The sequence below is a fragment of the Thioclava sp. F42-5 genome (genome assembly GCF_002213195.1).
GTDB lineage: Bacteria > Pseudomonadota > Alphaproteobacteria > Rhodobacterales > Rhodobacteraceae > Thioclava > Thioclava nitratireducens.
In genome coordinates, this window is the sequence record NZ_NBNZ01000005.1 from 1 (window position 1) to 54945 (window position 54945).

General features: G+C 63.5%; 59 protein-coding genes and 1 tRNA gene (1 of these 60 only partly in view). 33 read left to right on the forward strand and 27 right to left on the reverse strand.

Annotated elements, in window-relative coordinates; genetic code table 11:
* Positions 1–437 precede the first annotated feature (437 nt).
* Together msrQ and msrP are read right to left on the reverse strand one after the other, a co-directional pair.
* Positions 438–1043 carry a protein-methionine-sulfoxide reductase heme-binding subunit MsrQ gene (msrQ, locus tag B6V74_RS13400; RefSeq protein WP_240497108.1) on the reverse strand — a complete coding sequence of 202 codons (606 nt, stop codon included), beginning with the start codon at positions 1041–1043 and terminating at the stop codon, positions 438–440.
* Complete coding sequence (gene msrP / locus B6V74_RS13405; protein ID WP_088723075.1) at positions 1043–1972, reverse strand: protein-methionine-sulfoxide reductase catalytic subunit MsrP; 930 nt, start codon at positions 1970–1972, stop codon at positions 1043–1045. The genes msrQ and msrP overlap by 1 nt, the downstream gene beginning before the upstream one ends.
* A 166-nt stretch (positions 1973–2138) precedes the next feature.
* Between msrP and B6V74_RS13410 the strand changes: the two genes are divergently transcribed.
* Positions 2139–2591, forward strand: coding sequence for a DUF302 domain-containing protein (locus B6V74_RS13410; protein ID WP_075775446.1), 453 nt, complete (start codon positions 2139–2141; stop codon positions 2589–2591).
* Between the two features lie 65 nt (positions 2592–2656).
* On the opposite strand, the gene B6V74_RS13415 is transcribed toward B6V74_RS13410, so the two are convergent.
* Positions 2657–3106, reverse strand: coding sequence for an ion channel (locus B6V74_RS13415; RefSeq protein ID WP_088723076.1), 450 nt, complete (start codon positions 3104–3106; stop codon positions 2657–2659).
* A 104-nt stretch (positions 3107–3210) separates the two neighbouring features.
* On the opposite strand from B6V74_RS13415, the gene smpB reads away from it, so the two are divergent.
* The 6 genes from smpB to B6V74_RS13445 all read left to right on the forward strand — a co-directional run bounded on the left by smpB (position 3211) and on the right by B6V74_RS13445 (position 9089).
* Positions 3211–3684 carry an SsrA-binding protein SmpB gene (smpB, locus tag B6V74_RS13420; protein WP_075775444.1) on the forward strand — a complete coding sequence of 158 codons (474 nt, stop codon included), beginning with the start codon at positions 3211–3213 and terminating at the stop codon, positions 3682–3684.
* 83 nt (positions 3685–3767) lie between these two features.
* A complete protein-coding gene (gene sseA / locus B6V74_RS13425) occupies positions 3768–4625 on the forward strand; it encodes a 3-mercaptopyruvate sulfurtransferase (protein ID WP_088723077.1) in 858 nt (285 codons plus the stop codon).
* Positions 4625–5806, forward strand: a complete 1182-nt coding sequence (locus B6V74_RS13430) for an amino acid aminotransferase (RefSeq protein WP_088723078.1) — start codon at positions 4625–4627, stop codon at positions 5804–5806. The genes sseA and B6V74_RS13430 overlap by 1 nt, the downstream gene beginning before the upstream one ends.
* Before the next feature lie 141 nt (positions 5807–5947).
* Positions 5948–6400 carry a MarR family transcriptional regulator gene (locus B6V74_RS13435; protein WP_075775442.1) on the forward strand — a complete coding sequence of 151 codons (453 nt, stop codon included), beginning with the start codon at positions 5948–5950 and terminating at the stop codon, positions 6398–6400.
* Positions 6393–7523 (forward strand): HlyD family secretion protein, encoded by a 1131-nt coding sequence (locus B6V74_RS13440; RefSeq protein ID WP_075775441.1) that lies wholly within the window; start codon positions 6393–6395, stop codon positions 7521–7523. The genes B6V74_RS13435 and B6V74_RS13440 overlap by 8 nt, the downstream gene beginning before the upstream one ends.
* 3 nt (positions 7524–7526) lie before the next feature.
* Complete coding sequence (locus B6V74_RS13445; protein ID WP_088723079.1) at positions 7527–9089, forward strand: DHA2 family efflux MFS transporter permease subunit; 1563 nt, start codon at positions 7527–7529, stop codon at positions 9087–9089.
* Positions 9090–9160: 71 nt separating this feature from the next.
* Here the strand turns inward: B6V74_RS13445 and B6V74_RS13450 are convergent, their stop codons facing one another.
* Both B6V74_RS13450 and B6V74_RS13455 read right to left on the reverse strand, forming a co-directional pair.
* Complete coding sequence (locus tag B6V74_RS13450) at positions 9161–10498, reverse strand: ammonium transporter (RefSeq protein ID WP_088719786.1); 1338 nt, start codon at positions 10496–10498, stop codon at positions 9161–9163.
* A 24-nt stretch (positions 10499–10522) separates the two neighbouring features.
* On the reverse strand, positions 10523–10861 hold the full coding sequence (locus tag B6V74_RS13455) for a P-II family nitrogen regulator (protein ID WP_075775438.1): 339 nt from the start codon (positions 10859–10861) through the stop codon (positions 10523–10525).
* A 270-nt stretch (positions 10862–11131) separates the two neighbouring features.
* On the opposite strand from B6V74_RS13455, the gene B6V74_RS13460 reads away from it, so the two are divergent.
* Complete coding sequence (locus tag B6V74_RS13460) at positions 11132–13336, forward strand: transglycosylase domain-containing protein (RefSeq protein WP_088723080.1); 2205 nt, start codon at positions 11132–11134, stop codon at positions 13334–13336.
* A gap of 92 nt (positions 13337–13428) precedes the next feature.
* On the opposite strand, the gene B6V74_RS13465 is transcribed toward B6V74_RS13460, so the two are convergent.
* Both B6V74_RS13465 and B6V74_RS13470 read right to left on the reverse strand, forming a co-directional pair.
* Positions 13429–14052, reverse strand: coding sequence for an ABC transporter substrate-binding protein (locus B6V74_RS13465; protein ID WP_088723081.1), 624 nt, complete (start codon positions 14050–14052; stop codon positions 13429–13431).
* Positions 14015–14779 (reverse strand): VacJ family lipoprotein, encoded by a 765-nt coding sequence (locus B6V74_RS13470; RefSeq protein WP_088723082.1) that lies wholly within the window; start codon positions 14777–14779, stop codon positions 14015–14017. The genes B6V74_RS13465 and B6V74_RS13470 overlap by 38 nt, the downstream gene beginning before the upstream one ends.
* Positions 14780–15005: 226 nt before the next feature.
* Between B6V74_RS13470 and B6V74_RS13475 the strand changes: the two genes are divergently transcribed.
* Together B6V74_RS13475 and B6V74_RS13480 are read left to right on the forward strand one after the other, a co-directional pair.
* The gene (locus B6V74_RS13475) at positions 15006–16769 is read left to right on the forward strand and encodes a type I secretion system permease/ATPase (RefSeq protein WP_088723083.1); all 1764 of its coding nucleotides are present in this window, start codon (positions 15006–15008) and stop codon (positions 16767–16769) included.
* Positions 16766–18100, forward strand: coding sequence for an HlyD family type I secretion periplasmic adaptor subunit (locus tag B6V74_RS13480; protein WP_168184230.1), 1335 nt, complete (start codon positions 16766–16768; stop codon positions 18098–18100). Before B6V74_RS13475 ends, B6V74_RS13480 begins: the two co-directional genes overlap by 4 nt.
* 18 nt (positions 18101–18118) lie before the next feature.
* Here B6V74_RS13480 and B6V74_RS13485 read toward each other — a convergent pair whose 3' ends face one another.
* The gene (locus B6V74_RS13485) at positions 18119–19297 is read right to left on the reverse strand and encodes a lytic murein transglycosylase (protein ID WP_088723085.1); all 1179 of its coding nucleotides are present in this window, start codon (positions 19295–19297) and stop codon (positions 18119–18121) included.
* 171 nt (positions 19298–19468) lie between these two features.
* Between B6V74_RS13485 and B6V74_RS13490 the strand changes: the two genes are divergently transcribed.
* A complete protein-coding gene (locus B6V74_RS13490) occupies positions 19469–19840 on the forward strand; it encodes a hypothetical protein (RefSeq protein ID WP_075775432.1) in 372 nt (123 codons plus the stop codon).
* Positions 19841–19886: 46 nt separating this feature from the next.
* Here B6V74_RS13490 and B6V74_RS13495 read toward each other — a convergent pair whose 3' ends face one another.
* Entirely contained in the window at positions 19887–21062 is a 1176-nt protein-coding gene (locus B6V74_RS13495) for a MalY/PatB family protein (protein ID WP_088723086.1), read from the reverse strand.
* Between the two features lie 129 nt (positions 21063–21191).
* Between B6V74_RS13495 and def (B6V74_RS13500) the strand changes: the two genes are divergently transcribed.
* The 8 genes from def (B6V74_RS13500) (at position 21192) to B6V74_RS13530 (ending at position 25406) form a co-directional block, all read left to right on the forward strand.
* Positions 21192–21737: a peptide deformylase gene (gene def / locus B6V74_RS13500; RefSeq protein ID WP_088723087.1), complete on the forward strand. Its 546-nt coding sequence runs from the start codon at positions 21192–21194 to the stop codon at positions 21735–21737.
* A complete protein-coding gene (def, locus tag B6V74_RS13505; RefSeq protein ID WP_088723088.1) occupies positions 21737–22237 on the forward strand; it encodes a peptide deformylase in 501 nt (166 codons plus the stop codon). The genes def (B6V74_RS13500) and def (B6V74_RS13505) overlap by 1 nt, the downstream gene beginning before the upstream one ends.
* 3 nt (positions 22238–22240) lie before the next feature.
* The gene (gene fmt / locus B6V74_RS13510) at positions 22241–23137 is read left to right on the forward strand and encodes a methionyl-tRNA formyltransferase (protein ID WP_088723089.1); all 897 of its coding nucleotides are present in this window, start codon (positions 22241–22243) and stop codon (positions 23135–23137) included.
* A gap of 95 nt (positions 23138–23232) precedes the next feature.
* Positions 23233–23391, forward strand: a complete 159-nt coding sequence (locus B6V74_RS19015) for a hypothetical protein (RefSeq protein WP_157771525.1) — start codon at positions 23233–23235, stop codon at positions 23389–23391.
* A gap of 21 nt (positions 23392–23412) precedes the next feature.
* Entirely contained in the window at positions 23413–24294 is an 882-nt protein-coding gene (locus tag B6V74_RS13515; RefSeq protein ID WP_075775427.1) for an SPFH domain-containing protein, read from the forward strand.
* Complete coding sequence (locus B6V74_RS13520) at positions 24291–24569, forward strand: hypothetical protein (RefSeq protein WP_077701024.1); 279 nt, start codon at positions 24291–24293, stop codon at positions 24567–24569. The genes B6V74_RS13515 and B6V74_RS13520 overlap by 4 nt, the downstream gene beginning before the upstream one ends.
* 116 nt (positions 24570–24685) lie before the next feature.
* Entirely contained in the window at positions 24686–25009 is a 324-nt protein-coding gene (locus B6V74_RS13525; protein ID WP_075775425.1) for a hypothetical protein, read from the forward strand.
* A gap of 157 nt (positions 25010–25166) precedes the next feature.
* On the forward strand, positions 25167–25406 hold the full coding sequence (locus B6V74_RS13530) for a hypothetical protein (protein WP_088723090.1): 240 nt from the start codon (positions 25167–25169) through the stop codon (positions 25404–25406).
* A gap of 12 nt (positions 25407–25418) precedes the next feature.
* Here the strand turns inward: B6V74_RS13530 and pyrF are convergent, their stop codons facing one another.
* Together pyrF and B6V74_RS13540 are read right to left on the reverse strand one after the other, a co-directional pair.
* Complete coding sequence (gene pyrF / locus B6V74_RS13535; protein ID WP_075775466.1) at positions 25419–26120, reverse strand: orotidine-5'-phosphate decarboxylase; 702 nt, start codon at positions 26118–26120, stop codon at positions 25419–25421.
* Positions 26121–26200: 80 nt separating this feature from the next.
* A complete protein-coding gene (locus B6V74_RS13540) occupies positions 26201–26410 on the reverse strand; it encodes a hypothetical protein (protein ID WP_088723091.1) in 210 nt (69 codons plus the stop codon).
* 212 nt (positions 26411–26622) lie between these two features.
* On the opposite strand from B6V74_RS13540, the gene clpB reads away from it, so the two are divergent.
* Positions 26623–29244 carry an ATP-dependent chaperone ClpB gene (gene clpB / locus B6V74_RS13545; RefSeq protein WP_088723092.1) on the forward strand — a complete coding sequence of 874 codons (2622 nt, stop codon included), beginning with the start codon at positions 26623–26625 and terminating at the stop codon, positions 29242–29244.
* A gap of 159 nt (positions 29245–29403) precedes the next feature.
* The gene (locus tag B6V74_RS13550; protein WP_088719797.1) at positions 29404–30666 is read left to right on the forward strand and encodes a DNA polymerase IV; all 1263 of its coding nucleotides are present in this window, start codon (positions 29404–29406) and stop codon (positions 30664–30666) included.
* A gap of 1 nt (position 30667) precedes the next feature.
* Here B6V74_RS13550 and B6V74_RS13555 read toward each other — a convergent pair whose 3' ends face one another.
* Positions 30668–31534, reverse strand: a complete 867-nt coding sequence (locus B6V74_RS13555; RefSeq protein WP_088723093.1) for an N-formylglutamate amidohydrolase — start codon at positions 31532–31534, stop codon at positions 30668–30670.
* A gap of 179 nt (positions 31535–31713) precedes the next feature.
* Here B6V74_RS13555 and B6V74_RS13560 point away from each other — a divergent pair.
* Both B6V74_RS13560 and ykgO read left to right on the forward strand, forming a co-directional pair.
* Positions 31714–31788 (forward strand) — tRNA-Val (locus tag B6V74_RS13560).
* Positions 31789–31869: 81 nt separating this feature from the next.
* On the forward strand, positions 31870–31995 hold the full coding sequence (ykgO, locus tag B6V74_RS13565; protein WP_038074920.1) for a type B 50S ribosomal protein L36: 126 nt from the start codon (positions 31870–31872) through the stop codon (positions 31993–31995).
* 95 nt (positions 31996–32090) lie between these two features.
* Here the strand turns inward: ykgO and B6V74_RS13570 are convergent, their stop codons facing one another.
* The 9 genes from B6V74_RS13570 to B6V74_RS13610 all read right to left on the reverse strand — a co-directional run bounded on the left by B6V74_RS13570 (position 32091) and on the right by B6V74_RS13610 (position 42618).
* Positions 32091–33740: a peptidoglycan-binding protein gene (locus tag B6V74_RS13570; protein ID WP_168184231.1), complete on the reverse strand. Its 1650-nt coding sequence runs from the start codon at positions 33738–33740 to the stop codon at positions 32091–32093.
* Positions 33741–33794: 54 nt separating this feature from the next.
* The gene (locus B6V74_RS13575) at positions 33795–35015 is read right to left on the reverse strand and encodes an AMP-binding protein (protein WP_088723095.1); all 1221 of its coding nucleotides are present in this window, start codon (positions 35013–35015) and stop codon (positions 33795–33797) included.
* An 89-nt stretch (positions 35016–35104) separates the two neighbouring features.
* Positions 35105–35929, reverse strand: coding sequence for an ABC transporter ATP-binding protein (locus tag B6V74_RS13580; RefSeq protein ID WP_075775417.1), 825 nt, complete (start codon positions 35927–35929; stop codon positions 35105–35107).
* Positions 35930–35987: 58 nt separating this feature from the next.
* Positions 35988–37274 carry an ABC transporter substrate-binding protein gene (locus B6V74_RS13585; protein ID WP_075775416.1) on the reverse strand — a complete coding sequence of 429 codons (1287 nt, stop codon included), beginning with the start codon at positions 37272–37274 and terminating at the stop codon, positions 35988–35990.
* A gap of 73 nt (positions 37275–37347) precedes the next feature.
* A complete protein-coding gene (locus B6V74_RS13590; RefSeq protein WP_075775415.1) occupies positions 37348–38424 on the reverse strand; it encodes a branched-chain amino acid ABC transporter permease in 1077 nt (358 codons plus the stop codon).
* 40 nt (positions 38425–38464) lie between these two features.
* Complete coding sequence (locus tag B6V74_RS13595) at positions 38465–38647, reverse strand: hypothetical protein (protein WP_075775414.1); 183 nt, start codon at positions 38645–38647, stop codon at positions 38465–38467.
* Between the two features lie 148 nt (positions 38648–38795).
* Positions 38796–39785, reverse strand: a complete 990-nt coding sequence (locus B6V74_RS13600; protein WP_075775413.1) for a branched-chain amino acid ABC transporter permease — start codon at positions 39783–39785, stop codon at positions 38796–38798.
* 38 nt (positions 39786–39823) lie between these two features.
* Positions 39824–40645 (reverse strand): ABC transporter ATP-binding protein, encoded by an 822-nt coding sequence (locus tag B6V74_RS13605; RefSeq protein WP_088723096.1) that lies wholly within the window; start codon positions 40643–40645, stop codon positions 39824–39826.
* Complete coding sequence (locus tag B6V74_RS13610; protein WP_075775411.1) at positions 40642–42618, reverse strand: long-chain fatty acid--CoA ligase; 1977 nt, start codon at positions 42616–42618, stop codon at positions 40642–40644. Before B6V74_RS13610 ends, B6V74_RS13605 begins: the two co-directional genes overlap by 4 nt.
* A 211-nt stretch (positions 42619–42829) precedes the next feature.
* Here B6V74_RS13610 and B6V74_RS13615 point away from each other — a divergent pair, with 211 nt between their 5' ends.
* The 3 genes from B6V74_RS13615 (at position 42830) to B6V74_RS13625 (ending at position 45791) form a co-directional block, all read left to right on the forward strand.
* Entirely contained in the window at positions 42830–44734 is a 1905-nt protein-coding gene (locus B6V74_RS13615) for a PAS-domain containing protein (protein WP_088723097.1), read from the forward strand.
* A complete protein-coding gene (locus B6V74_RS13620) occupies positions 44731–45441 on the forward strand; it encodes a response regulator transcription factor (protein WP_075775409.1) in 711 nt (236 codons plus the stop codon). The genes B6V74_RS13615 and B6V74_RS13620 overlap by 4 nt, the downstream gene beginning before the upstream one ends.
* Positions 45442–45545: 104 nt before the next feature.
* Entirely contained in the window at positions 45546–45791 is a 246-nt protein-coding gene (locus B6V74_RS13625) for a WGR domain-containing protein (RefSeq protein ID WP_075775408.1), read from the forward strand.
* A 19-nt stretch (positions 45792–45810) separates the two neighbouring features.
* On the opposite strand, the gene B6V74_RS13630 is transcribed toward B6V74_RS13625, so the two are convergent.
* The 4 genes from B6V74_RS13630 to folK all read right to left on the reverse strand — a co-directional run bounded on the left by B6V74_RS13630 (position 45811) and on the right by folK (position 49692).
* Positions 45811–46482: a DUF2062 domain-containing protein gene (locus tag B6V74_RS13630; RefSeq protein WP_075775407.1), complete on the reverse strand. Its 672-nt coding sequence runs from the start codon at positions 46480–46482 to the stop codon at positions 45811–45813.
* A 34-nt stretch (positions 46483–46516) separates the two neighbouring features.
* On the reverse strand, positions 46517–48649 hold the full coding sequence (locus B6V74_RS13635; RefSeq protein ID WP_075775406.1) for a bifunctional (p)ppGpp synthetase/guanosine-3',5'-bis(diphosphate) 3'-pyrophosphohydrolase: 2133 nt from the start codon (positions 48647–48649) through the stop codon (positions 46517–46519).
* Between the two features lie 27 nt (positions 48650–48676).
* On the reverse strand, positions 48677–49033 hold the full coding sequence (gene rpoZ / locus B6V74_RS13640; protein ID WP_075775405.1) for a DNA-directed RNA polymerase subunit omega: 357 nt from the start codon (positions 49031–49033) through the stop codon (positions 48677–48679).
* Positions 49034–49131: 98 nt separating this feature from the next.
* Positions 49132–49692: a 2-amino-4-hydroxy-6-hydroxymethyldihydropteridine diphosphokinase gene (folK, locus tag B6V74_RS13645; RefSeq protein ID WP_088723098.1), complete on the reverse strand. Its 561-nt coding sequence runs from the start codon at positions 49690–49692 to the stop codon at positions 49132–49134.
* A 150-nt stretch (positions 49693–49842) separates the two neighbouring features.
* Here folK and B6V74_RS13650 point away from each other — a divergent pair, with 150 nt between their 5' ends.
* From B6V74_RS13650 to B6V74_RS13680, 7 genes are all read left to right on the forward strand, one after another.
* Positions 49843–50406 (forward strand): NYN domain-containing protein, encoded by a 564-nt coding sequence (locus B6V74_RS13650; protein ID WP_075775403.1) that lies wholly within the window; start codon positions 49843–49845, stop codon positions 50404–50406.
* A 111-nt stretch (positions 50407–50517) separates the two neighbouring features.
* Positions 50518–50964: a YqaA family protein gene (locus tag B6V74_RS13655; RefSeq protein ID WP_088723099.1), complete on the forward strand. Its 447-nt coding sequence runs from the start codon at positions 50518–50520 to the stop codon at positions 50962–50964.
* A 60-nt stretch (positions 50965–51024) separates the two neighbouring features.
* On the forward strand, positions 51025–51972 hold the full coding sequence (gene ispH, locus B6V74_RS13660) for a 4-hydroxy-3-methylbut-2-enyl diphosphate reductase (protein WP_088719805.1): 948 nt from the start codon (positions 51025–51027) through the stop codon (positions 51970–51972).
* On the forward strand, positions 51972–52400 hold the full coding sequence (locus tag B6V74_RS13665) for a DUF3429 domain-containing protein (protein WP_240497109.1): 429 nt from the start codon (positions 51972–51974) through the stop codon (positions 52398–52400). Before ispH ends, B6V74_RS13665 begins: the two co-directional genes overlap by 1 nt.
* A gap of 4 nt (positions 52401–52404) precedes the next feature.
* Positions 52405–53010, forward strand: a complete 606-nt coding sequence (locus B6V74_RS13670) for a glutathione S-transferase family protein (protein ID WP_088723100.1) — start codon at positions 52405–52407, stop codon at positions 53008–53010.
* A complete protein-coding gene (gene rnhA, locus B6V74_RS13675; protein ID WP_075775464.1) occupies positions 53003–53467 on the forward strand; it encodes a ribonuclease HI in 465 nt (154 codons plus the stop codon). The genes B6V74_RS13670 and rnhA overlap by 8 nt, the downstream gene beginning before the upstream one ends.
* Positions 53464–54120: a trimeric intracellular cation channel family protein gene (locus B6V74_RS13680; protein ID WP_075775399.1), complete on the forward strand. Its 657-nt coding sequence runs from the start codon at positions 53464–53466 to the stop codon at positions 54118–54120. Before rnhA ends, B6V74_RS13680 begins: the two co-directional genes overlap by 4 nt.
* Before the next feature lie 10 nt (positions 54121–54130).
* Here the strand turns inward: B6V74_RS13680 and B6V74_RS13685 are convergent, their stop codons facing one another.
* Both B6V74_RS13685 and B6V74_RS13690 read right to left on the reverse strand, forming a co-directional pair.
* Positions 54131–54847, reverse strand: a complete 717-nt coding sequence (locus B6V74_RS13685; protein ID WP_088723101.1) for an LrgB family protein — start codon at positions 54845–54847, stop codon at positions 54131–54133.
* Positions 54840–54945 carry the final stretch of a CidA/LrgA family protein gene (locus B6V74_RS13690; protein ID WP_088719809.1) on the reverse strand. Its footprint extends 251 nt past the window's final position, so 106 of the gene's 357 nt are visible here — the last part of the coding sequence; its start codon lies off the right edge, out of view; its stop codon occupies positions 54840–54842. The genes B6V74_RS13685 and B6V74_RS13690 overlap by 8 nt, the downstream gene beginning before the upstream one ends.

A 54945-nucleotide genomic window follows, 5' to 3' on the forward strand; every position in this document is an offset into this window, starting at 1 on the left:
TATGCTCCGGTCCGCATCGATCATCGACCAAACCGCCCGCATATCTCTTCAGATATCTATCAATGTCAAAGAGCGCGGAGACAAAATCAACCGGCATCGCCTCAATCCCTTGGGGCGCTACCTGCCAACCGTATCTCCAAAATTTCCTTCGCCGTCAGTCCCTTGCGAGCCTTTCCGGCGCCCCGTTGCGGTGTGTTCCGCTTCGGTGAGGCGGTATTTACGGATCACACCGGGGAGTCGCAAGTGCCTTTTTCAAAAAACTTTCGCTTTTCTCCGACAAATCACTCAACACACTGAAATCGCTCAACTTTGCACACCACCGCAAATGCACCCAACTCACGCCAAAACAGCGCAGGGAAGAATCTTGCGCAAATCACCCACCCACGCGAAACCTCCTGCCAGGCATGCCCCAAGGGCACCCCGCAAACCAAACCGAGTCACCAACGAAATGAACGAAATCGAACAGCCATGAGGACGGCGAACACCCCGAGCCAGAGCCAACCCTCATTAGAAATGACCTTCATCTGCCAGAGGTAGTGGATCACACCCAGCGCGACGGCCGGATAGACCAGCATGTGAATCCGCCGCCACGTCTTGCCCAGCTTGCGGACCGAAGCGTTGTTCGAAGTGATCGCCAGCGGGATCAGCAGCACGAAGGCGGAGATGCCGAAGAAGAGGTAGGGGCGCTTGATCAGATCGCGCGCCGCCTGCCCCCAGAGCATGCCCATATCCAGCACCGCCCAGGCGATCAGGTGCAGCGCCACGTAGAAGAAGGCCAGCAAGCCAATCGCACGGCGATACTTGATCAGGTTGAGACCGAGGAACCGGCGCGCGGGCGTGATCGCCAGCCCGCCGATCAGGAACCACAAGGCGATCTTGCCCAGACGATGCTCGATCCCTTTCACGGGATCGACACCGATGCCGCCGGTCAGTGTCAGCCAGACCACCCAAGCCAGCGGGATCAGCCCGGCGAGATAGACCAACCAGCTGGGCACGCGACGCAGCGCGGTGTTGATCGGGGCGGAGAGCATTGCGCTGTTCATCAATAGTACTTCGCGAGGTCCATGGCCTTGTAGAGCTGCGCGACCTCTTCGCCGTAGCCGTTGAACATCAGCGTCTCCTGACGGCCTGCAAAGAGACCCGCGCCCACGCGCCGTTCGGTGGCCTGCGACCAACGCGGGTGATCCACCTTCGGATTCACATTGGCATAGAAGCCGTATTCGCGCGGCTGCAACTTGTTCCAGGTCGTCGGCGGCTGCTTATCCGTGAGCGAAATCTTCACGATGCTCTTGATCGACTTGAACCCGTATTTCCACGGCACGATCAGACGGATCGGCGCGCCGTTCTGGTTTGGCATCTCTTCGTCATAGAGGCCGGTCGCCAGAATGGTCAGCGGGTTCATCGCCTCGTCGATGCGCAGCCCCTCGACGTAGGGCCAGTCGATGCCGCCCTGTTTCTGGCCCGGCATCTGCTCGGGACGGTAGAGCGTCTGGAAGGCCACGTATTTCGCGGACGGCTGCACGCCGACGCGGTTCAGCAGGTTCGAAAGCTCGAACCCGATCCAAGGCACGACCATCGACCATGCCTCGACGCAGCGGAAGCGGTAGATGCGCTGTTCGAGCGTCACGGGCTTGAGGATATCGTCGAGCGGATAGGAGCCGGGCTTGTCGACCATGCCGTCGATCTCGATCGACCACGGGTCTGTCACCAGCTGACCCGCATACTGCGCGGGGTCGGACTTGTCCCAGCCGAACTCGTAGAAATTGTTGTAGGAGGTGATCTCCTTGAGGGTGTTCGGCTTGGCGTCGGTCGAGAATTTCGACGGTTTCGCGTCGATGCTAGCAAAGCTCGGTCCGGCGATCGAACCAAGTGCCATTGCCCCGGCACCCGCCATGATCTGGCGGCGGTTCAGGAAGTCGGCCTTGGGCGTCACATCGGCCCAGCTCGGGTCGGTCGGTCTCGTCTTGCGCATGGAAATCTCCTCTCTGCCCCTACATATGGAGCGGTGCCCGTCGCTTTCACTTCGGAACTTACAGCGACATTGTTACCTCTAGGCACGTATAAAAATACGCGCCACTATCGAGACTGGATCAACGGGCGCCGCCCAGGCGCCCGATCGGGAGACAAGGGAGAGAGAGATGAAACGCTTCATCGGCGCCGCACTCGCGGCGGTCATCACCGTGGGCGCGAGCGCGGCAACGGCTCAGGAAGCCCACACCTGGACCACCGAAGACACGTTCGACAACGTCACCTTCGCGGTGCAAAACGCGATCATCGGGGCGGGGCTCGTGGTCGATCACGTCAGCCATACCGGTGATATGCTGGAACGCACGAAAGACGCCGTGGGCGGCACCAAGACGCTGTTCACCGGCGCGGACGTCTTCTCCTTCTGCTCGGCGCAGACCTCGCGCGAGGTCATGGAGGCGGACATCACCAACTTTCAGTTCTGCCCCTACACGATCTTCGTCTACCAGACCCCCGAGGACACCGATCACGTGACCGTCGGCTTCCGCTCCTACGAGCAGGAATCAATGCAACCGGTGACCGATCTTCTGACCGGGATCGTCAAAGATGCGCTGATGCTCGACTGACCGATATCTCGACTGACTGATATATATATAGTTCGCGTGCGCACTCGCGCGCGCGAGCGCTCCGCTCAACTCGCGCCTCGCTCGGCCCGCGCCTCCAGTTGGCTCTTGCGGACATGGCGGATCACCTCGACCAGCAGCGCGGTCAGAAGCCCCACGTTCAGCAGCCCGTTCGCCGCGGCCATCCCGCCGAGGATGCGCCATTGATGGGTCAGCAGAATGTCGCCATAGCCCAGCGTTGTAAAACTCACGAGCGAGAAATAGACCGACTGCTCCATCGTGTGGAACACGCCGAGGAGGCGGAAGCAGAAAGCCCAGAGCCAGACGCCGGCAGTGACCATCGCCAAGGCCCAGAGCGCGGCGACGACGACCATCAGCATCAGCTTCGGACGGTGCGGCTCGCGCAGCATCCACCAGTGAAGCCGCGAGAACGTCGCCTCGATCGCCCAGGCGCTGAGCGCGGCGATGCATACGGTCAGAAGCATCATCACCGAACCGATCGCGATCTGAATGGTCATGGGCGTCTCCTCCTGCCCTAGCTATTTCGCGCCGCCGCACCCACGTCAAGCGCAGCGGTGCCGCACTGGACACAGCCGCTTGCCTGCCCTATCTCGATGCGACCATGGCAAAGCATTCAGACCCCAATTCCAAGCTGATCGCCGAGAACCGGCAGGCCCGTTACCACTACGCCGTCCAGGATACGCTGGAGGCGGGCATCGTGCTGCAAGGCTCAGAGGTGAAATCGATGCGCGTCGGGCAGACGAACATCGCGGAAAGCTATGCCTCCGTCGAGGATGGCGAATTGTGGCTGATCAACTCTTATATCGCGAGCCTGAACCAGGCCTCGCATTTCGGCCATGAGGAGCGCCGCAAGCGCAAACTGCTCGTGTCGAAGCGCGAACTTTCACGTCTTTGGAATGCGACCCAGCGCGAGGGAATGACCATCGTGCCGCTGAAGATGTACTTCAACGAGAAGGGCATCGCGAAGATCCTGATCGGTATCGCGAAGGGCAAGAAACAGGCCGATAAGCGCGAAACAGAGGCGAAACGCGACTGGAACCGCCAGAAACAACGCCTTCTCAAGCAGAATTACTAGGGACACAGGGCGGATTTGCCCGCCCCGCCCTTGCGTCTTGCGCACCGCTGAGTCTAAGCAATCCCGACCGGCAAAAGAGGCGCATGACGATGGATGACCCGAAAACGCTCGTATCGACGGATTGGCTCGCAACCCATCTGAAGGATCCCGACCTGCGCATTCTGGACGCGTCGTGGTTCCTGCCGCAGATGGAGCGAGATGCAAAGGCGACCTACGAGGCCAAGCATATCCCCGGCGCGCGTTTCTTCGACATCGACGAAATCTCCGACAACCGCTCGGACCTGCCGCATATGGCGCCGCCGCCCGAGAAATTCATCTCGCGGATGCGCGCGATGGGCGTGGGCGACGGCCACCAGGTCGTGATCTACGACCAGCACTCCGTCTTCTCCGCGCCGCGCGTCTGGTGGACCTTCCGCCTGATGGGCAAGACGGATGTGGCCGTGCTTGATGGCGGGCTCCCGAAATGGGAGGCCGAAGGCCGTCCGCTCGAAGACATGCCGCCGATGGTGCGCGACCGTCACATGACGGTGCAGCGCCAGTCCGGTCTGGTGAAGGACGTCACCCAGGTCGCTCATGCCAGCAAGCTTGGCGATCACGAGATCATCGACGCGCGCCCGAACGATCGCTTCCTCGGCAACGGCACCGAGCCGCGCCCGGGACTGCGTTCGGGTCACATCCCCGGCTCGCGCAACCTGCCCTTCGGCGAACTGCTGACCCCCGAGGGCACCTTCAAATCCCCCGACGAGATCAAGGCCCTGTTCGAGGCCGCCGGCGTCGACCTGTCGAAGCCCGCGATCACGACCTGCGGCTCCGGCGTCAGCGCCGCGATCCTCGCGCTCGCGCTGGAGATCATCGGCAAGTCGGACTGGTCGCTCTATGACGGGTCCTGGTCGGAATGGGGCATGTATAACGACCTCAAGGTCGCAACGGGAGAAGCATGATGCTGAACAATCTCAAGCCGCAGGCGCCGGACAAGATCCTCGCGCTAATGGAAGAATACCGCGCCGATGAGCGCGACCAGAAGGTCGATCTCGGCGTCGGCGTCTACAAGAACGCCGAAGGCGAAACTCCGATCATGCGCGCCATCCACAAGGCGGAAAAGCAGGTCTGGGAGAACGAGACTACCAAGAAATACGCGGGCCTCGCCGGCCAGCCGGAATTCCACGCGGCGATGGCCGAGATGGTTCTGGGCAAGGGCTACCCGACCGACCGCCTGGCCTGCCTGTCGACCGTGGGCGGCACCGGCGCCTGCCGCATGGGCTTCGAGCTCGCACGGATGGCGAATCCCGACACCAAGATCTGGGTCTCCGATCCGACCTGGCCGAACCACCTCTCTATCCTGAAATTCATGGATCAGGACTTCACCACCTATCGCTACTTCGATTCCGAGACCCGCTCGGTCGATTTCGACGCGATGATTGAAGACCTGAAGGGCGCCAAGGAAGGCGACATCGTGCTGCTGCACGGCTGCTGCCACAACCCGACCGGCGCGAACCTGACGCTCGAGCAATGGGGCAAGGTCGCCGATCTGCTTCAGGAAACCGGCGCCGTGCCGATGATTGACCTCGCCTATCAGGGCTTCGGGGACGGTCTGGAAGCGGATGCGGCAGGCACCCGCCTGATCGCCGAGCGTCTGCCGGAAGTGTTGATTGCGGCGTCGTGCTCGAAGAACTTCGGCATCTATCGCGAGCGCACCGGCTGCCTGATGGTTCTGGGCTCGGAAGAGACCAAGAAGACCGTGCAAGGCAACCTCGCCTATCTCAACCGTCAGACCTACTCCTTCCCGCCCTATCACGGGCAGGCGCTGGTCACCCGCGTGCTCACCGATCCCGAGCTTCGCGCCGATTGGGAAGCCGAGCTGGAAGATGTCCGCACCGGCATGCTGGAACTGCGCAAGCAACTCGCGGACGAGCTGCGCAAGCTGTCGAACTCGGACCGCTTCGACTTCGTGGCAGAGCATCGCGGCATGTTCTCGCGCCTTGGCGCCACGCCCGAGCAGGTCGCCGCGATGAAGGAAGGCAACGCGATCTACATGGTCGGCGATTCGCGGATCAACATCGCGGGGCTGAACAAGAACAGCGTGCCGCTGCTGGCCCGCGCACTGATCGACGCAGGCGTCTAAGCACCTACCACAGAATAGAAATTCAAAACGGCGGCCCCTTCGGGTCGCCGTTTTTCGTAGCGGAATTTTCCGCCTTGCGCCCTTGAAATAATAAGCAGGCTCATAATATAGAGGCTTACTTTAATTTCAACGGAGCTCCGGATGCCCGATCAGAGCCTAGGTTTTCTCCTGCACGACGCGACGCGGTTGATCCGCCGTCGCTTCGAGGCACGCGCCAACGAATTCGGCCTGACCACCGCGCAGTGGCGGCTGCTCGTCTACCTCAAGAAGGAAGGCGCGCTGGCGCAGGCCCGGCTGGCCGAGCTGCTCGAGATCGAACCGATTTCGGTCTCGCGCCTCGTCGACCGCATGGAAGAAGCCGACTGGGTCTGCCGCAAAGCTGATCCGAATGATCGCCGCGTCAAGCTCGTGCACCCTTCGGTCAAGGCGCGCAACGCCTTTGAGGATGCGCGCTCGATCGCGGACGACATCTATGAACAGGCGCTGGCCGGGTTGAGCGATGACGAAATCGCGACCGCATTGAACACCCTGCGCCAGATCATCCGTAACCTCTCCGAAGACACCTCCTCCACGTCAGAGACACATCATGAGTGACCAGAACCCGACCGCCGAGAGCGCGGAAACCCAATCGAAACAGAAACAGAAGAAGGGGCCGAAGTTCTGGCTCCTCATTCTCGTGCCCGCCCTGATCGTACTGGGTGGCGCGTGGTACTGGCTCAGCGCCGGTGGCTCGCAAAGCACCGCCAACGCCAATTATCAGATGGCGCGAATCCCGGTAGCCTCGCAGATCTCGGGCCGCGTGACCGAGGTGTTCGTGCATGACAACGAGCACGTCGAGAAAGGCGCGCCGCTGTTCCAGATCGACAAGAAACCCTACGAGCTGGCACTGGCCAAGGCGCAGGCCGCGCTCTCGCAAGCCCGCCTGCAGGTCGAGCAGCTGCGCGCCTCCTACAAGGCCGCGCTCGCCGACGAGAAACAGGCTGCCGACAACGCCGCCTATCAGGAGAAACAGCTCGCCCGTCAGGAGAAGCTGATCAAATCCGGCACCACCACGCAGCAGGCGCTCGACCAACAGCGCACGGCCACGCAAGCCGCGCAGAACACGCTGGCCGCCGCCAAGCAGAAGGTGGCCTCAGCCAAGGTCGCTCTCGACGGCAATCCCGAGATCCCGGTCGACGAACACCCCTCGGTGAAATCGGCGATCGTGGCGGTGAACGATGCCAAATACAATCTCTCGCAGACCGAGGTCGATGCGCCCACCGACGGCATCATCTATCAGGCAGCCTCCTTCAAGGCGGGCGAGATGGTCGGCGCGGGGACAAGCCTCTTCACGCTGGTCGACACCAGCGATGTCTGGGTGATCGCGAACTTCAAGGAAACCGCGCTGACCCACATGCAAGAAGGCCAGTCGGCCACCGTCGAATTCGACGCTTTCCCCGATCGCGAATATCACGCGACGGTCGAGGCCGTCGGCGCAGGCACCGGGGCGGAGTTCTCGATCCTTCCGGCGCAGAACGCGACCGGCAACTGGGTGAAAGTGACGCAACGCGTGCCGGTGCGCCTGCGGCTCGACGATGGCGCAAACCTCGATGGCCTGCGCGCGGGTCTCTCGGCCAGCGTCACCGTCGATACCGCCTCGCAGCCGCGCTACAAGCGTATCCTCGACAAGGCCAACAGCTCGGCCGCCGTGGCGGGCACGACCGAACAGGGGCAGTAAGCCATGGCTGACGCCGCCGAAAAGGAACCCAAGGGAATCAACCCGCATAACGTCCCGCATCGCGCGCTGATCATGGCGTCGCTGATGCTGGCGGTGATCATGCAGGTGCTCGATACCACCATCGCGAACGTGGCCCTGCCCGACATGCGCGCCGATCTCGGCGCGTCGCGCGACACGATCAACTGGGTGCTGACCTCCTATATCGTGGCCGCGGCCATCGTGACGCCGCTGTCGGGCTGGCTCGCCAATCGCTTCGGGCGGCGCGAGATCTTCATGGTCGCGGTGATCGGCTTCGTGGTCTTCTCGATGCTCTGCGGGATCGCGTGGTCGCTCGACGTGATGGTGATCTTCCGCCTCATGCAGGGCGTGTTCGGTGCGGCCATCGTGCCGCTCGCGCAGAACTTCATGCTCGACATCAACCCGCGCGAGAAGCACGGGCAGGCGATGGCGATGTTCGGCGCGGGCATCATGCTCGGCCCGATCATCGGCCCGACGCTCGGCGGTTACCTGACCGAGGTGATCAACTGGCGCTGGGTATTCTACATCAACGTGCCGCTCGGCATGATCGCCATCGCGGGGTCGCTCTTCTTCCTGCCTGAAACGCCCAAGAAGAAGATCGGCTTCGACTTCTTCGGCTTCGCGGCGCTGGCGGTGGCGATCGGCGCGCTGCAGATGATGCTCGACCGGGGCTCCGATCTCGACTGGTTCGCCTCGCGCGAAATCTGGATCGAGGCGGCGCTAGCGATCAGCGGGTTCTGGGTCTTCATCGTCTGGATTCTCAGCGCGAAAAAGCCCTTCCTCGAACCGAAGATGTTCCTCGACCGCAACCTCTCGATGGGGCTGCTGTTCATCTTCGTGATCGGGATCATCCTGCTCGCCTCGCTGGCGCTGCTGCCGCCGATGCTGTCGAATATCTTCGGCTATCCGACGCTGACGACGGGCTTGGTGATGTCCCCGCGCGGGGTCGGGGCGATGATCATGATGCTGCTGATCGGGCGGCTGGTGAAGGTCATCGACCTCCGCATCCTCGTGGTCGTCGGGCTGTCCTTCACTGCCTACTCGCTGCACATGATGTCGACCTTCTCGCCGCAGATGGGTCCGAAATGGATCATCGTCTCAGGCGTGATCCAGGGCTTCGGGCTGGGCTCGGTCTTCGTGCCGATCTCGACGCTGGCCTTTGCCACGCTCGACCCCAAGTACCGCGGCGACGGCACGGCGCTGTTCTCGCTGCTGCGCAATATCGGCTCGTCCATCGGGATTTCGATCGTGACCGCGCTGCTGACGCACAACATCGCGGTGAACCATGCCGAGATCGTCTCTGCGATCAATCCGCAGAACCTTTCGGGCGTGATCAACGGTGCAGGCAGCATCTCGAGAGAGGCCGCGCTCGAGGTGCTCAACAACCTCGCGACGCAACAGGCGGCAATGATCTCTTACGTGGACGATTTCAAGTTCATGATGTGGGTCACACTCGCGGCCATCCCGCTGGTCTTCTTCCTGCGCAAGCCGGATTACCAGAACGGAGGCGGACAGCAGAAGCAACAAGGCGCTCCGGTCACCGAGTAAGCCGACATCAGACGCAATGGAAAAAGGCCCGGGATCGCTCCCGGGCCTTTCGCTTGTCTTGGATGCGGGTCTTAGTTGACGAACTCCGGATAGGCTTCCATGCCGAGTTCCGCCTTGTCGAGCCCCATCATCTCGTCCTCGGCCGGGGCGCGGATGCCCATGACGGCTTTGAGGATGAACCAGATGATTGCCGAGACCACGAAGACGAAGATGCCGACGATGATGATCGAGACGATCTGACCGTAGAAGGTGCCGTCGGGGTTGGTGATCGGAACCGCCAGCGTGCCCCAGATACCCGCGCCGAGGTGGACCGGGATGGCGCCCACGACGTCGTCGATCTTCAGCTTGTCGAGCATCGGAACCAGCAGGACCACGATGATACCGCCGATCGCGCCGATGATAGTCGCTGCACCGAGGCTCGGGGTCAGCGGCTCGGCCGTGATCGACACGAGGCCAGCCAGAGCGCCGTTGAGAACCATGGTCAGATCCGGCTTCTTGTAGAGGATCTGGGTCAGGATCAGCGCAGCGATCGCGCCACCGGCTGCTGCGGTGTTGGTGTTGGCGAAGATGCGCGAGATATCGGCGACGTTGCCCACGGTGTTCATGTAGAGCTGCGAACCGCCGTTGAAGCCGAACCAGCCGAGCCACAGAATGAAGGTACCGAGCGTGGCGAGCGTCAGGTTCGAACCGGGCATCGCCTGGACCTTGCCGTCCTTGTACTTGCCGATGCGCGGGCCGAGGATCAGAGCACCAGCGAGAGCTGCCCAGCCACCGACCGAGTGCACGACGGTCGAGCCGGCGAAGTCGAGGAAGCCGAAATCGGCGTCAAGGAAGCCACCGCCCCATTTCCACGAAGCCTGGATCGGGTAGATGAAGCCCGTGAGGATCACGGTGAAGATCAGGAACGGCCACAGCTTGATGCGCTCGGCCAGCGTACCCGAAACGATCGACGCCGTGGTGGCGCAGAACATTAGCTGGAAGAAGAAGTCCGAACCGACCGAAGCGTAGGTCAGGTCGACCGAATCCGCGCCGACGCCGACAGGCTCGAGCGAAGTCGTCGAGAAAGCGCCGAGCACGCCGTTGATCGACCAGCCGTCGCCCGGATACATCAGGTTGTAGCCGATCAGATAGTACATGATCGCCGCGATCGCGAAGAGCGCGATGTTCTTGAGCGACTGCATGGTCACGTTCTTCGAGCGTACGAGGCCAGCCTCGAGCATCGAGAAGCCCGCGCCCATCCACATCACCAGGAAACCGGTGACGAGGAACATGAAGGTGTTCAGGATGAAGCCGATCTCGTTGGCCGGCGGATCCATCGCCGCAGGCGCGGCGGCATCCTGGGCCAGCGCCGGCAGAGCCACCGCGGTCAGTGCGACCGCAAGGCCGGTGATTTTCGAAAGCTTGTTCATTTTCCTACTTTCCCCTGTCGCGTCTCAAAGCGCGTCGTCATTGGTTTCGCCGGTGCGCACGCGAACCGCCTGCCCGACATCGAGAACGAAGATCTTGCCGTCGCCGATCTTGTCGGTCTTCGCGGCTTTCATGATCGTGTCGACCACCTCGTCGGCGAGGCCGTCAGCGACCACGATCTCCAGTTTGACCTTCGGCACGAAGTTCACGGCGTATTCGGCGCCACGATAGATTTCCGTGTGACCCGACTGGGCACCGAAGCCTTTGATCTCGGTCACCATCATTCCGCGTACGCCGATGGTGGTGAGCGCCTCGCGCACCTCCTCCAGCTTGAACGGCTTGATTGCTGCAATGATGAGTTTCACCTGACATCCCTTCCTTGTTCAGCCCTTTCGATGCCCGCTTGGCGACATCGCACGGTGATAAGAGGCCCTCTGCGCCTCTTTCGCACAAGGAAACGAGGTTCCGTCCGACTGGCAGATTCAGCGGATTCAGGCCCTAATTTGCACAATTTGTGCGCGTTGCCTAATTTTTAGCCACATTGCAAATCTGAAACGTGATTTTTCGCGGGTCCACATCTCGGGTCGGCCCGTGTAGATTGCGCGAAATTAAAACGCAGGCAGCGGAACAGGCAGATGACTCAGAAAGGCGGAGGGCGCGGGCGCCTCGTGGCCGACAAACGCTATTCCTCTTCGAAGCAGAAACCCAAGGCATCGAAACCCGCCAAGCCGCGCAAGACCGCGCGCCGTGGCGGCGGCGGCGGTGGCAAGCCTCCCCGGCGGCACGGACCGGTCACCGGCCTGATCATCGGCCTCGCGCGGCTGATCTGGCGCGTGATCTGGGGAATCGGCTGGCGACTCGCGATGATCGTCGCGCTCGTGGTGGGCGCGGCGACCCTGTATTTCTACTCGACCCTGCCAGACTACACGAAGCTGCTCGACGGCCGCACGCGCGGCTCGGTCACTATGCTCGACGATCAGGGCAAGGTCTTCGCCTGGCGCGGCGAAACCTTCGGCGGGCAGATCGACGCGAAGAACGTCTCCCCCTATCTGCGCGACGCCGTGGTCGCGACCGAGGACCGCCGCTTCTACCATCATTTCGGCATCTCGCCGCGCGGCATCGCCTCGGCGATGGCCATCAACATGCGCGAAGGGCGCGGCCCGTTCGACGGCAACGGTGGCTCGACCATCACGCAGCAGACCGCCAAGCTTCTCTGCCTCGGCGTGAAGTTCGACCCGAAGAAGTGGAAGAACGAAGCCGCCTACGAGAACGACTGCCGGTCGGGCGGTCTGCGCCGCAAGATCAAGGAAGTCCCTTACGCCTTCGCGCTGGAGCTGAAATACTCCAAGGACGAAATCCTCTCGATCTATCTCAACCGCGCCTATCTCGGGGCCGGCGCGCGTGGCTTCGAGGCCGCGTCCGAGCGCTATTTCGGCATCTCGGCAGCGAATGTCGATCCGCAGCAGGCTGCAATGTTGGCGGGCCTTCTGAAAGCGCCGAGCTACTACGCCCCGACCTCCAGCCTGAAGCGCTCGCAGGAGCGGGCCGCGACCGTGCTCAGCCTGATGCATGAGCAGGGCTACCTGACGGATCGTCAATATCTGGACGCGAAGAACAACCCCGCGACGCTGAGCCAAGCGGCGCAGAAACGCGCAGGCGGCTATTTCGCGGATTGGGTGATGGACACCATCCCCGACTTCCTGTCGCGCGACACGACCGAGGACGTGGTCATCAACACCACGCTCGATCAGCGCATCCAGTCCGCCGCCGAAGACGCGATGAAATCGGTCTACGAGAACAAGGTCTCGAAGGGGTCAAAAGCCGAGTCCGCGATCGTCGTGATGAGCGCGGATGGCGCCGTGCGGGGCATGGTTGGCGGTCGGGCCACGAAGGTCTCGGGAGCGTTCAACCACGCCACGATGGCGCAACGCCAGACCGGCTCGACATTCAAGCCCTTCGTCTACGCGACCGCGCTAGATCTGGGCTACACGCCGGATTCGATGGTCGATGACGCGCCGGTCACGGTGAAGATGCCCGGCTCGCCCGATTGGAGCCCGCGCAACTACGAGCGCAGCTACATGGGGCCGATCACGCTGACGACCGCACTGGAGCATTCGGTGAACGTCGCGACCGTGCGCGTCTCCGAGGCCGTTGGCCGTGAGAACGTCATCAAGGTCGCGGAAGGCTTCGGTTTCGCGCAGGACCTGCCGAACCTGCCCTCGGTGGCGCTCGGCGTCGGGGAGTCGGACTTGCTCGACATGACGGGGGCCTATGCTGGAATCCTCAATGGCGGCTCCTCGGTGCAACCCTATGGCCTGACCTCGCTGACACTGAAGGGCGACGACCAACCGCTCTTCGGCAAACCCGGCGGGATCGGTGAGCGGGTAATCTCGCAAAAAGCCGCACAGGAGCTGACCTACATGATGCGCCAGGTCGTGCTGCACGGCACCGGCCGCCGCGCCAATATCGACGGCTACGAGATCGCGGGCAAGACCGGCACCACGCAGAGCGCCCGCGATGCCTGGTTCATCGGGTTCACCTCCGACTACGTGGTCGGCGTCTGGATGGGCAATGACGACAACTCGCCGCTGAAAGGCACCACCGGAGGCGGCCTGCCCGCCGAGATCTTCCACGAGACGATGAGGCGCGTGCTCGACGGCGAAGATCCCAAGCCGCTGCCGATGGCCCATCCGGGCGACTGGCAGGTGCCGGATCAGCAATATCAGGGCCAAAACCAGAGTGCGGGGCAAGCCCCTGCCCAGCGACAGCCGCAACGGCAACGCCGCGACCCGTCTCAGTCGATCCTGAACGAGCTGCTCAACATCTTCGGCACCAACTGAGCGAGCAGACCCGAAAAAGAAGAACGCCCGGACCGCTGGCCCGGGCGTTCTTCTTTTCGACAGGCGCTCAGGCGGGCCGAAACCCGAACCGCTTACCCGGCCTGCTTCAAGTCCTCGATCATCGCGTCGATATTGCCGCGGCGCCGGTCGAGCATCGCACCGATCTCCGCACGCTCGGAGGCGAGCATGTTTACCCCTTCGACGATCAGGTTGAAGAACTTGTCGCTGCCCGAGCGATCGGAGACCTGCCACAGCACCTCGAACGGCGCCTGCCCCGGCAAGCTCGCGAGCGTCTTGACCTCGTAGAAGGTCTTGACCGGACGCGCGCCCTGTATCTGGAACTTCGCCCCCTGAAACTCTCGGAAGCGCTTGCCGTATTTGCGCGAGAGATAGCCCTGGAACGCCTTGGTGAAGGCCGAGAGCTGCGCCGGGCTCGCCTGCCGCGCCGCGACGCCCAACGCCGAGCGCGCGATGACGTTCACATCGGCATATCTCGCGAAAATCCGCTCGAACATCGCGTAGAGGGCGGAACCGGTGCGACCAGAAGCGATGGCCGCATTTACATCGTTCACCGCTTTCTGGATCAGCGACCGCGCCTGTGCATCCGTCAGCGCGAAAGCCGACCCCGGCAACAGGGCCGCCGCGACACCCGCCGCGCCGAGGCCCAGAACATGTCGCCTACTGCGGCAGTAAGTCTTCGTAGGGATCGTAGGCATTCGCATCGCTGGCCTCCTCGCCGTTGAGTTCGTAGCGCCGGTTCTGCAGATACAGAAGCCGACTCTGGGCATAGCTGTCGGCACTATCGTACAGGATCGAATCGACAGTCGTGCCATACATGTCGCGCTTCGCGATCTTGCCGCCGAAGCGCAGCGCTCCCGCGGCGATCCGCTCCTTGTCGGGCAGTGCGTTCAGCGGATCGATCACGAAATCGACCACCATCCCGACCGTATCGCGCGTCGTGGACGGGCCGAAGATCGGCAATTCCTGGTAATTTCCTTCGCCCACGCCCCAGACATGCAGCGTCTCGCCGAAATCGGTATCCGTCTCGGGCAGCGAAAAATCAGTCCCCGCCGGGTCGAAGATGCCGCCCAGCCCGATCGTCGAGTTGATGAAGAAGCGGAAAGTATTCTTCACGGCCGGCTCGGGGCGCCCTTGCAGGAGCGAGTTGAGCACTTTGCCCGGAAGGCTGAGATTGCTGCCGACGTTATAAAGCGTCTTCGTGAGCGGACCGGGCGGGCTGGTATCGGTTGGATCGCCCCGGAAGAACGCCGAATCAAGCTGCTTGTTGAACGCGTGGGTCTTGCGATTGGTGGCCTCGTAGGGGTCGTGAATACCCGTTGCGGGCGGTGCAGGCGCGCAGGCGGCCATCCCCAGCGCGAGCGCCGCAATCAAAGCCACCGCAGGCCGCAGCGCGCGCGGACGCGCCGAAGCTCTTTGTTCCATCCACTGCGCCAAAGTCGCTCCCCCTTCGTTGCGGCTTCAGTCCTGAAATAGATAGAGCGCATCCGGCCTTGTCGCAACGCGAGACACGCAGAACTCCGGAGTTCCGGACCCGTTCGATAGAATTGAACGAAAAAGATCGAGGGAATTAACGCCCTGTTCAGCGCGCGTGCGCCACTCTCGACATGCGCGGCGCTCCAAGCAGCGCCCCCATCTCGGGGAGGGCACGATGCCATATTCCAACACCGAAGAAGCGGTCATCAAACGCAACATCATCAAGGGCCGACGCGAAATGGCCCGCCTGCTGCGCGGGGTGCGTGGGCAATTTGCACTGGTCGCGATATTCGCCGCCTTCATCAATGTACTCGTTCTCGCCGGGCCCCTGTTCATGTTGCAGGTCTACGACCGCGTGCTGCCCGCACGGTCGCTGCCGACGCTGATCAACCTGTTCCTGCTGGTGGCCTTTATGTTCATGATGATGGGCGTGCTCGATTGGGCACGGGGACGCCTGCTCGCCCGGATCGGCGCGGATCATCAGCGCGGCCTCGAAAGGCGCGTGTTCGACGCCGCCATCGTCGACGCGACGGTCAACACGCAGGAGCGGTCGTCCAACAACGCCCTGCGCGATCTGGAAATTCTACAGCGTTACTATGCCTCCCCAGTCGCGGCAGCGGTGTTCGATCTGCCTTGGACGCCGCTCTATCTCGGGGTGCTGTTCGTCTTCCATCCCTGGCTCGGCGCATTGGCTTTTGCCGGGGGCGCCGCACTGATCCTGCTTTCATTCGCGACGCAATTCGTCACGCGCGCGCGGCTGGATGAGACGGCGCAGCTGGAGAACAAGGCCCGCTACCTGGGAAACGACTTTCTTCGACAGATCGAAACCATCGTTTCGCTCGGCATGCGCGAAAGCGGTTTCAAGCGCTGGCAGGCGGCGCGGCACGAATCCATGAACAACGCAATTCACACCACGGATGTCAGCGGCAGCTTCCACGCCGTGATGCGCGCCCTGCGGCTGCTCCTGCAAACCTCGATGCTCGCCCTCGGCGCCTACCTGGTACTGCAGGGTGAGGTGAGCGCCGGGGCGATGGTCGCAGCCTCGATCCTGATGGGCCGTGCGCTCGCGCCGGTCGAACTCGCCGTGGGCGGCTGGACGCAATGGCAGGGCGCCAGCCTTGCTCGCGACCGGCTGGCTGCCCTTCTCGGCGCCCACCCGCCGGAGCGAAAGGGCTCCGAATGGATCACGCCGAAGCCCCAGCTCACCGTGGAAGGCCTCACCATTCGCCCTGCGACGTCCGACCGCGCGACGCTCGACATGATCAGCTTCTCACTCGAACCCGGCGAAGCGCTCGGGGTGATCGGTCCGCTCGGTGCGGGCAAATCAGTTCTCGCGCGCAGCCTGTGCAACTTCCACCGCCCCAGCGCCGGCACGATCCGCCTCGACGATGTGCCGCTCGACCAATACGACCGCGACAACCTCGGGCGGCTGATCGGTTATCTGCCGCAATCGATCTCCTTTTTCCCCGGCACGGTAGCCGAGAATATCGCCCGGCTCGATCCAGCGCCGGACAAGGACCGGGTCATCGCCGCCGCAAAACGTGCTGGCGCGCAACAGATGATTCTCAAACTGCCCGCCGGATATGACACGCCGATCGAGTTCGAGGGAGCATCGCTTTCCGATCGTCAGCGCCAGCTCGTCGCGCTTTCGCGCGCGCTCTATCACGATCCGATACTCCTCGTTCTCGACGAGCCCAACCTGTTGCTGAACGGTGATGCCGGGCCGGGCCTTCATGCGATGCTGAGCGATCTGAAAGCGCATGGCGGCGCGGCGATCGTGATGACCAACAGCCCCGGGGCACTCGCTGAATGCGACCGTATCCTTGTGCTCGATCGAGGTGCGCAGCGCGCGCTCGGCGCGCGCGACGACGTTCTCAAGCGCATGATCGCCTCGGCCACCAAATCCCGTGTTGTGCCCGCCGCGGACAGTGCGGCGTGAGTGACGCGGACGTCCGTTCAGGACAGGAGAGCCGTCGCCAGGCCTCTTCGCTCCATCGCGTTCCGATCGGCTGCGGTCTCGCAGCGATCGTCGCCTTGTTCATCGGATGCGCCATATGGCTGACCTTCACGCGGCTCGCCGGACTGATCCAAGCCTCGGGCCGCATCGAAGTCGATAGTTCCCGACACGTGATCGAGCATCCGACGGGTGGGATCATCGATAAAGTCTACGTCAAAAGCGGCGATCACGTCACCCGCGGCCAAGTGCTTATACGGCTCGATGCGGATGATATCCGCACCGAGCTGGCTATCGTGGAAGCCTCAGAGTTCGCGGTTCAGGCCCAGCGGGCGCGTCTGCAGGCCGAACGAGACGGGACCGAAAGGATCGCTTATCCGGCAAGCCTGTGGGAGGCGGCCAAGCACCGCGAAGATGTCGCGAAGCTGGTCGAGGGGCAAAAGGCTATTTTCGAGGCCCGCAAACAATCTTTCGCCCAGCAACGCGCGGATATGGCGCGGCAGATCCAGCAAATCAGCGCCCAGCGCGACGGAATCGACACTCAGGTCTCGGCCTTGGAACGCGAGGAGCGATTGATCGAAACGGAACTGTCCCTCCGCGAACGGCTGAAGGATCGTGGACTTGCGACCTCGGCGCAAATCCTCGCCCTCACCCGCGAACAGGTTTCGCTGGAGCGACAACTCGGCGCGCTGCGCGCCCAGAAAACGCAACTTACGGTGCAAAGCGGCGGCGTGGTACTCACCGCGTCGCGGCTGCAGTCGCAACGACGGGAGGAAATCGAATCGCAACTCGAGTCCCGCAACGCCCGTGCCATCGAACTCTCGGCGCGCGCGACCCATCTGCGCCGCGAACTGGCGCGGCGCACCCTGCGCGCCCCGGTCAACGGCACGGTGCACGACGTACGTCTGCGCGGCGCGCACGCGGTGCTGCGCCCGGCGGAAATGGCGATGGCGATCGTCGAAACCGGACGGCCGCTCGTTATCAATGCCAGGATCGATCCGATCAACGTCGATGGCGTCGCAGCGGGCCAGAGCGCGATCCTGCGCTTCCCCGGTTTGTCGCGGCGAATATCCAGCGATTTGATCGGAAAGCTCACCCGGATTTCCCCCGATACGCTGACCGACCCGGTGACGGGGGAGAGCTATTATCAAGTGCAGGTCACCTTCGACATTGGGCAGCTCGACACGGAGGAAAGCACCCTCTTGGTTCCCGGGATGCCCACAGAGGTCTTCCTGCAAACCGAGCCGGTCTCGCCAATCCGCTACCTGCTCAGCCCCTTCCTCGATTTCTTCGCACTTGGGGGAGCGGCAGGATGAAGGTTCGGCCCGACACGATCACAACCGATCGAGCAAGACGCGCGTCGGCCAACCGTCCGCAGGCAGTCCGAGCTTCTCCTGCGCCGTCTGGACTGCGTTACGAGTGTTCGCGCCAAGGATGCCGTCCACCGCACCCACGTCATAGCCCTTCGCAACGAGCTTTTGCTGCAGCCGCTTCATCTGCGCCACGCTCAGTCCCGGTTCCGGCGCGCCGGGATCGAGGCGCGGCGCTCCTTCGAGGCGTGTGGCAAAATAGGCCGCGCTGGTGACGTAGACGAAGCTCTTGTTCCACTCGAACAGCACGCGGAAATTCGGATAGACGATAAAGGCGGGCCCCTTGCGCCCCATCGGCAAAAGGATCGATCCGCGCAGGCTGCTGGCAAGCTGCCCTTGCCGCGCACGCACCCCGCGTGCCTTCCAATCGGAGACCGGCAATTCAGTCGTCAGCCCGGTCTTGGACCAATCGAGATCGTCAGGCACCGTGACCTCTTGCATCCACGGCTCGTTCGGCCGCCAACCCATATCGCGCAGCATATTCGCTCCCGACATCAGCGCATCGGGGGCGGACGTCTTCAGACGCACATGCCCATCGCCATCGCCGTCGACACCGTTGCGGAGGATGTCGTCCGGCAGCATCTGCACCTGCCCGATTTCTCCCGCCCAGGCACCGGTGGTTCGCTGGGGATCGAAATCGCCGCGCCGGAAAAGCTTGCCCGCAGCGATCACCTGCGGGCGGAACAGCGCGGGCCGACGGCAATCATGGGCCAGCGTCAGAAGCGCGTCGCGGGTGTTGAAATCGCCCTGCACCGCGCCGTAATCCGTCTCGAGAGCCCAGAACGCCAGCAGCACCCCGCGCGAGACGCCGTAGGTCTGCTCCATCCTGTCGAAGGTCTTCGCATAGCGCTTGGCGTTCTTTGCCCCGTTAACCATCCGATTCTTGCTGATCACCGCGCTCGCAAATTCGAGGAATGTCTTGCGAAACACCCCTTGCGCCCGGTCCGCCCGCAGCACGGCCGGGCTCTGCCGCGCACCGGCGAGGAACGCATCAGCCTGTTGCGCGTTCAGTCCAGCCGCCTGCAGATCGCTGCGAATTCCGGACAGGAAACCGGACCAGCTCCCGCCGCACTGCGCATGGGCCAAGCCGGGGGTGAGCATGGGCGAGAAAGCGAGGGTCAGAATGAGCAAAGCCTTACGCATGGGAGCCTCCGGGTTGCGCGGTTCTCCTCAACGCTATCTTGGGCGACCCAGAGCGACAACCCGATGTGCCAGCCGTGCAAGCCGTTGCAATTTCAGCACTCTTCGCAGACGCAGCATCGGATCATCTAAATGGTTAACTTGCTTTTTACATTGGTGTGATCAGCATGGAGCATGGGGAAGCTGTTGGAGGATGTCATGGAATTCCTGCCCAAGGAGGTCCTTGAAGGACTGCGCGCCGCGCAGAAGCGCGATGCGGCGAAAAAGGCGCGCCTGCGGGTTCTCGCGGGCGGCCAGATCTGGCCGGTGCTGCGCCGGGTTCCAGGCGGATTCGCGCTGGACGCGGACGAGGTCACGCATCTGCGCGGTCATGTCGATCTTTACGACGGCGAGACCCATGTCGCGACCTGCCTGATCGTGGCGTCGGAGATTCAGGGGCATGAGTTGATCTGCACCGTGAAGCGGGAAACCGCGGTCAGCGATCGCGCAGCGCTGGACTTCGTGCAGGAAGCGCCGACTCTCTCGGGCTACCTGACGAAGCTCTGAGCGAGCTAGAGATTTCAAAGGAAAGGGCCGGAAAACCGGCCCTTTTTCATTGCAGATCAGCGAAGGCCGCCTGCAGTCGGTCGACCGCCTCGCGCACCCGCGCCCGCGGCGTGGCGAGGTTGAAGCGCAGGAACCTTTCGCCCCCGGCTCCGAAGGTCGCGCCGAGATTCACCGCGATCTTCGCTTCTTTCAGAACGCGCGACTGGTATTCCTCGGGCTCCATTCCGGTGCCGGAGAAGTCGACCCAAGCAAGATAGGTCGCCTCGAGCGGCATCGAATGCAGTCCTGGAATCTCTGCGATCCCCTGATCGAAGATGCGCCGGTTCTCGTCGAGATAGGCGTTCAGCGCATCGACCCACGCGGCGCCCTCGGGGCTGTAGGCTGCCGTCGCCATCGCGATGCCGAAACTGTTAGGCGAAATCCCCAAGGCAGCCATCCGCTTTGCGAATCGGGCGCGCAGGTCCGGATCCGCAATGATCACGTTTCCGGTGTGGGTGCCCGCGATGTTGAAGGTCTTCGTAGTGGCCGTCATCATCACCAGCGGCAGATCGGGCGCGGCGTTCGCCATCGGGATATGCGTTTCGCCCGGCATCACGATGTCATGGTGAATCTCGTCCGAGACCAGCACCAGCCCGTGGCGCTTCGCGAACTCGGCCGTGGCTTCCAGTTCTGCACGGGTCCAGACGCGGCCGCCGGGGTTGTGCGGCGAGCAGAGGACGAGCATCTTCTCGGAGCCGGTCATAAGCCCGTCCCACGCGTCGAAATCCATCTCGTAGCGACCATCGACCAGCTTCAGCGGGCATTCGCGCACCTCGCGCCCGGCCGCACGGATGACACGCGCGAAGGCGTGGTAGACCGGCGTCATCAGAACGACCGCATCGCCCGGATCGGTATAGGCGTCGACGCAGAGCGCCGTGCCGTTGACCAGCCCATGGGTCGTGAAGATCCAGTCAGGTTCGATCTCCCAGCCGTGCCGTTCGCGCATCCACCACTGGATCGCGGCACGGTACTCGTCCTCGCCGCCCCAATAGCCATAGATGCCCTGCCCGACCATCTCCTCGAGCGCGCGCTGAACGCAGACGGGCGGGCGGAAATCCATATCCGCGACCCACATCGCGATCCCGTCTTCGGGCGACACGCCGTAAACCTTTTCCATCGCGTCCCATTTCTGCGAATGGGTGCCTACGCGGTCGATGATTTCGTCGAAGTCGGGTTTGCTCATTTGCGCCTCTCTCTGGTCGGATTGGGCGCATCTGAGCAAAAGCGAAGCCGGGTTACAAACGGCGTTTTGTCACTGGCACAATCACCGCCGCCATTGCACAGAGGCATTGCTTCGCCTAAATCCCTGCCCATGACGCTACGACCGATCCTGATCCATCCCGATCCGCGCCTGAAAAAGGTCTGCGAGCCGGTGCCCGAAGTTAACGACGAGATCCGCAAGCTCGCCGATGACATGCTCGCGACCATGTATGACGCGCCCGGCATCGGCCTGGCCGGGCCGCAGGTCGGCGTGATGAAGCGGATCTTCGTGATGGATTGCGTGAAGGACAAGGAAGCGGTCCCCGAGCCGATGGTCCTGATCAATCCCGAGATCAGCTGGACTTCGGAAGAGACCAATGTCTACGAGGAAGGCTGCCTCTCGATCCCGGATCAATATGCCGAGGTGACGCGCCCCTCCGAGGTGCGGATGAAGTGGCTCGGCCTCGACGGGCAAAGCCATGAGGAACAGTTCGACGCGCTTTGGGCGACCTGCGCTCAACACGAGTTCGACCATCTCAACGGCAAGCTGTTCATCGACTATCTCGGTCCGATGAAGCGCAAGATGATCACCCGCAAGATGGAGAAGCTCAAGCGCGAGCGCGCCCGTGCGGGCGCCGCCAAGGATCCGATCCTCTGATGGCCGCGCGCGCGTTCATCCCCTATGACGACCGCCGCCTGCATCGCCAGGCCGAGCCGGTCGAGACGATCACCGAAACCGTCCGGATGATCTGGGACGACATGGTCGAGACGATGGACGCGATGCCCGGCGTCGGCCTCGCCGCGCCGCAGATCGGCATCATGATGCGGCTTGCGGTCGTCGATGCGTCGGACAAGCGCGGTCAGGCCGTGCGGATGGCGAACCCCGAAGTGCTTCATGCGTCGGTGCAGATGCGCAAGCACGAAGAGGCCTCGCCCAACCTGCCCGGCGTTTTCGCCCCGATCGAGCGGCCTCGCGCTGTGACGGTGCGCTTCCTCAATGAAGACGGCGAGATGGAGGACCGCGATTTCGTGGGGCTCTGGGCGACGAGTGTCCAGCACCAGATCGACCACCTCAACGGCAAGATGTATGTCGATCATCTCTCGCCCCTGCGCCGCAAGATGCTGGTGCAGAAGTCGAAGAAACTCGCGAAAGGCTAAGCGATGCGCGTCATCTTCATGGGAACGCCGGAGTTCTCCGTCCCCGTTCTGGAGGCGCTGGCCGGCGCGCATGAGGTTGTCGCCGTCTATAGCCAGCCGCCCCGCCCCGCCGGTCGCGGCAAGAAAGAGCGCCCCTCACCGGTCCATGCCAAGGCCGATGAACTGGGGATCGAGGTGCGCACCCCGCGGAATTTCAAAGCCCCCGAGGATCGTGAAGCCTTCGCCGCGCTGAATGCCGATATCGCGGTCGTTGTGGCCTACGGGCTGATCCTGCCGCAGGCCATTCTGGATGCGCCCGCGAAGGGCTGCCTGAATATCCACGCCTCGCTGCTCCCGCGCTGGCGCGGGGCCGCGCCGATCCACCGGGCGATCATGGCAGGCGACAGACAGACCGGCATCTGCATCATGCAGATGGAAGCCGGACTCGATACCGGGCCGGTTCTGCTGCGCGAAGCGACCGAGATCGGCGCGACCGAGACCACCGGCGAGTTGCATGACCGGCTGAGCGCGATGGGCGCCCGGCTGATCCTCGATGCGCTGTCCGAGATCGACTCGCTGATCCTTCAGCCTCAGCCGGAGGATGGCGTCACCTATGCCGCGAAGATCGACAAGGCCGAAGCGCAGGTCGATTGGACGCGCCCGGCCGACGAGGTGATCCGCCATATCAACGGCCTCTCGCCCTTCCCTGGCGCCTGGACCGAGATCGCGGGTGAACGGATCAAGCTGCTGCGCGCCGCCCCGGCAGAGGGCAGTGGCGCGCCGGGCGAAATCCTCGACGGGTTTACGATTGCCTGCGGCACTGGCGCGCTGGAAATCCTCGAGGCGCAGCGCCCCGGCAAGCGTCCGATGTCGGGCGACGACGTCTTGCGCGGCCTGCGCCTGCCCGCTCGCCTCAGCTGAGCGCAACTACCTTCCCAAAACGCACAACTTGCGGCAGACTTGCGGGAAAACCACAAGGAGCAGTCGATGACCCCCCGCATGAGTGAGTTCGCCTGATGGGCGTTCTGTTCGGCTTTCTCGCGACGGCAGGCAGCCGCATCGTCGGGATCGGCTTCGCACTCGCCATCTGGCTGCTCGCGCGCCCGGGAGGCTGGGCCGTGCTCGTGGTGCTGACACTGCTCGCCTTGCGCGTGTTTCCCGGTCACCAAGTTTGAGTTCAGAAGGTCGAGGCCCAGATGTTATTCGTTAATTCCCTGAGCGGCAGCGATATCGTGATGATCGCCATCGCGATGCTGCTGATCCTGTCCGTCTTCCTCGGCGTCCGGATCGTGCCGCAATCCGAAAAACATGTCGTGGAGAGATTCGGCCGGCTGCGCGCGGTGCTCGGCCCCGGCATCAACTTCATCGTGCCCTTCCTCGACCGCGTGCCGCACAAGATCTCGATCCTCGAGCGCCAGCTGCCCAATGCGATGCAGGATGCGATCACCGCCGACAACGTGCTGGTAAAGGTCGAGACCTCGGTCTTCTACCGAATTACCGAGCCGGAGAAGACCGTCTATCGTATCCGCGATGTCGATGCGGCCATCGCGACGACGGTGGCGGGGATCGTGCGCTCCGAGATCGGGGTGATCGAACTCGACGAAGTGCAATCGAACCGTGCCCGTCTGATCGAGAAGGTCCGCGAGCAGGTTGCCGTGATGGTCGACGATTGGGGGATCGAGGTGACCCGTGCCGAGATTCTCGACGTCAATCTGGACGAGGCGACCCGCGCCGCGATGCTGCAGCAGCTCAACGCCGAACGCGCGCGTCGGGCGCAAGTGACCGAGGCCGAGGGCAAGAAGCGCGCGGTCGAGCTCGCCGCCGAAGCGCAACTGTTCCAGGCGCAGAAAGAGGCCGAAGCCCGCCGCATCTCGGCGGATGCCGAAGCTTATGCGACCGAGGTGGTTGCGCAGGCGATCGCCAAGAACGGGCTCGAGGCCGCGCAATATCAGGTCGCGTTGAAACAGGTTGATGCGCTGGCGCAGGTGGCCAAGGGCGAAGGCAAGCAGACCGTGATACTGCCCGCCGCAGCCCTCGAAGCCTTCACCGACGCTTTCCAACTGCTGAGGAAAGCATGATGGACCTGTGGCAACTCCCGTGGGTCTGGGTCGTCGCCGGTCTTGTGCTGGGCGTCGCAGAGATGATCATCCCCGGCTTCATCTTCCTCGGCTTCTCGATCGGGGCCGTCGTCACGGGCGCGCTCGTCTGGATCGGCATCGTCGGAAATTCGGTCCCGATCACGCTGATCACCTTCGCGATTCTGTCGATCATCGCATGGCTCGCGCTGCGCAAGCTGATGGGCGTGCGACGCGGTCAGGTGAAGCACTGGCATGACGATATCAACGAGAACTGACCCCGTGTGACGAAACCGCGTCCGGCGGGTTCCCGCGCACCCCGGGAACTGGAAGCGGCCTATCGATGTTCTCTCGCCAATACGCAGAGAGAGATGAAAATCGACAGGAGATCATCATGTCTGACACGCATAATCACGAACGCTCGGGTCTGGGCGGCATCTACTTCGTTCTGGGCGCGGTCGTCGTTGCGCTCGGTATCGTCCTTTGGCTGATGATGGCGCCCGGGGATGAAAGCGCCACCACCGCGCCCGCAGAAAGCGACGCAAGCTCCACTTCGGTCACGATCGAAAACAGCGACTCCGCTGCCCCGGCGGATTCGTCGGGCGCGACCGCCTCGGGCGATGCTGCGGCGGGCGATACCGCGGCTAGCGACAGCGGCAGCACCGACACCAGCGGCGCTGCTGCCGAGGCCACCACGCAGAGCGGCGGATCGAACTGATTTCCGCCCTTCTGGATCACGCGCAAGTGAAGCGGCGTCCTGCGGGGCGCCGTTTCATTTTGCGCCGCGCTCCGCCTATCTGAGGACAGGAGGAGGAACGCAGGCCATTGCCTCGCGTTTCCTTTACCGAGGGACCAAAGCGAAGAGGCGAGCAGAAATGGCCAAGGATTCGAACCGACAAAGCAGTATCGGCGGCCTGATACTCACCCTTGTGGCGCTGGTCGCGGCGCTGGGTGTCGTGGTCTGGTTGGTTGCGGATACGCCGGTTGACGGCGGCGACGAGGCCGCCACCGATCCACCGAGCGAACAGCAGATGTCAGATCCGAATGCCGCGAAGGTCGAAGTCGCGCCCGACTCGAAGACGAGTGGCCCGGCCACCGGCGGCGATGGCCAGTGACCTAAGCGCCAGTCAGCCCCGAAGCTCTTGGAGGATCGCTTCCGCCGCGGCGCGCGGATCGGGCGCGCGGTGGATTGGGCGGCCAACGACGATATGGTCAGCGCCTGCGTCCACGGCGGCTGCCGGGGTCGCGATCCGCTTCTGGTCGCCGAGGTCGGCCCCGGTCGGGCGCACGCCCGGCGTCACGATCAGCTTGCCGGTTGCCTCGGGCAGCGCCCGGATCATCGCCGCTTCCTGCGGCGAAGCGATCACGCCATCGGCACCCGCGTCGAATGCACGGCCCGCACGTTCGGCGACGAGATCGCTGATCGCACCCTCCTTGATGAGCGCGCCGTTCAGGTCTTCCCGGTCGAGCGAGGTCAGGATTGTCACGGCGAGGATTTTCAGGTCGGTGCCCGCGGCGCCTTCCTTCGCGGCCTTAACCACATAGGGATCGCCATGCACGGTGAGGAAATCAAGGTCGAACTGCGCCAGACCGCGCACCGCGTTTTCCACCGTCGCACCGATATCGAACAGCTTCATGTCGAGGAAGATGCGCTTGCCCTGATCCTGCTTCAGCTCGCTCGCCAGCGCGAGGCCACCGCCGGTGAGCATCCCCAGACCGATCTTGTAGAAGGACACCGAGTCGCCCAACTGGTTTGCCAGCACGAGGCCTTCATAGGCGCTCGGCACGTCGAGGGCGACGATGAGACGGTCGTCGGCGGGCAGGGTCATGTCGGTCATCGCGGAGCGCTCCTTTTCAAGATCGCCCCCTGATGCGGATCAATCACCGCTACGTCAAGCCGTTCGCGGGTTCACAGCCCGCCGATACCACGGCGCTGCGCTTCTCGGGTCAGCGCGCGAGTAAGCTGTCGATGTGGGATGTTCTCGCTGGCTTCGATTCTGACGGGCACCCGCAGCGGCTGCGCGACCCCGGGGATGAAGAATTCTACGATCGCCTCGAAACGGCGTTGCGCGGCATTGTAGATCAGGCGCGCGATATGCGTGGCGTTGCCATGGTGCATGGACCCGGACCCTCCTCTGTGGTCGTCCTCTATGCTTGTCTTCACGTAAACGCTAAACCTTGCGATCTGGTTTCCTCCTGCGGCGAAATGGTCCATCGAAAAGACTTGAAGCGGCGCATGCCACATCCCATTTTTCATAGCGAGACCCGGCCAGGACGGCGCCTAATACAGGGCCAGACACATCCCGGGGGCTTTAAAAAAGGAGAATGCCGATGAACATGGAGAAGTTCACGGAGCGGTCTCGCGGCTTCCTTCAGGCCGCGCAGACGATCGCGATGCGCGAGGGTCATCAACGTGTGGTGCCCGAGCATCTTCTGAAGGCATTGATGGATGACGATCAGGGGCTGTCGGCCAATCTGATCAAGCGCGCCGGTGGCGAGCCTGCCCGCGTGCTCGAGGCCGTCGATCTGGCGGTGTCGAAACTGCCGAAAGTGTCGGGCGGCGACGGGCAGGTCTATGTCGAGCAAAGCCTCGTGCGCGTGCTCGACGAGGCCGAGAAGATCGCCAAGAAAGCGGGCGACAGCTTCGTGCCGGTCGAACGTGTTCTGATGGCTCTGGCCATGGTGAACACGCGCGCCAAGGACGCGCTCGATGCGGGCGCTGTGACGGCGCAGAAGCTCAACGCCGCGATCAACGACCTGCGCAAGGGCCGCACGGCGGATTCGGCCTCGGCCGAAGAGGGCTATGAGGCGCTCAAGAAATATGCGCGCGATCTGACCGAGGCTGCCGAGCAAGGCAAGATCGACCCGATCATCGGTCGTGATGACGAGATTCGGCGCACCATGCAGGTGCTCAGCCGTCGGACCAAGAACAACCCGGTTCTGATCGGTGAACCCGGCGTGGGTAAGACCGCGATCGCGGAAGGCCTCGCGCTGCGCATCATCGACGGCGACGTACCGGAATCGCTGCGCGACAAACGGCTTCTCGCGCTCGACATGGGCGCGCTGATCGCCGGTGCGAAATATCGCGGTGAGTTCGAAGAACGTCTGAAAGCGATCCTCAAGGAAATCGAGGCCGCTGCGGGTGAAATCATCCTGTTCATCGACGAGATGCACACGCTCGTGGGTGCCGGGAAATCTGACGGCGCGATGGACGCGGCGAACCTGATCAAGCCGGCGCTGGCCCGTGGTGAGCTGCACTGCGTGGGCGCCACGACGCTTGATGAGTATCGCAAATATGTCGAGAAGGACGCGGCACTGGCTCGGCGCTTCCAGCCCGTGATGGTGGAAGAGCCGACGGTCGAGGACACGATCTCGATCCTGCGCGGTATCAAGGAGAAATACGAACTCCACCACGGGGTGAAGATCTCCGACTCGGCGCTGGTCTCGGCTGCGACACTCTCGCATCGCTACATCACCGACCGCTTCCTGCCCGACAAGGCGATCGACCTCGTGGACGAGGCCGCCTCGCGCCTGCGCATGGAAGTGGACAGCAAGCCCGAGGAGCTCGATGCGCTCGACCGTCAGATCCTGCAGATGCAGATCGAAGCGGAAGCGCTGAAGAAAGAGGACGATACCGCTTCGAAGGATCGTCTCGAGAAGCTCGAGAAGGAACTGGCGGATCTGCAGGATCGCGCCTCGGAAATGACTGCCAAGTGGCAGGCCGAGCGTGACAAGCTGGAATCGGGCCGCAACCTCAAGGAGCAACTCGACAAGGCCCGGGCCGAACTGGATCAGGCCAAGCGCGAAGGCAATCTCGCCCGCGCTGGCGAGCTGAGCTACGGCATCATTCCGAGCCTCGAGAAGCAGCTCGCCGCGGCCGATGAGGCCGAAGGCGAAGAGCTGATGGTCGAGGAATCAGTGCGCCCCGAGCAGATCGCCGAAGTGGTCGAACGCTGGACCGGCATCCCGACCTCCAAAATGCTGGAGGGCGAGCGCGAGAAGCTGCTGAAGATGGAAGACGAGCTACACAAGCGCGTCGTCGGTCAGAATGCAGCGATCACCGCCGTGTCGAACGCCGTGCGCCGTGCACGTGCGGGGCTCAACGACGAGAACCGCCCGCTGGGCTCGTTCCTCTTCCTCGGCCCGACCGGTGTGGGTAAGACCGAGCTGACCAAGGCGGTCGCCAACTACCTGTTCGACGACGATCAGGCGATGGTGCGGATCGACATGTCCGAGTTCATGGAGAAGCACTCCGTGGCCCGGCTGATCGGTGCCCCGCCCGGGTATGTCGGCTATGACGAGGGTGGCGTTCTGACCGAGGCGGTCCGGCGGCGTCCCTATCAGGTCGTGCTGTTCGACGAAGTCGAGAAGGCGCACCCGGACGTGTTCAACGTGCTGCTGCAGGTGCTCGACGATGGTGTGCTGACCGATGGTCAGGGCCGCACGGTCGACTTCAAGCAGACGCTGATCGTGCTGACGTCGAACCTCGGCTCGCAAGCGCTCAGCCAGCTGCCGGATGGTTCGGATGCAGGCGAGGCCAAGCGTCAGGTGATGGATGCGGTGCGGGCGCATTTCCGCCCCGAATTCCTGAACCGTCTCGACGAGATGGTGATCTTCGATCGCCTGAACCGCAAGGACATGGACGGGATCGTGGAAATCCAGCTCAAGCGGCTGGAGAAACGTCTGGCACAGCGCAAGATCACGCTGGATCTGGACGAGTCGGCTCACAAGTGGCTCGCCGATGCAGGCTACGACCCGGTCTATGGTGCGCGTCCCCTGAAGCGGGTGATCCAGCGCTCGCTGCAGGATCCGCTGGCCGAGGCGATCCTTGGCGGCGAAATTATGGACGGTGCGACGGTCGAAGTCACGGCTGGCCCGAACGGGCTGATCGTCGGCGGTCACGTGGCCCCCTTGGGTGGCACGAAACCCGCCGATGGCGTGCCGCTGCACTAAGAGCCACCTGAAGACGGATTGAGAGGGGCGGAGCGATCCGCCCCTTTTTCGTTAGCATCAAGGGGCGCTGCCCCTCTTGGCTGCGCCAATTCAGCCCGGGATATTTCCGCCAAGGCGAAGAGAGAGTATCTAAGGGATACACCCCCGGATCGAGAGCCCATGCCTGCCCTTTGTCGCCATTGCCTGAAGAGTTTTGACGAGGCACCGAAGCGTTGCCCCGCCTGCGGCAAGGCGCGCATCGTGGCGCATCCGGAGCTGTTCGACCTGCCCATCGCACATATCGATTGCGACAGTTTCTATGCTTCGGTCGAGAAGCGCGACAATCCGGAGCTGTCTTCGCAAGCGGTGATCGTGGGCGGCGGCACGCGCGGGGTGGTGACGACCTGCTGCTACATCGCGCGAATCTCAGGGGTGCGCTCGGCGATGCCGATGTTTCAGGCGCGCAAGCTTTGCCCCGATGCGGTGATCATCAAGCCGCGGATGGAGCACTACGCCAGCGTCTCGCGCGAGATCAGGGCGAAAATGGTGGAGCTGACGCCGCTGATCGAGCCGCTCTCGCTCGACGAGGCGTTCCTCGATCTGGGCGGCACGGAGCGGCTGCACCATGCGCCCCCTGCCCTCCTGATGGCGCGGCTTGCGCGCGAGATCGAGACGGAGATCGGGGTCACCGCCTCGGTCGGTCTTTCGCATAACAAGTTCCTCGCCAAGATCGCCTCGGATCTCGACAAGCCGCGCGGGTTTTCGGTGATCGGGCGCGGCGATACGGAAGAGTTCCTCCGCGACAAGCCGGTGTCGATCCTCTGGGGCGTGGGGGCGGCAACGCGCTCGGCCCTGGGGCGTGCGGGCATCCGCACGCTTGCCGACATTCGCCGCGCGGGGCTGTCGCGGATGGAGGATCGCTTCGGCGCGTCTGGGCGGCGCCTGTTCGAACTGGCGAACGGCCATGATGCCCGCAGGGTCTCTCCCGACTCGCCGATGAAATCCGTGTCAAACGAGACCACCTTTAACACTGACATCGCCGATCGCGAGGCACTGATGGGCAAGCTGTGGCATCTGGCCGAGAAGGTCTCGGCCCGGATGAAGGCGCGCGATCTGGCGGGGCGGACCGTGACGCTGAAGCTGAAAAAGGCGGATTTCGCGACGGTGACCCGGCAGACCCGGCTGGAAGAGCCGAGCCAGCTGGCCGACACGCTCTATCGGGCGGGGGAGACGCTGTTCGACAAGCTGCCGAAGGGGCAGGCCTACCGACTGATTGGGATCGGGTTCTCAGACCTCATGGCGGCGGATGGGCGCGATCCGGCAGGCGACCTGCTCGACCCTTATGCGGGCAAGCGCGCAAGCGCGGAGCGGGCCAAAGATGCGATCCGGGCGCGATTCGGGGCGGATGCGATCCGCAACGGGCGCGGCTGGGACGGGGAGTGACTTACTCCGCGGCGTGACGCAGTCGATGGGACCCGAGATCGGCGATCTGACGCGCCACCCGGCTCATCAGCGCCGCGAACGCATTGAAATTCTCGTTCGGTGCGATTCGGTTCTGGTCCATGTAGAGGGCGCGGTCGATCTCGACCTGGATCGCGTGATAGCCCTCGCGCGGATGCCCGTATCGCTGGGTGATATAGGCTCCGGCAAAGGGGCTGTTGCGCGCCACGTTCAGCCCCTCGCCTTCGAAGATCAGTTCGATCTCGCGCACGATCTCCCGGTCGGCGCTGGTGCCGTAGCGATCGCCAAGCACGATCTCCGCGCGGCGCGGGCCGGTCGTGGCCAGAGCCTCGGAGGGCATCGAATGCATATCGAGCAGAATTGCCTGCCCGAAAGCGCCATGCGCCTCGGCCATCAGCGCCTCGAGCTGCGCGTGATAGGGCCGCCAGACATGGTTGATCCGCGCCTCGGCCTCGATCAACGGAATCTTGCCGCGATAGATCGCCCGCGCACCGGATACCACGCGGGGAATCACCCCGAGACCAGCAGCGACGCGCGGCCCCGGATGCGCCCGGTCCAGCCCGGCGATCAGCGCCGAATCAAGTTCGTCCTCCGCCCGGTTGAGATCGACCCAAGCCCTCGGATATTGCGCACAGAGAAGCGGGGCGCCGAATTGCGGCACATCCGCCAGCAACTCATCGACGAACGCGTCTTCGGAAGACCGCAGGCGCAGCATGTCCAGAACGGCCCGTTCCTGCAGGCTATGCGGGTAGTGTGCACCGGAATGGGGCGAGGCGAAAACCGCAGCGGTCCGCAACGCCTTGGGGCGATCCAGCCGGAACGGCGGCAAAAGGGCTGGGATGTCGGACATGAAACCTCTTATGATCGCTTAATATCCTACACCGGAACGCTTTCGCGCCAAAAGCCTCTTGAAAGCCGTTTCGACTCTTTATATAGACCCCCAGACCGACGCGACACCGCGCCTTTCGGTTCCCTTCGCGGCCTAGCCGCAAGCGCGAATCAAAGGCACCAACGGGGTCGAACGGGTGTGGGCGGTTAGCTCAGCGGTAGAGCACTACGTTGACATCGTAGTGGCCACTGGTTCGATCCCAGTACCGCCCACCATCTATTCACCGCCCCCGGCTTGCAAGCCCGGGGCATTCGTTTTTCAAGGCGCACCGCGCGCCGCGATACAGGAGAAGGCCGATGAAGGTCCGCAACTCGCTCCGCTCGCTCAAGCAGCGTCATCGCGATTGCCAGGTCGTGCGCCGCAAAGGCCGCGTCTACGTGATCAACAAGACGCAAAAGCGCTTCAAAGCCCGTCAGGGCTGAGGCAGCCGAGCCGAAACGAATAAAGGCCGCGCCAGGGATTTCCCGGCGCGGCCTTTTCCTTTGTTCAGCGTTTCGAGGCTGAGAGGGATCGGCGCTTAACGCGCGCCGATCGCCCCGGCCAGAAGCTGCGCCACGGTGGCCTGATCGAGATAGCCGGTGGCTTCCAGCCCGCCTGCGGTCTGATAGCGGCGAATCGCGCGGCGCGTATCCTTGTCAAACACACCGTCGACCTTGCCGGGTTTCAGGCCCATCTGGGCAAGACGTTGTTCCACCAGCGATTTCGCGACACCGGGCAGGTTGAGGGCGGCCTCTTTCGCAGCGGCCGCATCCATCGCGTCGCTTTGCTGATTCTGTTGCTGCAGCTCGGCAATGCGTGCCTCGGCCTCGGCCTTGAAGGCCGGGTCGGAGCGGCTTGCGAGATAATCCCGGTAGCTGGCGATGGTGTCGGCTTTGCGCGCGGCGTCCCAGTCTGCGCGATCCGCAGCCTGAGCCTCGGAGCGGCGATCCGCTTCGATCTTGTCGAGACGCTCCTGCGCGAGTTCCGCGAACAGACCGTCGGGATATTTCTTGAGATAGGCGCGCAGCCCGGCCTCATCACCCGCCTTGCCGGTCTGCTCCCAATAGGCACGGTCCTGCTGGTCGATCTTGGCCTGACGCGCCTCGGCCTCTGCCTTCAGCTCGGCGGCGCGTTTTTCGCCCTGCGCCGTGAGCGCGGTGAGCTGTGCGCGGGTCAGGTAGCTCGTATCGTCGAAGCCGTTGGCCTTCTGCCAGCGCGCGATCGCCCCGCGCGAGCCCGGTCCGAAGATGCCGTCGACGCCTTTCGGGTCGAATTTCAGGATCGTCAGGTACTGCTGCACCTCGCGGCGCTGGTCGCGGCTAAGGTTCAGCGCCTCCTCCGCGGCCTTCGCTTTCTGCTGCGGTTCGTCACGCAGTTGCTGGATGCGCTGTTTCGCCTGAGCGGCATTCACGCCATTCGGGTAGCGGTCGAGATAGAGCTGATAGGCGGTGATCGAATCCTCGGAGCGCGCCATGTCCCAATACGGGGCAGACGGATCTGCTTCGGGCGTCTTCACCGGGGCGGGTTTCTTCCCCGTCGGCTCGGTGACCAGGGTGAGATCTTGCGTCATGTAGCCACTGGCGGTCAGGTCTGCAGATTGCGCCGACCGCATCAGCGAGGCGCCAGGCTCGGTCAGATTGCCCGACATCAGGCTCGCGACGTTTTTCGGGCTGCCGCGCAGCACCGTCACACCTTGCGGAATGTCGAGCGTGCCGATCCCGGGTTGGGTCAGGCCGTTGCCGTTGCCTGCGTCATCCGCCGCGCCAAGCAGCAGCACCGCGCGGCCGGGGTGCGCGGCTAGAACCGTCATCACGGCGGACAGCGGCAGCGCCTCGCTCACCGCTTCGGGCAGCGAGGTGTCGCGGACATCGACCGGCAGATACCACGTCTCGCCGTCGGAATGGGCGAAGCGGCCCGAGAGCGCCACGACCAGCCGGTCGGCCTCGGGCGCGCGGGTCACGAAATCGCGGAAGCGGGAGCGGATCTCGGCGGCGTCGGCGTCATCCTCGATCAGCACCGAGAAACCTGCCGTCTGCAGCTTCGCTTCGCTATCGGTCAGCGCGGTGCCCGAGCGAAGATCGTCGATCCGCTGGTAATTGGAATTGCCCAGAAGCAACGCCAGATCGGCGGCATGGGCGGGAAGGCCTAGCGCCGCGATCGCGGCACCTGTCAGAAGAAGTTTACGCATGGGGTCCTCCATCTCTCTTACGCGAGGAAACCCCTGAGATCGCGGCTGGGTTCCTCAGTCGTAGCTGCGCTGGTCGTCGATGACCTTACCATCATTCGGAAGCGACCCCGGCGCCACCAGTTCGATCACGCCTTTCATCTTGAGCGCCGCGCGCACGCCGCCGTCGAAACGCGTCGGGTCGTCGGCCTCGGTTTCGATCTGCACGGTCATCACGTCCATCTCGCCGTCGCGCGTGGCGATGACGCGGGCCTTCTGCACCTCTGCATGGGCGGAGACGAAGCTCGCCACCTGTTCGGGGCGTACGAACATGCCCTTGATCTTGGTGGTCTGATCGGCGCGGCCCATCCAGCCCTTGATACGCATGTTGGTGCGCCCACAGGGGCTGACGCCTTCCATCACCGCCGAGAGATCGCCGGTGGCGAAGCGGATCAGCGGGTAGTCGGGATTGAGCGTGGTCACGACGACCTCGCCGACCTCGCCGGGGGCCACCGGATCGCCGGTGCCGGGGCGGACGATCTCGACGATCACGCCTTCGTCCACGATCATCCCCTCCATCGCGGCGCTCTCATAGGCGATGTTGCCCAGATCGGCGGTGGCGTAACATTGCAGGCAGGAGATCCCGCGGTCGGCATAGCTCTGGCGCAGGCTCGGGAAGAGTGCGCCGCCCGACACGGTGGCCTTGGTGATTTTCAGAGCCTCGCCCATCTCTTCGGCTTTCTCGAGGATGATGCGAAGGTAATCGGGCGTGCCCGCGTAAACCGTCGAGCCGATATCGGCGGCGGCGCGGACCTGCAGCTCCGTCTGGCCGGTGCCTGCGGGCAGGACGGCGGCGCCGACCGTGCGCGCGGCATTTTCGAACATCATCCCCGCCGGGGTGAGGTGGTAACCAAAGCAGTTCTGCACGATATCGCCCGGACCGACGCCTGCGGCATGGACGAAGCGCCCGAGCCGCCACCAATTGTAACTGACATCGCCGGGCTCGTAGATCGGACCGGGCGACTGGAAGATATGGGCGAAGGCATGTGCGGGTTTCATGACCAGCCCGCCGAAGGGTGGCGCGCCTTTCTGCGCAGAGCCGAGGTCGGACTTGCGTAGCACCGGCAGCCTCGCGAGCGCCTCGCGCGATGTGACAGCTCTCGGGTCGACGCCTTGCAGATGCGCCGCGATCCCCGGAGCTGTCATCGCCGCGCCGATCAGAGCCGGCAGGCACTCCGCCAGAGAGGCCTCACGCGCGTCGGCGCTGCGGGTTTCCAATTCGTCGAAATGTTCGCGCATCTCTCGACCCTTTCCGTTCAGCGGACAGACCGCCCCTGTGCCGCGCCGAAAATGCTGCGCAGCAATTTAATTGAATCAGTAGGTTAGCGTCACGCCAGCCAGCGTTTCCGGCGGCGATAGCTGCGCACGTCGCGGAAGCTCTTGCGGCCTTCGTCGGACATGCCGAGGTAGAATTCCTTCACGTCCGGGTTCTCGCGCAATTCCTTCGCGGGACCGTCCATCACGATGCGGCCGCTCTCCAGAATGTAGCCGTAATGCGCATAGCGGAGCGCGACGTTGGTGTTCTGCTCGGCCAGAAGGAATGTGACGCCTTCGTTCTCGTTGACCGATTTCACGATCTCGAAGATCTGCTCCACCAGCTGCGGCGCGAGACCCATCGAAGGTTCGTCCAGCAGGATCGTCTCGGGGCGGCTCATCAGCGCGCGGCCCATCGCGACCATCTGCTGCTCCCCGCCCGAGGTATAGCCCGCCTGCGATTTGCGGCGCTCCTTGAGGCGCGGGAAATAGGTGTAGACCATTTCCAGATCGTCCTGGATCGCGGCGCGCCCGTCCTTGCGAGTATAGGCACCGGTCAGCAGGTTTTCCTCGACGGTCAGGTGTTCGAAACAATGCCGCCCCTCCATCACCTGGATCACGCCCTTGCGGACCAGATCGGCGGGGGAGCCGTCCTGCACCCGTTCGCCGCGATAGGTGATCGAGCCTTTGGTCACCTCGCCGCGCTCGGATTTGAGCAGGTTGGAGATCGCCTTCAGCGTCGTCGTCTTGCCCGCGCCGTTACCGCCAAGAAGCGCGGTGATCCCGCCCTTGGGCACGCTCAGGCTGACCCCTTTGAGCACGAGGATGACGTGATTGTAGATCACCTCGATATTGTTGACCTCGAGCAGGGTCGTGTCGGATTTCGAAGCGTCGAGCATGGTTCTCTCCGGGACGTTGGGGTGGCCCCCGGCGGCGCGCGCCGGAGGCCGTTTTCGATCAGTTACACTGGTTGGTGATGCCGTTTTCCGAAGCGAAGGCTGCGGAATCTTCTTCGATCAGCGGGTTGAGCACGTCCTTGTCGGATTCGATCCAGTCGGAGGCTTCGTTCCACTTCTTCGCAGCGGCATCCCACTGGAAGACCTTGGCGGAGCCGGGGCCCCCGTGGTTCTCGCAGCTCGCCTTGATCGGCTGGGCGAAGTTCGGCAGGCCGAGCTCTTCCAGACGGGCTTCGGTGAGGTCGAGGTTCTCGAAACCGTCGCGCACTTCGGCGGCGTTGACGTTCGACTTGCCGGTCATTTCCTGCGCCTTGCGGATCGCTTCCGAAATGATCATCGCCGCGTACATGCCGCGCGAGTAGAGCATCGTGCCGACCTCATCGCCCGCACCCGAGGCCTTGCCGGCATCGACGACATATTTCTTCAGGTCGTCATAGACCGGGTAGTCCATGCCGGTGCCGTGGAACGAGAGCGCCTTGTAGCCCGAGGCCTTGTCGCCTGCCGGAGCCACGTCGTTCTCAGAGCCCGACCACCAGACGCCGATGAAGTGATCCATCGGGAAGCGGATGTTGACGGCTTCCTGGATGGCGACCTGGTTCATGACGCCCCAGCCCCACATCAGGACATAGTCGGGCTTGTCACGACGGATCTGCAGCCACTGCGACTTCTGCTCCTGACCGGGATGGTCCACGGGCAGGGTCGACAGCTCGAAACCGTGCTTCTTGGACAGCTCTTCGAGCGTGCGGATCGGCTCCTTGCCGTAGGCAGAGTTGTGGTAGACCAGCGCGATTTTCTTGCCTTTGATGTCGCCACCTTCCTGATCAATGATGTGTTTGATCGCGACCGAGGCGCCATCCCAGTAGTTGGCCGGGAAGTTGAAGACCCACTTGAACACCTTGCCGTTCGCGGCCGAAGTGCGGCCGTAGCCCGGGGTGTAGAGCGTGATGCCGTCAGCGGTGACTTTCGGGATCAGCTGATAGGTGATGCCGGTCGAGAGTGGGTTATAGGCCAGCGCGCCTTCGCCCTTGGTGGACTCATAGCATTCCACGCCCTTCTCGGTGTTGTAGGCGGTTTCGCATTCGGGCGTCTTGACCATCTCACCGCCAATGCCGCCGTCACGCTCGTTGAGCAGGGTGAAATAGTCGTTGAAGCCGTCGGCGTAGGGGATGCCGTTCGCGGCATAGGGCCCGGTGCGATAGCTGAGGTTCGGCACCACCAGTTCGGCGAAAGCCGGGGCCGTGGTCAGCGTCATCGCCGCCGCGACCAATGCGGTTAGGGTCTTCTTCATTCGGTTCTCCTCCCAGAATGTTCGAGTTTTGCGCCGGGCGTTTCCCGGTTCTTTGTGTTGGGCGGCCCGGCCCTCAGTGCGGGAAGGGCCAAAGCCGGAGTTTCTCTTTCGCGACGCGCCAGAGCTGTGCGAGGCCGTGCGGTTCCGCGATCAGGAAGGCCACGATCAGCCCGCCCACGATCATCAGCTCGATATGGGCGGCGAGATCCGTGGGCCAACCGAAGGTGCCGACGAGCACGTTCTTGAGGAAGACCGGCAGCAGCACGAGGAAGGCAGCACCCGCAAACGAGCCGAAGATCGAGCCCAGACCGCCGATGATCACCATGAAAAGGATCAGGAAGGACTTCTGGATGCCGAAGGCTTCGCCCACTTCCGCCGCGCCAAGGTAGACCGCGAAGAACAGAGCACCCGCGATGCCGATGAAGAAGGAACTGACCGCGAAGGCCGACAGCTTCGTCGTCAGCGGGTTCACCCCGATGATCTCGGCGGCGATATCCATGTCACGGATCGCCATCCATTTTCGCCCCACGGTGCCACGCGTCAGGTTGCGCGCGACCAGCGCCACCAGCGTCAGCATCACGAGGCAGAACATGTATTTCGCCATCGCCGAGGTCTGCGCGCCTGTCACGAAGACGCCGAACACGGTGCGCTCGGGCGCGTTGATCTGACCCGAGGCCGAGTAATTGTAGAACCACGGCACCTTGTTGAAGAGCCAGACGAGGAAGAACTGCGCCGCCAACGTCGCCACCGCGAGGTAGAAGCCCTTGATGCGTAGGCTCGGCAGGCCGAAGATCACGCCCACGGCGGCGGTGATGAACCCCGCGATGATCACGTGGAAGAAGATGTTGATGTCCGGGAAGGCCGTCATCAGCTTGTAGACGGAATAGGCACCCACCGCCATGAAGCCGCCGGTGCCAAGGCTGACCTGCCCGGCATAGCCCACGAGGATGTTCAGCCCGATCGCCGCGATGGCGTAGATCAGGAAGGGCACCGCGACCGCGTTCGCCCAGTAGTCGTTGATGAACAGTGGCACGATCCCGAAAGCGACCACCAGCACCGCGTAATAGCGCAGCCGGTCGAACTTGATCGGGAAGGTCTGGCTGTCCTCCCGGTAGGATGTCTTGAAATCACCTGCTTCGCGGTAAAACATCAGCCTCTCCCTTTCGCCAGGGAGAGCGCGTCGTCCCCCGTCAGCAGTCGCCGCGCCGAATCCTCACCCAGGCCCAGAGCCCGGCACCCGCCCCCAGGGCGGCCAGCACGATATTCAGTGTTTGCAAGGTGGTCGGTTCTTCCGGCGGCGCGGCCAGCGCGATCCATCCGAACGCGAGCGCAGCTCCCCAGCCAATCGTGAACACGGTTGCGCAGGTCTTCATCGGTAACGGTCCTCCCAATGATCGTCACATCAGCGCGACGACACTGGGCTCCCCTCCCGTTGACGCCACGATATGCGGCAGCTTGTCGCACCCCTGCGATGCGATCAAGATTTTTCTCACCTTGCCGTGACAGCATCGTGATCATCGGTCAGACCCTCTCGATGATCTTCTCGCCGAACAGACCCTGCGGCCGGAACACGAGGAAGACGAGCGCGAGGACATAAGCGAACCAGTTCTCGGTCGCGCCGCCAAGGAAGGGCGCCCCGATCAGCAGTTCGAACAGTTTCTCGCCCACACCGATGATCAGACCGCCGACGATGGCGCCGGGGATCGAGGTGAAGCCGCCCAGCATCAGCACCGGCAGCGCCTTGAGCGCAATCAGCGAAAGCGAAAACTGCACGCCCGATTTCGACCCCCACATGATGCCCGCGACCAGCGCCACGAAGCCCGCGATGGACCAGACGAGGATCCAGATGAAGCGCAGCGAGATCCCGACCGAAAGCGCGGCCTGGTGATCGTCTGCCACGGCACGCAACGCCCGGCCCTGCTTGGAGTATTGCGAGAACACGGTCAGCGCGGCCACCAGCAGCACCGCGACGATGGCCGCGACGATATCGAGATTGTCGATGAAGAAGCCGTAGCCGAACATGTTGTAGGTGACGGTGTCGATGGTCTCGTTGATGCCCTGCGGCAGCCCCACATCGAGCGTCTTGATGTCCGAGCCCCACATCACGTCCCCGAAGCCTTCGAGGAAATAGGCCATCCCGATTGTCGCCATGAAGAGGATGATCGGCGCCTGGTTGACCAGATGCTTGAGCACCAGCTTTTCGATGATGATCGCGAGGATCACCATCACGCCCGCCGCAAGCAGTATCGCGACGATCGCCGGAATCTCCCACGGAAAGTTCGTGTAGTGATTGCCCGTCATCGCGTTGATGAGATGGGCGAAGGGCACCTGACCCTTCTGGATGCCGACCAGCGTCAGCGCCGCGAAGAGTGCGAGCACGCCCTGCGCATAGTTGAAGATGCCGGAAGCTTTGAAGATCAGCACGAAGCCCAGAGCCACGAGCGCGTAGAGCACCCCGGCCATCAGGCCGTTCAGCGTAACCTCGGCGGCGTAGAGAACGATATCAGGCATGACGCGCCTCCGATGTCTGAATTGCGAAGCGGATGGTCTCAGTCATGGGCCACCCCCAGATAGGCGTCGATCACGTCTTGATTGTTGCGCACCTCGTCGGGCGAGCCGTCACCGATCTTCTTGCCGTAATCCATCACGACCACGCGGTCGGAGAGATCCATCACGACGCCCATATCGTGTTCGATCAGGACGATGGTGGTGCCGAATTCGTCGTTCACGTCGAGGATGAAGCGGCTCATGTCCTCTTTCTCTTCGACGTTCATCCCGGCCATCGGCTCGTCGAGCAGCAGGATCTTCGGCTCCGCGGCAAGCGCGCGCGCCAGTTCCACCCGCTTCTTCAGGCCGTAAGGCAGACGCCCCACCGGCGTTTTCCGGATATTCTGGATCTCGAGGAAGTCGATGATCTTCTCGACCTTCTCGCGGTTCTCGTGTTCCTCGGCGGCGGCACCGGTCCACCACCAACCTGCCTGCGCCACGAGACCCTTCTTCATATGGGTCAGCCGACCGGTCATGATGTTGTCGAGCACCGACATGCCGTCGAACAGCGCGATGTTCTGGAAGGTGCGTGCGATACCGAGACGCGCGACCTGATAGGGCTTCATCGGGCCGCGCTTGACGCCCTTGTAGAACACCTCGCCCTCGGTCGGGATATAGAAGCCCGAGATGACGTTCAGCATCGAGGATTTCCCCGCGCCGTTCGGACCGATGATCGCGCGGATTTCGCCCTCGCGGATGTCGAAGGAGATATCCTTGATCGCCACCACCCCGCCGAAGCGCAGCGTGATGTTCTTCATCTCCATGATGACCCCGCCGATCTGGCGGCCGTCGGCGGTGACGTATCCGTCTTGCATGTCTTTCATTCCGCCGCCTCCGCCATCTGTTTCGGGGCCACGACCTTCGCGTCGGCGATCTTCAGCGTCGCCTTGATCGAGCCCTTGCGCCCGTCCTCGTAGGTCACTTCCGTTTCGGTGTAGATCTCGTCGCGCCCGTCATAGAGCGCCGCGATCAGGTCGGCGAATTTCTCGCCGATCACGTTGCGGCGCACCTTGCGGGTCCGGGTCATCTCGCCGTCATCGGCGTCGAGTTCCTTGTGCAGGATCAGGAAGCGATGGACCTGACAGCCCGAGAGCATCGGGTCTTCGGCGATGCTTTCATTCACCTCTTCGACGTGTTCGCGGATCATCTCGTAGACGCGCGGGTGGCCCGCAAGCTCCTGGTAGGAGGCGTAGGAGATGTTGTTGCGTTCGGCCCAGTTGCCGACCGCGGTGAGGTCGATATTGATGAAGGCCGTGCAGCGATCGCGCCCTGCGCCGAACACCACCGCCTCGAGGATCGAGGGGTAGAACTTCAGCTTGTTCTCGACATATTTCGGCGCGAACAGGCGACCGTCGGCCATCTTGCCCACATCCTTGGCGCGGTCGATGATCCGCAGATGCCCGGTATCTTCCTCGAAGAAGCCCGCATCGCCCGTCGCGACCCAGCCTTCCGGATCCTTGGTCGAGGCCGTACTTTCCGGGTTCTTGTAATACTCCACGAAGGTGCCGGGGCTGCGATAGAAAACCTCGCCATTGTCGGCGATCTTCACCTCGACGCCCGGCGACGGCACGCCCACCGTATCGGCGCGGACTTCGCCATCGGGCTGCTGGGTGATGAAGACCGACGCCTCGGTCTGGCCGTAGAGCTGCTTCAGGTTGATCCCGAGCGAGCGGTAGAAGGAGAAGATCTCCGGCCCGATCGCCTCGCCCGCCGTGTAACCTACGCGAATGCGCGAGAAGCCCAGCGTGTTCTTGAGCGGGCCATAGACGAAGAAATTGCCCAGCGCATAGGACATCCGCTTGCCGAAGCTGACGGGCTTGCCGTCGAGAATGTCGGGGCCGACATCGCGCGCGACCTTCATGTAATGGTCGAACAGCTTCTTCTTCAGCTTGCCCGCATCTTCCATGCGGATCATCACCGAGGTCAGTTGGTTCTCGAAGACCCGCGGCGGCGCGAAGAAATAGGTCGGCCCGATCTCACGCAGGTCGATCATCATCGTCTCGGGGCTTTCCGGGCAGTTCACGGTGAAGCCCGACCAATAGGCCTGCCCGATCGAGAAGATGAAATCGCCCACCCATGCCATCGGCAGGTAGGCCAGAACCTCGTCATTATGGTTCAGGTGATCGAATTCCGAGGACGCCTTCGCAGTCTCGATGATGTTGCGGTTCGACAGGACCACGCCCTTCGGCTTGCCCGTCGTGCCCGAGGTGTAGAGCATCACGCAGGTGCTGTCATAGGTCAGCTCGGCGATGCGCTTGTCGAGCTCGGCCTCGTAGCGCGAATGGCCCGCGCGGCCTTCGGCCTGCACATCCTCCAGCGCGTTCATCCGCGAGTGGTCGTATTTCCGCATGCCGCGTTTGTCGGTGTAGGTGACATGGGTGATTGCATGGATGCGGTCCTCGATCTCGACGATCTTGTCGACCTGCTCCTGATCGCCGCAGACGACGAAGCGCGCGCCGCAATGCTCCATCACATAGGCCATCTCTTCGGCCGCCGCGTCCTGATAGAGCGGCACCGGAATCGCGCCGCACATCTGCGCCGCGACCATCGACCAGTAATGCATGGGGCGGTTGCGCCCGATGATGGCGACATGATCGCCCCGCTCCACGCCGAGGCTCAGGAAACCCAGCGCCATGGCGCGGATTTCCTCGGCCGCTTCGGCCCAGCTCCAGCTCTGCCAGATCCCGAATTCCTTTTCGCGATAGGCGGGGTAGCCACCGTATCGGGCCACGTTCCGCGCCAATAGCGCAGGAATCGATTGGGCAGAGTCCTGCCCCTTCGCGACTGCGTCAGCCAAATTTTCCTCCCTCGCGCCGGTATGTCCGGCGTCCCTCGACCGCTCTGGGCGCTCCTCCGCGCACAGTTCGGCATGGCTCGACAGTCTCTGTCAAAGTTTTCGTGATCTTTTCGTGATTGTAACGAATCCTTACGACTTCGCTGCGCAGCGAAACGCGCTTTGCCGCGCCGTCCGCCGGTGGTAGCAAAAGCCAAGGAGCGGGAGGGGCAAGGTGAGCGAAACAAGCCGCGAGCGGCTGACACAGGCGGGGCTGAACCTCATCGGACAGGCGCTGTCGATCTTCGACAGCGATCTGCGGCTGGCCGTGTCGAACCGGCAATACCAGCTCATGTTCGACCTGCCCGATGCGCTGACCCGACCCGGCACCACCTTCGAGGATACGATTCGCTTCCTCGTGACGCGGGGCGAATACGGCGAGGTGGATGATATCGAGGCCGCCGTCCGCGAACGGGTCGAGACCGCGCGCGCCTTCGAGGCCCATTACATGGAGCGGCAACGCGCGAATGGGCGCACGATCTCGGTCGAGGGCGCGCCTCTGCCCGAAGGCGGCTGGGTCACGGTCTATACCGATATCACGCCGGTGAAGCGGCAGGAGGCACTGTTGCGCGCGCGATCCGAAGAGTTGTCGGGTCAGCTCCTCGACCATGCCGAGGCGCTCGCGGCGGCGAACCGCGAACTCGCCGCGACCAACATGGCGCTGGAGGAAACCTCGCGCCAACTGGCCATCACCGAGGCCCGCACCCGGCAGGTGACCGAGATGATGCCTGCCCATATCGCGCGGGTCGATCGCGACCTGATCTACACCTATTCCAACCGGCGTCTGTCAACCGTGATGCCCGGCTCGCTCGCCAATGCGGTCGGCCACCATGCGAGCGAGGCGCTCGGCCCCGAGACCTATCGCAAGATCACCCCCTGCTTTCGCCGCGCGCTTGCCGGCGAGGCGAGCGTGGTCGAGATCACCCATGACCCGTCGGGCCGCCGCATCCGCGTGGCGCTGACCCCCGATCTCGCCGGCGAGGACAAGGTAACCGGGATCTATATCCTCTCCACCGATGTCACGCACGAAGCGCAGGTCCGCGCGGCGCTGGCGCAAACGGCGAAGCGCGAATTGGCCGCGCAGCTGTCCTCGGGGCTGGCGCATGATTTCGCCAATCTGCTGACGATCATCCTCGGGTTGCAGGGGCGGCTCGAACGGATGGAGGGGCTGCCTGCGGAGGCGCAGGAGGCGATCCGCGCGACCCTTGGCGCGGCGCGGCGCGGCGGCACGCTTCTCGACCGGATCGCCGCGATCTCGGGCCCGCGCGAGCTGCGCCCGCAGGCGGTGGTGCTGGACGATCTCTTCGACGATCTCGCCGCGATGGCGGGGCCGACGCTGCACGATCCGGTGACGCTCGACTTCGCCAATAACGGTCTGAGCGACCCGATCCTGCTCGATCCCGGGCCGCTGCAGGACAGCCTTCTGAACCTGATCCTGAACGCCAATCACGCAATGCGGGCGAAGGGCGGCACGATCAGTATCGAGGCCCGCGCAGTGCGCGACACCTGGGTCGAGATCACCGTCACCGATCAGGGCGGAGGCTTCTCGGACGAGGCGCTCGAACACGCGCTCGACCCGTTCTTCACGACGAAGGGCAAGGAGGGCTCCGGGCTCGGCCTGTCGATGGTCTATGACCAGACCAAGCTCGCGGGCGGCACGCTGCGGCTGGAGAACACCGAGGACGGAGCGCGCGTAACGATGCGGCTACCGCTGAAAGCCGCCGCCCGGCAAGCCGACCCGATGATGGTTCTGCTGGTCGAGGATGACGAGGACATCCGCGCCAGCACCCGAGACATGCTCCGCGCCCTCGACCATACGGTCGTAGAGGCGGGTACGATCGCCGAGGCCGAGGCGCTTCTGAACCTGCCCGACATTGAACTGGTCCTGTCAGATATCCAGCTGCCCGGACCGCGCAGCGGGGTGGATCTTGCCCGCAGTATCGGCGATCAGGTTCCAATGATCCTGATGACCTCGCTGCCACCGGGCGATGCGCTGCGCGCGCAGGCCCCCTGCCCGGTCCTTCAGAAACCCTTTACCGCCGCGCAGCTTGCGGCGTTGCTTGCGGGAGTGCCTCGATGAGTGCCGACCACCCCCTTGTCGCGATCCTCGACGACGAGCCCGAAATTCGCCGGATGCTCTCCGATGCGCTCGAAGAGGCCGGGTTTCGCACGACCTGCTATGCCCGCGCGACCGAGTTCGAAGTTGGGCTGAAGCGCTCTTCGCCGGATGTCTGCCTCGTCGATCTGGGGCTACCCGATCGCGACGGGCTGGCACTGGTGCATCGGCTGGCGCTGGAATCCGGCGCTGCGATCATCATCATCTCGGGCCGCGCGCAGGTGCAGGACCGGGTGACTGGGCTGGAGCTTGGCGCGGATGATTACATCATCAAGCCCTTCGATCCCGCCGAGGTCGTGGCGCGCATCCGCGCCCGCCTGCGCAAGGGGCGTAGCGAAAGTCCCGCGCAGGCGCAAACCGCCCGTTTCGCAGGCTGGACCGCGCATTTCGACCGCTACCTCCTCGTCGCGGAAGATGGGGCCGAAACCTCATTCTCCCATGCCGAGGGGGAGGTGCTGCGGCTGTTTCTCGAAAGCCCGAACCGGCTGATCACCCGCGCGCAGATGCAGGAAAGCTTGGGCGGCGCGGCGGGCGAGAGCTTCGACCGGGCGATGGATGTGCGGATCTCTCGGCTGCGTACGAAGCTTCGCGAAGATCCAAAAAACCCACGCCTTATCAAAACGATATACGGCGCTGGGTACATCTTCCTGGGCGAAGTCCGCTGGAGCTGAGGACATAGCCCGCGCTGCGGGCAGCAAGGCATTAACCTCTTTTTGCTGGCCAAAACCGCTCCGCTCTGATTCACTTCACGAAATCGGGATACAGGGGCACTGCCATGCTCAATCTCCTTCTACACACGCCGACATCGCGACGGTTCTATCGCGTGGAAGTCTCCGACAACCTGTTCGGGGAATATACCGTGCTGCGCGAATGGGGGCTGCAAGGTCAGACCGGTGCCTCCTGCCTGCGCTGGTTCTCCAACCTGCGCGAAGCGGTCCATGCCGCCGAGCGGTTTCGCCGCCGGGCGCAACGGCGCGGCTACGCGCTGAGCGCGGCGGACGCAGGCGGCACGCAAAGCTGACGCGGCGAGCCGGATCGGTTCAATCCTCGGACTTCTCGGCCTTCGCCGCCGCCCTTTCCTCGCGCTTGATCTTCGCCCGCATCTTCTCGAGCCGCGCCTTGAGCCGACTACGCCGCCGGTTCTGATAGGCGGTGATGATCGGCAAGGACACGTAGTAGCAGATGGTCGCCGAGATCACGCCGGGAACGATTCCGCCGATCAAGTAGGGTAGCCAGACGTCGGTGAAGAACCGCTCCAAACCGCTCCATTCGGCATGTTCGGGGGTGAACATCGCCCAGAAGTTATGCAGCAGATCGTGGCTCGCTGCCTGAAAGGTCTGCAGCAGGCTTTCGGGCTCTCCGCCGTGATCGAGCCGGTCGCCCAGGATCTTGTGCCCAAGCTTCGTCGAGAAGACAGCGATGATCGGGAAGGTGACCGGATTGCCGAAGAAGGTGGCGAGGATCGCCGCGAGGATATTGCCGCGCATGATCCAGGCCACGGCCGCCGCGCTAACGAAGTGAAATCCGAAGAGCGGCGTGAACGAGACCAAGACCCCGGCCCAGACGCCGCGGGCGATGCGATGCGGGCGGTCGGGCAGTCGGTTGACGCGGTGCTTGACGTATTGGAAAGCCCGGGACCAGCCCGAACGCGGCCAGATCGCCTCGCGCAGGTTGGCCAGAAGCCCCCTTTTTTCGCGCCGCCTGAAGACCACGCCGCCGTCCTTTCTCCCCCCTGCGCCGTGTGCGTCAGGGTTTGCGCGACAGGTTCCTGATCCGCTCCACCTGCGCCACGTCGCTCTCCGCCTCAAGGGCGGTAAGCAGGCGATGCATATGTTCCGCATCGCACAATTCGACCTCTACGAGCACCGAATAGAAATCCGGCTTGCGCTCCACGAAGTTGAGGTCCGAAATATTTGCCTTCTGCTGGCCGATCAAGGTGCAGATATGTCCCAGCACGCCCGCGTCGTTCGAGATCGTGACCTTGAGCGTCGCGGTATAGGCAGGCGGGTGTTGCCCGGTTTTCCAATGCAGATCGACCCACCGTTCGGGCTGATCCTCGAACTCTTCGAGCGCGGGGCAATCGATGGCATGGATCACCACGCCCTTACCGCGATAGGTGATGCCGACGATCCGCTCTCCCGGGAGCGGCTGGCAGCAATCGGCACGGCGGAAGCTTTGATCGGCGGCGAGCCCCAGAACGGCGCGGGTCGGCTCGATCTCGGCGCCTTCGCGGCGTTGCGCGAGTTCCGGGTAAAGCGCGTCCAACACGTCCGAGGCCGCCAGTTCCGCAGAGCCGAGCCGCGCGAGAACCTCGTCCTGATCGCCGATCCCCAGCGCCTTGCCGGCGGTGCGCAGCGCCTTGTCGGTCACGCGGCGGCCGACATGCTCAAACGCCACCCGTGCCAATTCCTGACCCAGCTTGATGAAGCGGTCGCGATCTTCCTCGCGCAGCGATTTGCGGATCGCCGCCTTGGCGCGCCCGGTCGCCACTATATCGAGCCAGGTCAACTGCGGACGCTGGCCCGAGGCGGTGATCACCTCGACCGACTGGCCGTTCTTCAAGCGCGTCCAGAGTGGAACGCGGATGCCGTCGACCTTGGCGCCGACGCAGCTATTGCCGATACGCGTGTGGATCGCATAGGCGAAATCGATCGGAGTGGCGCCTTTCGGCAGCTTCACCACATCGCCTTTTGGCGTGAAGCAGAAGACCTGATCGGAATACATCTCGAGTTTGACGTTCTCGAGAAACTCGTCGTGATCGCCATCGCCATCGGGGTCCGAGAACCGCTCGCTCAGCGAGGCCAACCATTTCGCCGGATCGACCGCGAAGGGGTTCTGGGCGCGCTCGCCATCGCGATAGGACCAATGCGCCGCGACGCCTGCCTCGGCGACTTCGTGCATCTGGCGGGTGCGGATCTGCACCTCGACGCGCTTGCCGTCGCGCCCCGACACCGTGGTGTGAATCGAGCGATAGCCGTTGGTCTTCGGCTGGCTGATATAATCCTTGAAGCGGGTCGGCACCGCACGCCAGCGGTGGTGGATCAGCCCGAGGACCCGGTAGCAGTCCATCTCGGTGCGGGTGATGACGCGGAAGCCGTAGATATCCGACAGGCGCGAGAAGGTGAGCTGCTTCTCCTCCATCTTGCGCCAGATCGAATAGGGCCGCTTCGCGCGACCGAACACGTCGGCGTCGATATCCTCGTCTTCGAGCAGCGCGCGGATGTCCGCGGTGATCTTCGGGATCACATCGCCGGTTTCCTTTTGCAGGCTGACGAAGCGCCGAATGATCGAGGTGCGCGCCTCGGGGTTGAGTACCTTGAAGGCGAGGTCTTCGAGTTCCTCGCGCATCCACTGCATACCCATCCGGCCTGCGAGCGGCGCGTAGATCTCCATCGTCTCGCGCGCTTTCTGAGCCTGCTTTTCTGGCCGCATCGAACGGATCGTCCGCATGTTGTGCAGGCGGTCGGCGAGCTTCACGAGGATCACCCGCAGGTCTTTCGACATCGCCATGAACAGCTTGCGGAAGTTTTCCGCCTGCTTCGAGGCCGCGTTCGAGAGTTGCAGGTTGGTCAGCTTGGTGACGCCGTCGACCAGCTCGGCGATCTGCTCGCCGAACATCCCGGCGACCTCGCCATAGGTCGAGCGCGTGTCTTCGATCGTGTCGTGCAGAAGGGCGGTGACGATGGTCGCATCATCCAGACGCTGTTCGGTCAGGATCGCCGCCACCGCGACGGGATGCGAAAAATAGGGCTCGCCCGAATGCCGGAACTGCCCTTCATGCATGTCCTTACCGTAGGCATAGGCCTTCCGGATCAGATCCGCATCGGTCTTGGGATTATAATTGCGGACGAGCGCGATCAGGTCTTCGACGTCGATCATTCGCGCTCGTTCCGGCCAATCAGTGGATTACTCGCGCCCTTGCGCGTCCATCAGCGCGCGCAGCATGCGCTCTTCGCTCATGTCGTCCTCGACGGCACGATCGGGGGATTCGCCACCCATGAGCATCGCCATCGAGTCCTCTTCGGGCTCGTCGACCTCGATCTGGGTCTGGTTGCTCTCGATGAGACGCTCACGCAGATCCTCGGCCGATTGGGTCTCCTCGGCGATTTCGCGCAGAGCGACGACGGGGTTTTTATCGTTGTCGCGCTCGACCGTGATGGGAGCGCCAGCAGCGATTTCGCGGGCACGATGCGAAGCGAGCATTACCAGCTCGAAGCGGTTCGGAACCTTGTCAACGCAATCTTCAACCGTCACGCGGGCCATGAATCTCTCCAGAAGAACTCGGATTGAGGGCCCTACTTAGGCTTTGCAGTGCGGAAACACAAGCGCCCATCCACCCCGCCCGCAGGGTTTTGCCCCCCTCATAGCGGAGAAATCGACGATTTTTCCGCTTCCGGAAGCGCTGCAAGCATCTCCATCACGCTTTGCCCCGTCACCGGATGGGGCCAGAGCGGCGCGATTTCGGCAAGGGGAATCAGCACGAAAGCCCTGTCCTGCAAGCGCGGATGCGGCAGGATCAGCTCGCTCGGGGCCTCGCGCTGCTGCGCGTCCTGCGCAAGATTCTGCCAGCGCAAGAAGGCGTCGCGATCCGGCAGAACCTGCTCCTCTGATGCAATCAGGTCAACATCGATGACCCGCGCGCTCCAGCGGCCTTCCCGCACGCGGCCAAATTCCTCTTCCAAGACATGGAGTTGCGCGAGGACATCGCGAGGTTGCAAATTGCATCGCATTTTGCAACAAGCGTTCACGAAGTCGGGACCGGCCCCAGCGGGAACGGCGGGCGTCGACCAGAAGCGGCTAATTGCCACCATGGAAAAACCCAGTTGCTCCAAGCGCTCCAAAGCGGCGCAGAGCGTTTCGCGAGGAGACCCATATTGGCTCGGTAAATTCGCCCCTAAAGCGACCAAATAGTTAGTGTCCATAAAGACAGATTCCGTTTCCCTCGCGAAATGCGATATGTCCTAGTTAAATCTGGTCGGCCCTCCCCGCCTGTGCAAGACTAAGATACGGTTAATCCTTTCCGTATCGGCACATGAGCGATCTGGTCCACCCCACCTGTGCAAGAGGACTGTATGTTCTACAAGGACGAACGACTCGCCCTGTTCATAGACGGATCTAATCTTTATGCGGCCGCCAAGGCGCTTGGCTTTGATATTGATTACAAGCTGTTGAGACAAGAATTCGAGCGCCGCGGCAAACTCGTGCGCGCGTTTTATTACACAGCCCTCCTGGAGAGCGAAGAATATTCGCCGATCCGTCCGCTAGTGGATTGGCTGAATTACAACGGCTTCGCGATGGTTACCAAGCCCGCGAAGGAATATACGGATTCCATGGGCCGCCGAAAGGTGAAGGGCAATATGGATATCGAGCTTGCCGTCGACGCGATGGAGCTCGCACCGCGCCTCGATCATATCGTGCTGTTCTCTGGCGATGGCGATTTCCGGCCGCTGGTCGAAAGCCTTCAGCGTCAGGGCTGCCGTGTCTCGGTCGTCTCGACGATCCGCTCGCAGCCGCCGATGATCGCCGACGAACTGCGTCGTCAGGCCGATAATTTCATCGAACTCGACGCGCTGCGCGAAGTTATCGGGCGCCCGCCGCGCGAGCCGCGCGAAGGCGAAGACGGCAGCGAGAGCTGATCCGGGGCCTGACGCGGGCCGTAATTCGTGATTGAAGGGGCGTGCGGATCACCTGCGCGCCCTTCGTCTTTTCCGGGATCGTTCTCCCGGCTGCTTTTCACGAAAGCCCTGATGCTCGAAAACGTCTCCCTGCTCGGCCTCTTCGTCTCGGCCCTTCTGGCCGCCACGCCGATCCCCTTCCAGTCGGAAGTGGTTTTCGTGGCGCTGCAGACCCTCGGCACCCAGAATATCTGGCTGATGATCCTCGTCGCCGCCGTGGGTAATACGATCGGCTCGCTCGTCACTTATGCGATCGGTCTCGGCGTGACCCGCTGGAAAGATCGCAAATGGTTTCCCGCGAACGAGACGCAGCTCGCGCGCGGCCACCGTTGGTTCGAGCGCTGGGGGATCGGGCTATTGCTGCTGAGCTGGGCGCCCGGAGGCGACCTGATCTGCCTCGTCGCGGGCATCCTGCGGATGTCGATGTGGCTGTTCCTGCCGCTGGTCTTCATCGCGAAAGCGGGACGCTACGCGGTGCTGGCATGGCTGACGGCACAGGCCATCGGGCTTGCAAGCTGATCGCCTCTGGACGCGACGCTGGTGGAGCTTTACGTCTGAACCCGAACAAAGGAGCGCGCGATGAAACCCTCCCTGACACTCTATCTCGCAGCCCCGCGCGGCTTTTGCGCGGGCGTCGACCGGGCGATCAAGATCGTCGAGATGGCCCTCGAGAAATGGGGCGCCCCGGTCTATGTGCGCCACGAGATCGTGCATAACAAATACGTCGTCGACAGCCTGCGCGACCAAGGCGCCGTCTTTGTCGAAGAGCTCGACGAATGCCCCGACGACCGACCGGTGATCTTCTCGGCCCACGGCGTGCCGAAATCGGTGCCCGCCGAGGCTTCGCGGCGCGAGATGATCTATGTTGACGCGACCTGCCCGCTGGTGAGCAAGGTCCACAAGGAAGCCGAGCGGCACTCGAACGAGGGGCTGCAGATGGTCATGATCGGCCATGCCGGCCATCCGGAAGTTCTCGGCACGATGGGGCAACTGCCTGAAGGCGAGGTGCTACTGGTCGAAACGGTCGAAGACGTGGCCAAGATCACACCGCGCGATCCCGACCAACTGGCTTTCATCACCCAGACCACGCTTTCGGTCGATGACACGGCAGCAATCGTCGAGGCCCTGCAGGACCGCTTCCCGAAGATCGTCGGCCCCGCCAAGGAAGACATCTGCTATGCCACCACGAACCGTCAGGCGGCGGTGAAGGCGATGGCCGATCAGATCGACGCGCTGCTGGTGATCGGCGCGCCGAACTCGTCCAACTCGCGGCGTCTCGTCGAGGTCGGCAAGGCTTCGGGCTGCGCCTATTCGCAACTCGTGCAACGCGCCGAGGATATCGACTGGCGCGCGCTGGAAGGCGTGAAGACGGTCGGCGTGACCGCAGGCGCGTCAGCACCGGAAGTGCTGATCGACGAGGTGATCGACGCTTTCCGCCAACGCTTTGACCTGACGGTCGACCAGATCGAAACCGCCCGCGAGGACATCGAGTTCAAGGTGCCGCGCGTATTGCGGGAAGCCTCGTGATGCGCGGTATGGGTCCGAAAATCCCCGGCGGCGCGCTGATCCTCGGCCTTGCCGGGCTGATCCCGTTCCTTTGGGGCGTGCTGGTGGTGCAGACCGGGCAATTCGCCTTCGTCGCCGATCCGCGTGTAGCCGTGCTCGCCTATGGCCTGATGATCTTCTGCTTCATGGCAGGCAGCCTCTGGGGCTTCGCGGCGCGTGCGGAATGGGAGACCGGCTATTTCCTCGCCGTCGCTCCGGTCATCTTCTTCATCGCCTTCGTGGCGCTCGGGATGCCGGTGAATTTCGTGCTGATCCTGGGCTTCCTCGCGCTCTTGCCGCTCGACTGGCTGTTCCAGAAATTCGGCCACACACCGCGCTGGTGGCTCAAACTGCGGATCGGCCTGACGGCAGTCGTCGTCGCCTGCCTGATCGCGATCGTAAGGACGTAACGAGATGAAGCTTTATTCGATGCCCTCCTCAGGCAACAGCTACAAGGTGCGTCTGCTGATGGCGCTGCTGGGCGAGAGCTATGACCGGGTCGATGTGGAATATGACAGCGACGCATTGGCTCAGGCGCATGAAAGCGGGGCCCTTCCCTTCGGCAAAGCACCCACGCTCCAACTCGATGACGGGCGGGTGCTGGGCGAATCCAACGCGATCCTGACCTATCTCGGCGAAGGTTCGCGCTTCGTGCCGGAGGATCGTTTCGCCCGGGCGCAGATGCTGTCCTGGATGTTCTGGGAGCAGAACCAGCACGAGGGCGTCATCGCCGTGCGCGCCGCGATCCTCTGCTATCCGCATCGCGCCCATGAGCGAACGCAGGAGACGCTCGACGCGCTGGAAGTGCGCGGCCACGTCCTTTTGGGCATCATGGAGCAGCGGCTGGAGCAGGCGGATTGGCTTGCAGGCGACGCGATGAGCCTCGCCGATATCTGCCTCTACGCCTATACCCACACCGCCGACACGCGCGGCGGCTATGATCTCGAGCCCTTCCCGGCGCTGCGCCGCTGGCTCGACCGGATCGCTAAGCTCGACGGCTATGTGGGTCTCGATGGCTAAGCTTTACGCATGGACGGATGGCGCGTGCAGCGGCAATCCCGGCCCCGGCGGCTGGGGCGTCTTGATGCGCGCGATGGACGGCGAAGCGGTCGTCAAGGAGCGCGAGCTCAAGGGAGGCGAGGCCGAGACCACCAATAACCGGATGGAGCTTCTGGCCGCGATCAACGCGCTGGAGGCCCTGACCCGCGACACCGCGATCACGATCACCACAGACTCCGCCTACGTGAAGAACGGCGTGACCGGCTGGATCCACGGCTGGAAGCGCAACGGCTGGAAGACTGCGGCGAAGAAACCGGTGAAGAACGTCGATCTCTGGCAGCGGCTCGACGAGGCGCAGCGCCGCCATCGCGTGACCTGGGAATGGATCAAGGGCCATGCGGGCCACCCGGAGAACGAGCGCGCCGATGAATTGGCCCGCGCCGGGATGGAGCCCTTCAAACCGGCCAAGCAAAAATGACCGCCCTACCCGCATGGCTGGGAGATTTTCCCGTGGGTGCGGCGCTGGATTACGCTTCGGTGCTGGTCTTCGCACTGACCGGGGCGCTGGTCGCCTCGCGCCAGCAGCTCGACCTCGTGGGCTTCATCTTCGTTGCCGCGCTGACTGCTATCGGCGGCGGCACCCTGCGCGACCTGCTTCTCGGCCGTGACCCGGTCTTCTGGGTCGGCGATCCCACCTATGTGCTTATCGCGGCGGGGGCGGCGGTGGTCGTGTTCTTCACCGCGCATCTTCTGGAAAGCCGCTATCGTGCACTGCTGTGGCTGGATGCCTGCGCATTGGCGGTGGCGGTACCGGCGGGCGTGGCGATCACGATGCGGCTGGAGCATGGCCCGGTCATCGTGCTAATCATGGGCATCGCCACCGGCACCTTCGGGGGCCTGATGCGCGACGTGGTTTGCAACGAGGTGCCGCTGGTCCTCAAACAGGGCGAGCTTTACCTGTCCTGCGCCTTCGCAGGGGCGGCGAGCGCGCTGGTCGCGACGGCGCTCGGAGCGGATACGCTGCTGGCGCTGCTGATCTGCGGCGGCGTGACCTTTGCGCTGCGCGCCGGATCGCTGCGCTTCGGCTGGAAGCTCCCGGTCTATAAGGCCCGCCCGCCGCGCCAATACTGACGGAAGTCGATTAACCGAAGTAACTCAGCACCACCGGCGCGAGGAAGGCGGTCAGCACCGCGTTCAGCCCCATGCCGATGGACGCAAAGGCGCCCGCAGTCTCATGTACCTGAAAGGCACGCGCCGTGCCGATCCCGTGGGCCGCGACGCCCACCGCGAAGCCCCGCGCCCGCCAGTCGCGAAAGCCCATTAGGTTGAGCATCGGCGTCACCGTAATCGCCCCGATCATCCCGGTCAGGATCACCAACGCCGCCGTCAGCGACGGCTCCCCGCCCAAGCTTTGCGAAATCCCGATAGCCACCGGGGCCGTCACCGATTTCGGCGCGAGCGAGGCGAGCAACTCAGGCCCCGCCCCCATCGCCTTCGCAATCGCCAGAACCGAGACGATGGCCGTGACCGACCCCGCCACCAGCCCCGCTGCGATCGGCAGCAGGGCGCGCTTCACCTTGGGCAGGTTCGCATGCAGCGGCACCGCCAGGCAGACCGTCGCCGGGCCCAGCATGAAATGCACGAATTGCGCCCCGTCGAAATAGCGCTGATAGGGCGTGCCGGTCATCAGGAGCACCGCGCCGAGGATCACCACCGCGATCATCACCGGATTGGCGAAGGGGTTGCGGTTCACGCTTTTGAAGATCGCATCCCCGATCCAATAGGCGATTAGCGTCGCCCAGAGCCACAGCAGCGGTTCGGAGGAAAGATAGGACCAGAGCTTGAACGGATCAGTCATCCACATCGCTCCGCGTCAGCTTCGCCACCGCGACGAAAACCGCCGCACCGACCACGATCGCCAGCATGGTCGACACCACCAGCGCCACCGCCAGCCCC

Excerpts from the sequence above, each read along its gene's own strand:
- B6V74_RS13430 (WP_088723078.1), top strand. The coding sequence starts at position 4,625 with ATGCTGAACAATCTCAAGCCGCAGGCGCCGGACAAGATCCTCGCGCTA.
- B6V74_RS13450 (WP_088719786.1), bottom strand. The coding sequence starts at position 10,498 with ATGAACAAGCTTTCGAAAATCACCGGCCTTGCGGTCGCACTGACCGCG.
- B6V74_RS13530 (WP_088723090.1), top strand. The coding sequence starts at position 25,167 with ATGGCCAAGGATTCGAACCGACAAAGCAGTATCGGCGGCCTGATACTC.
- B6V74_RS13495 (WP_088723086.1), bottom strand. The coding sequence starts at position 21,062 with ATGAGCAAACCCGACTTCGACGAAATCATCGACCGCGTAGGCACCCAT.
- B6V74_RS13520 (WP_077701024.1), top strand. The coding sequence starts at position 24,291 with ATGATGGACCTGTGGCAACTCCCGTGGGTCTGGGTCGTCGCCGGTCTT.
- B6V74_RS13410 (WP_075775446.1), top strand. The coding sequence starts at position 2,139 with ATGAAACGCTTCATCGGCGCCGCACTCGCGGCGGTCATCACCGTGGGC.
- B6V74_RS13620 (WP_075775409.1), top strand. The coding sequence starts at position 44,731 with ATGAGTGCCGACCACCCCCTTGTCGCGATCCTCGACGACGAGCCCGAA.
- B6V74_RS13470 (WP_088723082.1), bottom strand. The coding sequence starts at position 14,779 with ATGGAACAAAGAGCTTCGGCGCGTCCGCGCGCGCTGCGGCCTGCGGTG.
- rpoZ (WP_075775405.1), bottom strand. The coding sequence starts at position 49,033 with ATGGCCCGCGTGACGGTTGAAGATTGCGTTGACAAGGTTCCGAACCGC.
- msrP (WP_088723075.1), bottom strand. The coding sequence starts at position 1,972 with ATGCGCAAGACGAGACCGACCGACCCGAGCTGGGCCGATGTGACGCCC.
- B6V74_RS13585 (WP_075775416.1), bottom strand. The coding sequence starts at position 37,274 with ATGAAGAAGACCCTAACCGCATTGGTCGCGGCGGCGATGACGCTGACC.
- folK (WP_088723098.1), bottom strand. The coding sequence starts at position 49,692 with ATGGACACTAACTATTTGGTCGCTTTAGGGGCGAATTTACCGAGCCAA.
- rnhA (WP_075775464.1), top strand. The coding sequence starts at position 53,003 with ATGGCTAAGCTTTACGCATGGACGGATGGCGCGTGCAGCGGCAATCCC.
- B6V74_RS13600 (WP_075775413.1), bottom strand. The coding sequence starts at position 39,785 with ATGCCTGATATCGTTCTCTACGCCGCCGAGGTTACGCTGAACGGCCTG.
- B6V74_RS13575 (WP_088723095.1), bottom strand. The coding sequence starts at position 35,015 with ATGCGCGAACATTTCGACGAATTGGAAACCCGCAGCGCCGACGCGCGT.
- clpB (WP_088723092.1), top strand. The coding sequence starts at position 26,623 with ATGAACATGGAGAAGTTCACGGAGCGGTCTCGCGGCTTCCTTCAGGCC.
- B6V74_RS13525 (WP_075775425.1), top strand. The coding sequence starts at position 24,686 with ATGTCTGACACGCATAATCACGAACGCTCGGGTCTGGGCGGCATCTAC.
- B6V74_RS13445 (WP_088723079.1), top strand. The coding sequence starts at position 7,527 with ATGGCTGACGCCGCCGAAAAGGAACCCAAGGGAATCAACCCGCATAAC.
- B6V74_RS13635 (WP_075775406.1), bottom strand. The coding sequence starts at position 48,649 with ATGATCGACGTCGAAGACCTGATCGCGCTCGTCCGCAATTATAATCCC.
- B6V74_RS19015 (WP_157771525.1), top strand. The coding sequence starts at position 23,233 with ATGGGCGTTCTGTTCGGCTTTCTCGCGACGGCAGGCAGCCGCATCGTC.
- B6V74_RS13540 (WP_088723091.1), bottom strand. The coding sequence starts at position 26,410 with ATGCACCATGGCAACGCCACGCATATCGCGCGCCTGATCTACAATGCC.
- B6V74_RS13550 (WP_088719797.1), top strand. The coding sequence starts at position 29,404 with ATGCCTGCCCTTTGTCGCCATTGCCTGAAGAGTTTTGACGAGGCACCG.
- B6V74_RS13605 (WP_088723096.1), bottom strand. The coding sequence starts at position 40,645 with ATGAAAGACATGCAAGACGGATACGTCACCGCCGACGGCCGCCAGATC.
- B6V74_RS13670 (WP_088723100.1), top strand. The coding sequence starts at position 52,405 with ATGAAGCTTTATTCGATGCCCTCCTCAGGCAACAGCTACAAGGTGCGT.
- B6V74_RS13440 (WP_075775441.1), top strand. The coding sequence starts at position 6,393 with ATGAGTGACCAGAACCCGACCGCCGAGAGCGCGGAAACCCAATCGAAA.
- B6V74_RS13490 (WP_075775432.1), top strand. The coding sequence starts at position 19,469 with ATGGGGAAGCTGTTGGAGGATGTCATGGAATTCCTGCCCAAGGAGGTC.
- fmt (WP_088723089.1), top strand. The coding sequence starts at position 22,241 with ATGCGCGTCATCTTCATGGGAACGCCGGAGTTCTCCGTCCCCGTTCTG.
- B6V74_RS13685 (WP_088723101.1), bottom strand. The coding sequence starts at position 54,847 with ATGACTGATCCGTTCAAGCTCTGGTCCTATCTTTCCTCCGAACCGCTG.
- B6V74_RS13665 (WP_240497109.1), top strand. The coding sequence starts at position 51,972 with ATGCGCGGTATGGGTCCGAAAATCCCCGGCGGCGCGCTGATCCTCGGC.
- B6V74_RS13680 (WP_075775399.1), top strand. The coding sequence starts at position 53,464 with ATGACCGCCCTACCCGCATGGCTGGGAGATTTTCCCGTGGGTGCGGCG.
- B6V74_RS13590 (WP_075775415.1), bottom strand. The coding sequence starts at position 38,424 with ATGTTTTACCGCGAAGCAGGTGATTTCAAGACATCCTACCGGGAGGAC.
- B6V74_RS13580 (WP_075775417.1), bottom strand. The coding sequence starts at position 35,929 with ATGCTCGACGCTTCGAAATCCGACACGACCCTGCTCGAGGTCAACAAT.
- ykgO (WP_038074920.1), top strand. The coding sequence starts at position 31,870 with ATGAAGGTCCGCAACTCGCTCCGCTCGCTCAAGCAGCGTCATCGCGAT.
- B6V74_RS13655 (WP_088723099.1), top strand. The coding sequence starts at position 50,518 with ATGCTCGAAAACGTCTCCCTGCTCGGCCTCTTCGTCTCGGCCCTTCTG.
- B6V74_RS13435 (WP_075775442.1), top strand. The coding sequence starts at position 5,948 with ATGCCCGATCAGAGCCTAGGTTTTCTCCTGCACGACGCGACGCGGTTG.
- msrQ (WP_240497108.1), bottom strand. The coding sequence starts at position 1,043 with ATGAACAGCGCAATGCTCTCCGCCCCGATCAACACCGCGCTGCGTCGC.
- B6V74_RS13555 (WP_088723093.1), bottom strand. The coding sequence starts at position 31,534 with ATGTCCGACATCCCAGCCCTTTTGCCGCCGTTCCGGCTGGATCGCCCC.
- B6V74_RS13465 (WP_088723081.1), bottom strand. The coding sequence starts at position 14,052 with ATGCCTACGATCCCTACGAAGACTTACTGCCGCAGTAGGCGACATGTT.
- def (WP_088723087.1), top strand. The coding sequence starts at position 21,192 with ATGACGCTACGACCGATCCTGATCCATCCCGATCCGCGCCTGAAAAAG.
- B6V74_RS13475 (WP_088723083.1), top strand. The coding sequence starts at position 15,006 with ATGCCATATTCCAACACCGAAGAAGCGGTCATCAAACGCAACATCATC.
- smpB (WP_075775444.1), top strand. The coding sequence starts at position 3,211 with ATGGCAAAGCATTCAGACCCCAATTCCAAGCTGATCGCCGAGAACCGG.
- B6V74_RS13570 (WP_168184231.1), bottom strand. The coding sequence starts at position 33,740 with ATGCGTAAACTTCTTCTGACAGGTGCCGCGATCGCGGCGCTAGGCCTT.
- B6V74_RS13415 (WP_088723076.1), bottom strand. The coding sequence starts at position 3,106 with ATGACCATTCAGATCGCGATCGGTTCGGTGATGATGCTTCTGACCGTA.
- sseA (WP_088723077.1), top strand. The coding sequence starts at position 3,768 with ATGACGATGGATGACCCGAAAACGCTCGTATCGACGGATTGGCTCGCA.
- B6V74_RS13460 (WP_088723080.1), top strand. The coding sequence starts at position 11,132 with ATGACTCAGAAAGGCGGAGGGCGCGGGCGCCTCGTGGCCGACAAACGC.
- ispH (WP_088719805.1), top strand. The coding sequence starts at position 51,025 with ATGAAACCCTCCCTGACACTCTATCTCGCAGCCCCGCGCGGCTTTTGC.
- B6V74_RS13595 (WP_075775414.1), bottom strand. The coding sequence starts at position 38,647 with ATGAAGACCTGCGCAACCGTGTTCACGATTGGCTGGGGAGCTGCGCTC.
- def (WP_088723088.1), top strand. The coding sequence starts at position 21,737 with ATGGCCGCGCGCGCGTTCATCCCCTATGACGACCGCCGCCTGCATCGC.
- B6V74_RS13515 (WP_075775427.1), top strand. The coding sequence starts at position 23,413 with ATGTTATTCGTTAATTCCCTGAGCGGCAGCGATATCGTGATGATCGCC.
- pyrF (WP_075775466.1), bottom strand. The coding sequence starts at position 26,120 with ATGACCCTGCCCGCCGACGACCGTCTCATCGTCGCCCTCGACGTGCCG.
- B6V74_RS13625 (WP_075775408.1), top strand. The coding sequence starts at position 45,546 with ATGCTCAATCTCCTTCTACACACGCCGACATCGCGACGGTTCTATCGC.
- B6V74_RS13485 (WP_088723085.1), bottom strand. The coding sequence starts at position 19,297 with ATGCGTAAGGCTTTGCTCATTCTGACCCTCGCTTTCTCGCCCATGCTC.
- B6V74_RS13650 (WP_075775403.1), top strand. The coding sequence starts at position 49,843 with ATGTTCTACAAGGACGAACGACTCGCCCTGTTCATAGACGGATCTAAT.